This window comes from Nocardia cyriacigeorgica (assembly GCF_029868385.1).
Taxonomy (GTDB): Bacteria; Actinomycetota; Actinomycetes; order Mycobacteriales; family Mycobacteriaceae; genus Nocardia; species Nocardia cyriacigeorgica_F.
Genome location: NZ_JARWNX010000026.1, coordinates 1 through 57,671, shown reverse-complemented (window position 1 = coordinate 57,671; position 57,671 = coordinate 1). Strand labels below are relative to the sequence as shown.

Here is a 57,671-nt window from a genome sequence, read left to right as displayed (position 1 = left end):
GTGGCCCAGGTGTATTCGGATCGGCATAAGGGTTTGGCAGCGTTTTCCGGATCGCTGATAGTTTTCCTCACGACCGGTGTCCTGCTGTGGACACAATGGTGGAGTTGATCCACCTGAATCGGTTGCGGGCCGGTGAACTGTGCACCAACATTTGACCTTGTGGCTGAATGGGAGACCGACGTTCTGGTTCTCGGCGGTGGTCCCGCCGGAATCTGGGCGGCAGTTTCCGCCGCCGCGGCGGGCGCACGGGTGATCCTCGCGGACAAGGCGCGCTGCGGCGCGGCCGGTCCGACCGCGGTGGGCCCCACTTCGCTGTGGAATGTCGCGCCAGGACCCGCACGGGTCGAGACCGTGCGCCGCGTGCTCGGTCACGGTGGCTGGCTCGGTGATCCGGAGACCACCCACCGGGTGCTCGCCGAGACCCACGATCGGATCGCGCAGCTCGCGGGCTGGGGCCACCGATTCACCGGCGGGCCGCATACGGCGCGCGTCTGGCTCGACGGCGCCGCGTATCTGCGCCGGATGCGGCGTACCGCGCTGGAAGCCGGTGTCCGCGTGCTCGACCACCATCCGGCAGCACGTCTGCTCGTCGACCGGGAAGGCATCGTATCCGGCGCCACGGGAGTGCGGCGGCGCAACGACTTCCGGCCCTGGACCGTGCGTGCCTCGGCGGTGGTGGTCGCCACCGGCGGATGCGCGTTCCTGTCCGGCCGGGCCGGAACCGATGTCGACACCGGCGACGGCCTGCTGTTCGCGGTCGAGGCGGGCGCGGAACTGTCCGGTATGGAGTTCTCCGGTGCCTACGGCCTCGCACCCGCCGCCTACGTGAGCCCGGTGGATCACGGACCGACCTTCGCCACGCTGCACGACGAGACCGGCGCCGCCCTTGACGGACACCGCGGCGCCGCCTTCGCCGCGCTCGCCGACGGCCGCAAGATCTACGGGATTCCCGCCGCGCTCCCGGCGCGGCACCCTCGTCTGCCGCGCCGTCACGGCCCCGCCGATCGCCACTCCGGGATCGCATTGCGTGCGGTGCTGGAGGGCACCGTGCGTGGCACCGGCGGCCTGCACCTCACCGGAGCCGAATGCGCGACCACCATCCCCGGACTGTTCGCGGCGGGCGATGTCACCAGCCGTGAGGCGGTCAGCGGTGCGGTGAGCGGTTTCGGCGGCTCCTGGGCCATCGCCTCGGGGACCTGGTCCGGGGCGAGCGCGTCGCGGTTCGCCCGTGCGCGCCCGATTCCCGATCGGCGCGCGCTCGCACCCGCCGGGTCGGCGCCCGGCGCCGGACTCGCACCTGTCGCGAGGATCGATCCGCGCGCGGTGATCGGCCTGGTGCAGGAACACACCCTGCCGCTGCGGCGCAGCTACTGGCGCAGCGCGGGCAGCCTGCGCCACAGCATCGCCGAACTCGACGATATGTGGCCGGGCGCGGTCTTCGACCTGGGTGGCGCGGGGGCGGAAGGATTGCGCGCCAGGGAGGCCGCGGCACTGCTCGCGGTCGCCCGGTGGACCGAATACAGTGCGCTGGCCCGGACCGAAAGCCGCGGCGTCCATCGCCGCACCGACCATCCCGAGGCGGACGCCCGGTGGCGGGTGCGGTTGCGCTCGGGTGGCCTCGACAGTGTCTGGGTGCGTAAGACCGCGCGGACCCCGATCGAACCGCAGGCGCCGGGCCCGATACGCCCCGCATCCGCTCGGCCGGGAGCACGTGACAGTGGTGGGCGGATGCCGGGGCTCGATCCGGCCGCCCCTGGTTGAGTCGGCCCGCGTTCCGAGCGCGGTGGTCGCGGCACATCTCACCATGCGTCCGGCTCCGCCATCGGACAGCTCACGGCCGCGTCCTCCTACGAGGCGAGTTTCCGCTTACGTCGGGGTAATTCCAGCGGCATACGCTCGAATGATGGTGCACGACCACGACCGGATCCACCGGTTTGGCATGTGGTCGGGCAGGCTGGCAGAATGTTGCGGACCCCCGACCTACGCCACCGCCGGGTACGGGAATCACGGTGATCACCGCCGCACGACGCACCGTCGTGTCCCGAGGATCCACCCGCATGATCTTTCCGGGCCCACCCGTCCGGTTCCGCTCGACGGATCAGTGCCGCGCCACGTCGACAAGGCTGTCGAGAAGCCGAAACGTACCGGTCAGCGCACCCGATGAGCGATACGAAGCACCTGGTACCAGAAAACCCGACGGTAACCGTCCCCCGATTGTGACCGATCCCAGCAGGAGTGAAATCGTGTCATCTGTGACTGACGCACCGAACGCCACTGCCAGCAAGAATGCCGCCGACGACCTCGCGGCGATCACCCACGAAGAGATCTTCGCTGGCCACCTCGGCGGCAAGCTCTCGGTAGAGCTGAGTGCGCCTTTGGAGACCCAGCGCGACCTCTCGATCGCCTACACGCCCGGCGTCGCGCAGGTCAGCCGCGCCATCGCGGAGGACGAATCGCTCGCCAAGCGCTACACCTGGACCGACCGGCTGGTCGTCGTCGTCAGCGATGGCACCGCGGTGCTCGGCCTCGGTGACATCGGCCCGCGCGCGTCGCTGCCGGTGATGGAGGGCAAGGCCGCGCTGTTCAAGAAGTTCGCCGGACTGGATTCGATCCCGATCGTGCTGGACACCAAGGATGTCGACGAGATCGTCGAGACCCTGATCCGGCTGCGCCCGAGCTTCGGCGCGGTGAACCTGGAAGACATCTCCGCGCCGCGCTGCTTCGAGATCGAGAAGCGCGTGATCGAGGCCCTCGACTGCCCGGTTATGCACGATGATCAGCACGGCACCGCCATCGTGGTGCTGGCCGCGCTCAACGGCGCCGCCAAGGTGCAGGGCCGCAGCACCTCCGGATTGAAGGTCGTGGTGTCCGGTGCGGGCGCTGCCGGTGTCGCGTGCACCAACATCCTGCTCGCCGCCGGTGTGGCCGATGTGACCGTGCTCGACTCCAAGGGCATCGTCAGCCGTGACCGCACCGACCTCAACGAGGTCAAGGCCGATCTGGCCGAGCGCACCAACCCGCGCGGCCTGACCGGCACCGCCGCCGACGCACTGGCCGGTGCCGATGTGTTCCTCGGCCTGTCCGCGGGCAAGATCGCCGAAGAACTCATCGCCTCGATGGCGCCGGAGTCGATCGTGTTCGCCATGTCCAACCCGGACCCGGAGATCCACCCCGAGGTCGCCGCCAAGTACGCCTCGATCGTGGCCACCGGGCGCAGCGACTTCCCGAACCAGATCAACAATGTCCTCGCGTTCCCCGGTGTCTTCAAGGGTGCCCTCGACGCGGGTGCGCGCCGGATCACCGAGGGCATGAAGATCGCCGCCGCCGACGCCATCCTCGCCGTGGTGGCCGATGAGCTGGCCATCGACCGGATCGTGCCGAGCCCGCTGGACCCCCGCGTGGCCCCGGCCGTCGCCGAAGCCGTGGCGGCCGCCGCGCGCGCAGAGGGTGTTGCGTAAGCACTGAATGCCTGAGCGTGGGGCGCCCTTCCGATCGGAGGGCGCCCCACGCTCGTTTTCTATGGCGATACCGCTGGCGCGCGTGCGTCCTCGTCCGAGTTGCCGAAACCTCGGCGGACGCACGGTCGGATCGTGTTCGGGCGGTGAGTCACCGTCCGGCCGATCACGGCCGGGCACACGGAAGTGGGTGGCACGCCTCGCGCGGCGAATGACCGCAGAGCCAGGAATTCTCGCCCTCCGCGGGGAGGTGGCGATGCGGCCCGGCAGGCACCGGTACATTCTCCACTGACCTCATCGCCCGCTCGGCTGTGTCCGCGTGGGCCAGTTCCTCGGGAAAGTTGGTGTCGCGCCGATGGTGCTTGCCGCGCCGCTGCGGGTGCTGGGCCGGGTCCTGGCCGTCGCCCTGGCCACAGTGGCCGTGTCCTGCGGTGACGGTTCCGCGCCCGAACCGCTGGTGGTCGGTGCCGGTGACACCGCGGAATCGGTCGTGCTGGCCGAGATCTACGCCCAGGCGCTGGCCCGCACCGGTGCGACCGTCGCCGTCGCACGCGATCTCGGCTCGCGCGCCGACCGGTTGGCCGCCCTCGACGCGGGCACCGTGACGCTGACCGGCGAGCACAACGGCGCGCTGCTGGCGGAGCTGGCCGGCGGGGCCACCGCATGGTCCGGCGAGCAGGTCACCACCGAGCTGAACCGTTCGCTGCCACAGGGTCTGGTCGTCACCGATGCCGCCGACGGCGCCGATCTGCGGCCACGTCTGCTCGTCGGCGAACCCACATCGATCGAATCGGTCGCGGATCTCAGGCCCGAATGCTCGACCTCGACGGCGGGTGTCGCGCCGGTGCCGGGCGTGTTCACCACACCACCGGCGGCCCTGCGGATCGATGGCTGCGAGTTCGCCGCGACCACCACCTTCCCGAACCCGGACGAACTGCGAAAAGCCCTGTCGGATGGCCGGATTCGAGTAGGCGTACTGGCAGGTCCCCCGGACCTGACGCCTGCCGCGACGGCGGGACTGCGTGTGCTCTCCGACGACGACAACGCGGTACGCGCCGAGAACCCGGTCGCGCTGGTCCGCAAGGGCGCGCTCGACGAGCGGCAGTGGGAGAAGCTGAACTACGTCGCCGGTGAACTGACCACCGACGAGCTGATCACCATGGTCGCCCGAGTCCGTGACGACGCCGCCGACCCCGGTCGGCTGGCCCGCGACTGGCTCGATACCCACGGTCTCTGAGGAGACGACGTCTCCACCATCACGTGCCCTTGTCCACACCACTTCCGCGCCGTATATTCCAGTTGGAATATTTGACACGGGATATGTCGGAGCGTGCGGATAGCGTTCCGTGAGCACTCGCCGAATCCGCGAAGGTGCGGCGTCGGCCGGGAAGGGGACACAGATGGGGCAGCGCACGGGTACGACGGTGACCCCGCTGGCGATCGCCGTGCTCGCTCTGCTCGAAGAGCGGCCCATGCATCCCTACGAGATGTATCAGCTACTCGTGCTGCGGCATGAGGACAAGCTGGTCAAGGTGCGGCCGGGCTCGCTGTACCACGTGATCGCCCGATTGGCGGATACCGGATGGCTGACCGCCGAGGGCATCGACCGCGCGGGCAACCGTCCGGAACGCACCACCTACCGGATCACCGCCGAGGGGCGCGACACCCTGCGCGAGCGCGTCGCCGAGCTGTTGCGCAAACCGGTACCGGAGTATCCGATCTTCCCGGTGGCACTGGGCGAAGCGCACAACCTGCCCAAACCCGAAGTGCTGGCGCTGCTGCGGGAACGGATCGAACACCTCGCCGGGCAATCCGCCGAAATCGACACCATGATCGCGGTGGCCGAACGCAAACAGGTACCGCGCCGCTACTGGATCGTGCTGCCCTATCTGCGCGCCACCGTGCGCGCCGAGATCGACTGGGTCGAGCACATGGTCGCCGAACTCGACGGCGGCGCGCTGATCTGGGACGAGTTCGATCCCGTCACCGGACACCGCATGGACCCCTGCGAGTCCGCACCGGCCCCATCGTCGTCGGAGCCCGACGACACCGCCGCCGCCTCCTGAACCATCCACCGGATCCGACACCCCCGACAACGACGTCGCTCGTCATCCGCCTCCGAGTTAGGAACGAAATCGATGTCCACCGAACGCAATCCGTGGCTGGCGCTGTCCGCGCTGGTGGTGGGGTTCTTCATGATCCTGCTGGACGTCACGATCGTCGCGGTCGCCAATCCGGCCATCCTCGAGAGCCTGCACGCCGACATCTCCCAGGTCATCTGGGTGACCAGCGCCTATCTGCTCACCTACGCGGTGCCGCTGCTGGTGACCGGGCGCCTCGGCGACCGTTTCGGGCCGAAGAACATCTATCTGATCGGTCTGGCCGTCTTCACGCTGGCATCGCTGTGGTGCGGTCTGTCCGGCAGTATCGGCATGCTGATCGCCGCCCGTGCGGTACAGGGCCTCGGCGCGGCGTTGATGACGCCGCAGACCATGGCCGTGATCACGCGCACCTTCCCGCCGGACAAACGCGGTGCGGCCATGGGCCTGTGGGGTGCGGTGGCCGGGCTCGCCACGCTCGTCGGCCCGATCCTCGGCGGCCTGCTGGTCGACAGCCTGGGCTGGGAGTGGATCTTCTTCGTCAACGTCCCGGTCGGCATCATCGCCTTCGTCCTTGCCGTGCGGCTGGTCCCGGCCCTGCCCACGCATCCGCATCGGTTCGACATCCCCGGTGTGGTGCTCAGCGCGATCGGTATGGGTCTGCTGGTGTTCGGCATCCAGGAGGGCAACAGCTACGACTGGTCGGCCTGGATCTGGTTGCTGATCGGCGCTGGCGTGCTGGTGCTCGCGCTGTTCGTGCTGAATCAGGCGCGCAATACCGGTGAGCCGCTGCTGCCGCTGAGCCTGTTCCGTGATCGCAATTTCGGACTGTCGAATCTGGCGATCGCGGCGATGGGCGCGGCGACGACGGCGTTGATGGTGCCGCTGTACTTCTATCTCCAGGCCGTGCGCGAGATGTCGCCGACGGAATCGGCGTTGGTGTTCGCGCCGATGGCGATCATCACCGGCGTCTGCGCACCGGTGGTCGGCAAGTTCGCCGGGCGGTTGCATCCACGGGTGGTACCGACGATCGGGTTCGCCTCGTTCGCGCTCGCCGTCGCCTGGTTCGCGCTGTTGATGACGCCGGATTCGTCGATCGTCTGGTTCCTGGTCGCGGCCGGGCTCGCCGGTTTCGCGAACTCGTTCATCTGGGCGCCGCTGGCGACCACCGCCACCCACAATCTTCCGGTGCACCAGGCGGGTGCGGGCGCCGGTGTCTACAACACCACCCGTCAGGTCGGCGCGGTCCTCGGCAGTGCGGCGATCAGCGCACTGATCGCGGCCAGGATGACGGCCAACGGCCTCGGCGGCGCACCGGCGGGCGAGGGCACCGCGGGCCCGATCCCGGAGCAGATCAAGGACGCCTTCAGTTCGGCCCTCGCGGATTCGACCTATCTGCCCGCCGTGATCCTGCTGGTCGGCGTCGCGGCCTCGGCCCTGTTCCTGCGCCCGGCGGCCGCCGCCCGGCCCCAGCCGCCCACCGAGCGTGCCAAGGCCGAAACCCTCACCCCCTGAACGGATCGCTTCCTCGATCACCGCACGCGCTGCTGGTCCCGGCTTGTCGTCCGCGGCGGGACCGGATAGCGCAGTAGGGCCCGGGCACGATAGATGTGCCCGGGCCCTACTGTGAATTACGGTGCGATCGTCGCAGCGATCAGCTGTAGATCTTCTCGACCTCGGAGGAGTACTGCTTCATCACGACGGCGCGCTTGAGCGACATCTTCGGGGTGAGTTCGCCGGTCTCCTGGGTCCAGTCGACGGTCAGGATGCGGATCTTCTTGATCTGCTCGGCCTTGGAGACCTTCTTGTTGGTGTCGGCGACGGCGGCGTCGATCTCGGCGACCAGTGCCGGGTTCTCGACCAGTGTCTCCATCGAGGTGTCGGCGGAGACGCCGTTGCGCTCCTTCCAGCCCGGCAGCGCCTCGGGATCGAGGGTGATCAGCGCGCCGACGAACGGCTGACCGTCACCGACCACCATCACCTGGCTGATCAGCGGATGCGCCCGCAGCGAATCCTCGAGCAGCGCGGGGGAGACGTTCTTACCGCCGGCGGTGACGATGATCTCCTTCTTACGGCCGGTGATGGTGACGAAGCCGTCGGCGTCGATGGCGCCCAGATCGCCGGTCTTGAACCAGCCGTCCTCGAAGGCTTCCTCGGTGGCCTCGGCATTGCCCCAGTAGCCGTCGAAGACGACCGAACCCTTGAGCAGCAGCTCACCGTCCTCGGCGATCTTGGCGGCATGGCCCTCGATCGGGCGGCCGACCGAGCCCACGCGGATGTGCTCGGGGGTGTTCACCGTGATGGCCGCGGTGGTCTCGGTGAGACCGTAGCCCTCGTAGATGGTGACGCCGACGCCGCGGAAGAAGTGGCCGAGGCGAGCGCCGAGGGGGCCGCCGCCGGAGACCGCGGCCTCGCACTGCCCGCCCAGCGCGACGCGCAGCTTGCTGTAGACCAGCTTGTCGAAGACGAAGTGCTTGATCTTGGTGACCAGGTCGGGGCCGCCGTTGTCCAGACCCTCGCTGTAGGCGATGGCGGTCTCGGCGGCGGCATCGAAGATCTTGCCCTTACCGCCGTCGTGCGCCTTCTGCTTGGCGCTGTTGAACACCTTCTCGAACACCCGCGGCACCGAGAGGATGAAATGCGGTTTGAAGGCGCCGAACTGGTCGACCAGGGTGGTCCAGTCGGAGGTGTGCGCGACGATCACCTTGGCGTCGAAGGCGGCCAGTGCCACGGCGCGGGCGAAGACGTGCGCCAGCGGCAGGAACATCAGGGTCTTCTTGCCCTCGGCCACGTACTTGCCCAGCGCGATCCGGTCGGACTTGGATTCCGCCCAGAGGTTGGCGTGGGTGAGCATGACGCCCTTGGGGCGCCCGGTGGTGCCCGAGGTGTAGATCAGGGTGGCGGGCGAGGCGGCGCCGACCTGGGCGCGGCGCTCGTGCACGAGTTGATCGTCGAGGTCGGCGCCGCGCGAGATCAGCTCCTCGACCGCGCCCTTGTCGAACTGGAGAGTCTCGGCCAGCTCGGGCAGCGAGCCCGCCTCGATCTCCTCGATGGTGGCGCGGTGCTTATCGCTGTCGACCACGAGCAGCTTGGTCGCGGAGTCCTGGAGGATCCACTTGGCCTGTTCGGCGGCCGAGCTGTCGTAGATCGCGACGGTGCACGCACCGGCGGCCCAGATCGCGAAGTCGAGCACGGCCCACTCGTAGCGGGTCGGCGCCATGATGGCGACCCGGTCGCCGAGTTCGATGCCGGAGGCGATGATGCCCTTGGCCACGCCGGTCACGGTCGTCGCGAATTCCGCCGCGGTCACATCCCGCAGGCCGCCGCTGCCGTTGGGCACATTGAACAGCACCGCGTTCGGCGACTGTTCGGCATGGCGGAAGACGTTGTCGGAATTATTGGCGTCTTCGGGGATGGTGTAGGAAGCCGGGGCTTCGAACTCTCGCATCATGGCCCTTCCACGTGGGTTTACTGATCGGTAATTTACGGCACCTGTGTGGGGGCCGTGACGTCGACCACCACAAAAAGGTCCGTATCCGCTCAACGACGAGCGGATACGGACCTGAGCTGACTCATCCTAAGTCGCGAATATGCGCTGGGCGTATGGCTTCGGACAAAAATCCGGCCATCTCGCTCAGCACCGCGGCGGCGGGTCCGACGAGTCCCGCCTGCAACTGCGCGACGTGCCAGAGACCGCGACTCTCGGTGAAGGTGACCTCGACCCCGGCCTTGCGGAGCGCGGCCGTCAGCTCGGTGCACTGCCCGTGCAGCAGCTCGCTGACATCGACCTGCACGTAGGTCGGCGGCAGTCCGCGCAGTTCGCCGAGCAACGGCGCGTAGCCGGGATCGGTGCCGTCACCGTCGCCGAGATAGGCGCCCGCGCATGAGCGCGACCACGGCTTGCTGATCACCAGATCGCGGTCCCGATCGGGGATCTGGTTCGGATCGGTCCATGGTGCGATCAGACCGAGCGCGGCCGGGGTGTGGCCGTGGCGCGCGATCAGCCGCTGTGCGGTGGCCAGGGAAAGGCCGCCACCGGCCGAATCGCCGGAGATCGCGATCTGACCGGGTGCGTAGCCGTGGGTGTCGACCAGGTCGAGGAACGCGGCTTCGGCGTCGTCGAGTCCGGCCGGGAACGGGTGCTCCGGCGCCAGCCGGTAGTCCAGCGAGTAGACCGCGCAACCGGTTTCGTGGGCCAACCGCGCGGTCAGGGCCCGGTGGCTGGTCGGCGAACCGACCGCGTAGCCGCCGCCGTGCAGATAGAGCACGGCGCCCTCGGTGGAGGTACCCGCGGTGAACAGATCCGCGGGACGTCCGGCGAGCCGGACCCGGCGCACCTCGGTGCCCGCCGGGGCGGGCTGCAATCGCGAGCCCACGTCCAGCAGCACTCGTTGCAGCCGCCAGGGCAGCCGATCATTGAGCGTGAGCCGGAAGACCGGGCTCAGGATCGTGCGTGCCACCGGCAGTGGCAGGGCGATATCACGCATCAACGGTGCCGATCAGGGGAGGAAGCGGCGCTCGACGGTGGCCGAGATGCGCTGGTAGCCCGAGGCGGTGACGCGCACGAACAGATCCAGGAACTTGGCCTCCCAGCCGATCAGCACCCGGCCGTGCTTGCGGCGCACACCCTCGGTGATGGTCTTGGCGGCCATTTCGGGGGAGTGGATGGCCAGGTATTTGTCGAACATCGTGCTGGCGTTCTTGCCGTCGATGCCGTCGGCGTAGGTGGCGTTGCGCGCCACGGCGGTCTTGATGCCGCCCGGATGCACACAGGTCACCTGCACCGGCGCCTTGGCGACGATCATCTCCTGCCGCAGCGCCTCGGTGAAGCCGCGCACCGCGAACTTGGCCGCGTTGTAGGCACTCTGACCGGGGACCGCGATGAGGCCGAAGAGGCTGGACACGTTCACCACATGACCGTCACCGGACTCGATCAGATACGGCAGGAACGCCTTCGTGCCGTTGACGACGCCCCAGAAATCGACGTCCATGACCCGGTCGAAATCTTTGAACTCGGTCTTGACCACATCGCCGTGGTGGGCGATACCGGCGTTGTTGTACACCTGGTGCACCACGCCGAAGTGTTCCTTGACCGCGTCGGCGTAGAGCAGCACCGCTTCGCGCTCGGCCACATTGAGCCGATCCGATTTCACCTGCGCGCCCAGCTGCTCGACGAGCCGGGTGGTCTCGGCGAGGCCGTCGGTATCGATATCCGACAGCGCCAGCTTGGCGCCGCGGCGCGCCAGATCGATGGCCAGCGCACGACCGATGCCCGAACCGGCACCAGTTACCACACATACTTTGTTACGGAAGTAAGCGTCCTTGCTCACTGGGCAGCCACCACTTTCAGATCGGGGCGAGAGTTGTCATTGATCGTCGTGTCATAGGCGTCGACATCGAATTGTTTGGTCAGCCTACGGAATTCGAAGGTGAAATCGGGCCACAGCGTGGTGTTGTTGCCGTGCTTGTCCAGGTACCAGCTGGCGCAGCCGCCGGTGAGCCAGACGCTCTTGGCCAGCTTCTGCTGGAGTTCGGCGTTGTAGCTGTCCTGCACCTCGCGGCGCACCTCCACGGTGCGCAGATCCCGCTTGTCGATGGTGGCCAGCGCGTCGGCGATGTAGTTGATCTGCGATTCGATCATGTACACCATCGAGGTGTGGCCGAGCCCGACGTTCGGGCCGAGCAGGAAGAACATATTCGGGAAGTTCGCGATCGAGGAACCCTTGTAGCCCTGCTGGCCGATATCGTCGAAGACCTCGGTGAGGGTCCGGCCGTCCTTACCGGTGATGGTCTCGTAGGTCGGTGAATCGGTCACGTGGAATCCGGTCGCCACGATCAGCGCGTCGATCTCGCGTTCGGTGCCGTCCTCGGTGACGATCGAGTTCGCGCGCACCTCGGCGATACCGTCGGTGACCACATCGACATTGTCGCGGTCCAGCGCCGGGTAGTACTCGTTGGAGATCAGCATGCGCTTGCAGCCGATGCGGAAGTTCGGGGTGACCTTGGCGCGCAGTTCGGGATCGCGGATCTCGTAGCGCAGCTTGGCCTTGGCCAGCAGCTCGAAGCCCTGCATGAGCGCCGGGAACTTGGCGAGGCCGACGACCTGGGTCTCGCGCGCGGCGTAGATGGCGGCGCGCGACAACCGCTGCACGCCGGGGATGTACTTGAACGCGAGCCGTTCGGCCTTCAGATACGGGCGGTCGATCCTCGGCAGCAGCCACGGCGCGGTGCGCTGGTAGACATCGAGGTGGCCGACCTGCGGTGCGATGGCGGGCACGATCTGGATCGCGGAGGCGCCGGTGCCGATGACGGCCACCCGCTTACCGGCCAGATCGGCGTCGTGGTTCCAGCGGGCGGAGTGGAAGATCTCGCCCTCGAAGCTGTTGATGCCCTTGATATCGGGCAGGTTCGGCTCACACAGGGCGCCCACCGCGGAGACGACGGTATCGGCGGTGAAGTTGCCCTTGGAGGAGGTGATCTCCCACTGGGCGGTGTCGTTGTTCCAGCGGGCGCCGGTGACATCGCAATCGAAGATGTGCTTGTCGCCGACGTTGTACTTCTTGGCGACGCCCTGGATATAGCTCTGGATCTCGCCCTGCCGCGAGAACGAGCGCGACCAGTCCGGGTTGAGCGCGAAGGAGTACGAGTACAGATGTGAGGGCACATCGCAGGCGGCGCCCGGGTAGGTGTTGTCGCGCCAGGTGCCGCCGACATCACTGCCGCGTTCCAGGACGAGGAAGTCGTCCCGGCCCTGCTGGCTCAGCCGGATGGCCAGGCCGAGCCCGGCGAATCCGCTGCCGATGATGATCGTCCGCAGATGGCGGGTGGGCTGGTTAGCGACAGCTTTGTCTGTAACCTTGCGACTCATGTACTCAGACTAGAGCCTTATTGAGTCGCAGTCAACAGTATTGACCCACGTTCAGTAGGATGGTCATCGTGAGCACGAGTCCGGGAGAAACCGCCAAGCGTGTCCGGCTGAGCCCGGACCAGCGACGCACACAACTGATCGATCTCGGCGTCAAGATGCTGGGCGAACGCTCCATCGAGGACATCTCCGTCAGCGAAATCGCTGCTCAGGCCGGTATCTCGCGCGGTCTGCTGTTCCACTACTTCCCCACCAAACAGGACTTCCAGCTCGAAGTGGTGCGCCACGCGAACGCCGAACTGCTGATGCGCGTCGCACCCGACCCGGACCTCGGCCTGTTCGAGATGCTGCGCGATTCGGTGAGCCGCTACATCGACTACGTCAGCGAGAACCGCACCTCGTATCTGGCGCTGCTGCGTGGCCCGGCGAGCTCCAGCCCCGACCTCGTCGCCCTGGTCGAACAGACCCGCAACGCGATCGTCGACATCATCCTCACCCAGGTCCCCATGCCGCCCGAGGAACGCGATCACCCCCGCCTGGTGCTGGCCGTCCGCGGCTGGATCGCCTTCACCGAGGAATCCACCCTGTCCTGGTTGCGCAATGAAACCATCACCCGCGACGACCTGATCGACCTCCTCGTCGAATCCCTGCTCGCCCTCGCCATGGCCGTCAACCCCGCCCTCGCCGCCGCCCTCCGCGCCTGACCTCGACGAGCGGCACCTGGCTGCGGCAAAACGCGAGTAGCCCCCTCACCGAGGTGCCACTCGGCGCTCAGGTGTGGGTGGGTTGTGGGGTGGAGAGTGGGTGGTCGGGGTTGGTGGTGAGGGTGGTGACGGCGGTGTGGATGCGGTCGGTGAGGGTGGTCATCGTGGTCGGTCCCCACAGGTCGGCGGCGTAGACGAGGTCGAAGCGGATACCGGCGGGGGTGCCGTCGTCGGTGAGTGTTTCGCGCAGGCTCAGCAGCAGCTCGAACTCGGTGTGGTGCGGGATCACCGGACGGAGGGCCACGTCGATGCCGTCGAATGCATTGGCGGGTAGGGGTTCCCGGATATAGGTGGTGGCGATCTGCGGGATCGGATGATGATCCGGTGTGGCGGCGGGGTTGAGTTCGGCCATGAGGCGGTCGACGGGGTAGTCCTTGTTGTCGGCGGCTTCCAGGACCCGGTCGCGGACCTGGCGGATCAGGTCGCGGTAGGTGGGGGCGGCGGCGGTGTCGGTGCGCAGCAGGACGGTATCGACGACGCAGCCGCACAGGGTGTCCAGTTCGGTGCTGTCGCGTCCGCCTAGGGCCGTGCCGATGACCAGATCGGCACCGGCGCCGAGATCGGTGAGCGCACAGACGAGTGCGGCGTGCAGTGCCATATAGGTGCTCGCGCCGCAGGCGCGGGCGGTATCGGCCAGTCGCGCATGCTGTCGCGCGCTCAGCTGGCTCGACGTCACCGCCGCACGGCTGCGCTGTCCGGCGATGCGCGGCCGATCCGCCGGAAGCGGTGGGCGCGTCGGCAGTCCGGCGAGGCGCTCACGCCAGTACCGGCCCTGGGTGCTCATCAGACTGCCCGGATCGGTTTCGGCGCCGACCCGCTCGCGCAACCACAGCGTGTAATCGGCGTACTGCACCGCGGGACCGGGCCAGTCCGGTGCGCGGCCCATCGCTCGTGCGCGATAGGCGAACTCGATATCGCGGAACAGGGTGACCAGGGATTCGGCATCGCCCGCGCTGTGATGCAGGACCACGAGCAGCACGGACCGTTCGGCGCCGAGCCGATACAGCCTGGCCCGCCAGGGCGGCTGGCTCATCAACTGGAACCCGGTACCGGACTCGAGCGCGAGTTCGCGGTCGAGGGCGGTGTCGTCGGTGAGGTCGAGGATTCGGAAATCGACGGCGTCGGAACGGAATTCCCGGACCTGCTGGATCGGGCCGGACGGGCGGTAGGGTAGGACGGTGCGCAGTATCTCGTGCCGCCGCACCACCTCGTCGATCGCGGCGCGCACCGCGGCGGTATCGAGGTCGCCGCGCAGGTCGAGGGCGGCCGACATGAGGTAGTCGGCGCGGCCTTCGGCCAGATAGTTGATGGTCCAGAACCGTTGCTGGGCCGGGCTGAGCGGGATGGCGGCGGGGCGGGGCCCGACCCCGATCGGTTGCCGGGTGTGGCCGGTGCGCGCACGTCCGTCGAGGCGATGATCGAGCGCCGCGACGGTGGGCGCCTCGAAGAGATCACGCAGCGTCACCGTGACGCCGAGTTCGCGGCTCAACACGCCGACCAGCCGGATCGCGGCCAGCGAATTGCCGCCGACACCGAAGAAATCGTCCTCGATGCCGATCTCGGGTAGCCCGAGCATGGCGGCGAAATGCCCGGCCAGCAGCTGCTGACGTGGTGTGCGCGCGGTATGCGCGGTGGTCGCCGCCGGCGCCGGTAGTGCGGCCCGGTCCACCTTGCCGTTGACGGTGAGCGGCAGCGACGGCAACCGGATCACCGCCGCGGGCACCAGATAGCCCGGCAGCAGCGCGGCCAGCCGCGCTCGCACCGCCACCGGATCGACCGCGATATCCGACACCACGTATCCGATCAGCGTGGTTCCGGTGCCCGCGCGTCGCGCGGTGACCACGGCCGCGGTCACACCGGGCACCCGGTGCAATGCCGCCTCGATCTCGCCCGGCTCCACCCGGATGCCGTTGACCTTCACCTGCCGGTCGCCGCGACCGGCGAAACGCAACACGCCGTCGGCGTCCCAGCTGCCATGATCGCCGGTGCGATACATCCGCGAACCCACGGATCCGAATGGATTCGCGACGAACCGCACGGCCGTGGTCTCGCGCAGCTCGTGATAGCCGTCGGCGAGACCGGCGCCCGCGAGGTAGATCTCGCCGGTCACGCCCGGCGCTACCGGCCGCAGCATCGTGTCGAGCACCCAGACCTCGGTATTGTCGACCGGCCTGCCGATCGGCAGCGGTTCGTCATCGACCGGCCCCGGCGCGACGGCGTGGGCGGTGGCGAAGGTGGTGGCCTCGACAGGGCCGTAGAGATTGACCACCGGCAGCTCCGCGTGCACGGCCCGGGCGGCGCGGACCGCGGCCGGGGCCAGCACATCACCGGCCGCCGCGAGCGTGCGCAAACCGGTGAAACAGTCGGCCAGTTGATCGGCCAGCGCGGTGAGCAGTCCGGCCGACAGGAACAGTGACGTCACCTCGCTCGCCGCGAGCACCGCCCGGAAATCGGGCGCGGTAAGCGGGCCGGGCGCGGCCACCGCGATACAGTGCCCGGTGAGCAGCGGCCGCCACAGCTCGGTCACCACCGAGTCCCAGGTGTAGGGCGAATGCAGCAGTATCCGTTGATGTTCCGGGCCGCGGGCGGTGGCGTCCAGGCAGCGCGCGACGATGGCGCGGTGGGTGATGCGGGCGCCCTTCGGTGTGCCGGTGGAGCCTGAGGTGAACATCAACCACGCGGTGGCGTCGGCGGGCACCGGACGGCCGGGCCGGTCGGGGGAGTGTGCGGCGGCGTCGCGTTCCATCGCGCGTAGTTCGCCGAGATCGTCGAGCAGCATGGTCACGTCGGTGCGTTCGACGATCTCGGCCACCCGTCGCGGCGGGTCCTGCGGATGCAGTGGCACACAGATCGCGCCGAGTTCGGCGAGCGCGACAACGGCAAGCACCAGCTCCGGTGAACGCGGCAGTCGCAGACCGACAGCGGTGCCCGCTCGCACGCCGTGGTACTCGGCCAGGTGCGTGGCCAGCCGGTTCGCGCGGGTGGACAGCGCGCGGTAGGTGATCTCGGTGCCCGCCCACCACAGCGCAGGACGGTCGGGGTGAGCCGCCGTCACCGCCGCGAATACCGCGCCGAGTGAGCGGTCGTCGGTCGGGACTTGCGGGCCGCGTCCGAAAGTGTGTGTGCGCGTGGTCAGTTCGCGTGAGACGGCTGGGATACGCGCGACGAGCCGGTCCGGCTCCTGCGCGACGGCGGCGCAGGTGGCGAGGATACCGGCCGCGATCTGTTCGGCCGTCGTCTCGGCGATGAGCTGTTCGGGCCGCACGGTGACCCGCAGGACCAGTCCGCCGACCGGGTAGACGGTCAACGCCAGCGGATAGTGCGTGCGGTCGCGGCTGTCGACGGCGGTGACGGTGAGGTCGGTGCCCAGTAGCGGTGCGATATCGATCGGATGGTTCTCGAAGGCGACGGCGGCGTCGAACAGGGCGCCCGCGCCGCGGGTGCCGAGGATATCGGTGAGCCCGAGGTGGTCGTGGTCGAGGAGTTCGGTGCGCTGGGCTTGGATCCGTCCGGCCAGGTCGTAGGCGGTCTCGGCCGGGCGCAGCCGGATGCGGACCGGGACGGTGTTGAGCAGCATGCCGATCGTCTCGCTGGTGTCGACACCGTCGGAGCGGCCGGATACCGCGATGCCGAAGACGATATCGGTGCGTGCGGTGAGCCGGGCGAGTTGCAGCGCCCAGATCGCCTGGACGACGGAGTTCGGCGTCAATCCGCTGGCGGCGGCGCGCGCGGTGAGCGCGGCGGTGACCTCGTCCGGGATGCGGACCGTATGGGTGACGGGTTCGGCGTGATGCGGCGACGCACGGCCGACGAGGCAGGGTTCGGCGCCGTCGAGCACCCGCCGCCAAGCCGCGAGTGCCGGTCCGATCGGCCGGGCGGCCAGTTGGTCGAGGAAACGTCGATAGGGTTGCGGTGCAGGTAGTTTCGCGTCGCGGTAGGTGTGGAAGAGCTCGCGCAGCAGCAGGCCGAGTGACCATCCGTCGAGCAGGGTGTGATGCACGGTGAGGATCAGCCGCCACTGCTGCCGGTCCATGCGGGCGACGGAGAACGCCAGCAGCGGCGGTTCGCTCGGGTCGATGCCATGCCGGTCCCGCTCGGCGATCGAGGCGATTTCCCGGTCGCGGTCGGCGGCGTCGGCGAGATCAGCGCTGTACCAGCGTGGTTCCCGCGTTCGCGGTACCACGAACAGGGGTTGTTCGTCGATGGCGAACGCACCGGCCAGCTGTGGATGACGGTGGACGAGCGTGCGCGCCGCGTCTCGGAGCTTGTCCGGGTGCAGATCGCCGCGCAGGGTGAGTTGCAGTTGTACGACATACGGGTCGTCGCCGGATGAATCGTCGAGCCGGGAGTGGAACAGCAGACCGGTTTGCAGCGGTGTGACGGGCAGCAGATCGCTGATCGGTCCGAATCGCCGCACCAGCCGGTCGCGCACCTCGTCGGTGACCTCGATCGGCGCCGGAGGCGGCTCGGGCACCGATACCGGAGCGGAGGTGGCGATGGCGGCCAGCGTGCGCACGGTCCGGTGGGTGAAGATGTCCTTCGTGCTGATCGCCAGGCCCCGTGCGCGGGCCAGATCGGCCACCCGGATGGCGAGGATGCTGTCGCCGCCGAGGGTGAAGAACTCGTCGGTGACGCCGAACCCGCTGTGCCCCAATGCCGTGACGAAGGTTTCGAGCAGTACCTCCTCGCGTTCGGTGCGTGGTGGTTCGACCCCGGATCCGGCCTCACGTCTGGCGCGGGTCGCCCGCAGGGCGCGCCGGTCTACTTTGCCGTTGCCGGTCAGTGGAAGCGCGGGTATCGGGATCAGTAGGGCGGGGATCGCCTGCGGCGGTAACAGTTCCGTCAGACCCGCCCGGATCGGTGCGGTATCGGTGTCGTCGGTGACGACGTAGCCGATCAGCCGCAGGCCGATACCAGCGAGTTCCTCCGGCACGACCGCTGCCGCCGACACCCCCGGCTGCCGGACCAGCGCCGCCTCGACCTCACCCGGTTCGATCCGGTAGCCGCGGATCTTGACCTGCCGATCCGCGCGCCCCAGATATTCCAGACCTGCCGCGGTGCGTCGGGCCAGATCGCCGCTGCGATACATCACCGCACCGGGCGGACCGAACGGGTCGGCCACGAACCGCACCGACGTGAGATCGGGGCGACGCAGATAGCCGGCCGCGACGCCGGGGCCGGAAACGTAGAGTTCACCCGGTATTCCGTCGGCCGCTGGCCGCAGCGCCGCGTCGAGCACGTAGCAGCGCAGATCGGCGATCGGTTCGCCGATGGTCCCGCCGAGGGCGTCACCGGACGGCGTGGCGTCGAGGACATGCCCTGTCGTCAGCACTGTGGTCTCGGTGGCGCCGTACATATTGACCAGCCGCTGCCGCGGATACCGCGCGGGCCATTCGCCGAGCAGCGACGGCGGCAGCGCTTCACCGCTGAAGATCAGCACCCGCACGGCGAGTTCGGCGTCGGTGCGCGCGGCTGCCGCAGCTGTGAGCAGCCCGAACGCCGACGGCGTCTGATTCAGCACCGTCACCCGCTCACGGATCAACACCTCGAGGAAATCACCCGGAGCCCGCGCGGTATCGGCATCGACCACCACCAGCCGCCCGCCGTACAGCAGCGCACCCCACATCTCCCACACCGAGAAGTCGAATGCGATCGAATGAAACAGCGTCCACACATCCTGCGCACCGAACCCGAACCACCGCTGCGTCGCCTGGAACAGCCGAACCACGTTGGCGTGCGTGACGACAACACCTTTCGGGCGACCGGTGGAGCCGGAGGTGTAGATGACGTAGGCCGGGTCGCCGGGTCGCGGATGTCTCGGCGGACAAGGGGGCCGAGTACCGGCGTCGCGCGGCCCGTCGGGACCGTGGTGGCGCGCGGGTAGCGACGCACTCCGGCTGGGAGCTGGTTTGCTTGTGCGGTGGTCGTTTTCGTGGTGATCGGCGTCGGACGCATCGATACCGCCATCGGTCTCGATCCGCAGCACCGGCAGCCGATCGGGAACGTCCGCGAAATCCGGTGTAGTGATCAGCAGCGCGGGTTTCGCATCGGTGAGGATCATCCGTGTGCGTTCGGCGGGCTGCTCCGGTTCCAGCGGAACATAGGCCGCACCGGATTTCACCACCGCGACGATCGCGACGATCAGCTCCACCGACCGTGACACCGCGACGGCGACGAAATCACCCGCACCCACGCCGCATTCGCTGATCCCGCGAGCCAGAACCCCGGCCCGCCGATCCAACTCGGCATAGGTGAGCCTCCGGCCGCCGTGCACCACGGCAACGGCATCGCCCGATACCCGCGCTCGCCGTTCGAACCAGTCGGCAAGGGTGCCGCCGGACACTGTGCTCGCCGGTGCTGTTGCGTGGCCCGCTCTCGGCTCGCCCGGCACCGTGTCGTATCGGAGTCGGGCCAGCGGTAGGTCGGGTGGTGCGGTGGACAGGGCGTGGAGGGTCGCGAGGTATCGGGTGTGGTGGGCGGCGAGTTCGTGGCGGGTCCAGCGGTCGGAGCCGGTGTCGAAGTCGATGCGCAGGGTGGGGGTGCCGTTGTCGTAGACGCCGATGCTGAAACCGTCGGTGTGGCCGGGCGCTACCTCGTGCAGGGTGGCGGGGATGGTGCCGAAGGTGATGTCGGGTGGCATCGGCATGATGTTGAGGGTCGGGCCCGCCATCCGACGTTCACCGCCCGCCACCAAGCCGTCGGCGAGCATGTCGAATCGCCGGTAGTGCTGGTGTCGCAGGACTGTGCGGAACTCGGCCTGCACCGTCGTGGCGAGTTCGGCCAGCGGGGCGGCCGGGTCGATGGGGATGCGCAGCGGCACGATGTTGGAGGTCATGCCGAGGGCATGCCAGGAACGTTTCGCCGGGACGGTGAGCCCGAGCACGACCGACCGCGCGCCGGTGTCGGCGTGCAGCAGGGCGGCGGTGGTCGCGGCGAGCAGGGCGGGCCAGCCGACGCCGTAGCGGTCGGCGCCGTCGCGGAAGGAGCGCCGACGTTCGGCGCTCAGCGCACCGCTGTGCCGGATCGGTGCGGGCCGATGCGGTGGGATCGGCGCCTGAGCGAAGGTCGGCGCGTCGCCTGCTCCGGCCAGCCGGTCGGCCCAGAAGGCGCGATCGTCGGTGAACCGGCGGGAGGCCCGGTAGCGCAGGTCGCCGTCGACCAGCGCGGACATGGTGTCGAATATGCCGGTGGGTGTGGGAGCGCCGTCGAGCAGTTCGCCGTAGGTGCGGGCCACTCGACGGATCAGCGCGAGCGAGGCCCCGCCGTCGAAGATCAGATGATGCGCCCGCAGCAACCACACCTGACCCGCCGCGCCGAGGTCGAGCAGATAGTGGTCGAACAGCGGCGGGTTGGTCAGGTCATAGGGACGTTCGAATTCGGTGACGATGAACGCGCGGACGGCGCCCATCGGGTCGGCGGCATCGGCGAAGTCCCGGCGATGCAGGGTCCAGTCGGTGCAGTCGTGCACCACCTGGCACGGCCGGGAACCCGAGAGATCGAGTCCGGCGCGCAAGGTCTCACTCCCGGCGACCGCACTGCGTAGCGCCCGCTCGAATACCCCGCCGTCGACGTGCCCATGCAGGTGGACGTATCCACCGACCAGAAATCGGCGCCCGGTCTCGTCGAGCACGCTCCCCGCCCAGATCTCCTGCTGGGCCACGGTGAGCGGCCAACGGCGTGCGGAATCCACCACGATGCCCCTACCGTTCGAAGGTTTCGCCGCGTGCGAGCATGCCGAGCACGTCGTGCAATTCGGTGATGACCTGCTGGATCAGGCTGTCGCCCACCAGGTCCCGGTGCCGATCGATGCGCAGATGCAGTCGCGTGCCCGGCCATGCGGTGACGGTCAGCGGGAACAGGGTGATCTCCTCGGATTCGAATCCGGTGATCGCCATACCGTCGAATTCGGCTGCTGCCAGCAGGTTCTCGTAATCCGCCGGATAGGACTCGAAGACCAGCAGCGTGTCGAACAGCTCACGCACCGCGACACCCGTCGATTCCTCGATCTCGGCCAGGCCGAGGTACTGGTGGTCGACCAGCGCGGCCTGCGCGTCCTGATGTCCGGTGAGCAGCGCGCGCACCGCCGCACGGTCCTCCCACCGGACCCGCACCGGCACCGTATTGATGAACGAGCCGACCATCGCCTCGACGCCGGGCACCTCCGCGGGCCGCCCCGACACCACCGTCCCGAACACCACATCGCGCCGCCCCGTCAACCGCCCGAGCACCAGCGCCCACGCACATTGCAGGACGGTATTGACGGTGACTCCGGCATCGGTCGCCAACCGGGACAGCCCACGAGTGTCCTGCTCCGACAGCCGGAGCCGATGTTCGACGGGCGGCGTCGCCGGATCGGCGGGTACCGCGCCGGGCGCGGCGAGCAGCGCGGCCGGGCCCACCCCGGCGAGCGCATCACGCCAGGCCGTCGCGGCCGCGTCCCGATCCTGCCTCGCCCGCCACTCCAGGAACGTCCGATACGAACCGGCGACGGGTCGCACCGCTTCACCGGTGTAAGCGGACCACAGGTCACCGATCAGTACCGGCACCGACCAGCCGTCGATGAGCAGGCGATGGCTGGTCACCACGAACCGCCAGCCCTCGACCACCCGGATCAGCAGGAATCGGATCAGCGGTGCGGCAGTGAGGTCGAACGGCCGGATCAGCTCATCGTGCAGCAGGGCGTCGAGCCCGGACTCGTCGTCGCGCCGGTCCAGTTCGCGCCAGTCGATGGCGACCGGCACGGTCACCAGCTGACACAGCCCGCCGGAGCTGTCGGTCTCGAACGCGGCCCGCAACCCCGGATGCCGGTCGACGACCGCGCGGGCGGCGGCGCGCAGTCGGGCGGCGTCCAGCGTGCCCGTCCCCGCCAACCGCAAGTGGGTGGTGTGGACGTCGATATCGTCGGCGTGGGCGAGTGCGTATCTGGCGAACTTCTCCTGGATCGGGGTGAGCGACCAGATATCGACCAGGCCGGGGTATGTCGCCTCCCACCGGTCGATATCCCGCTGCGACGGCGTGACCAGCGGAAAGTCCGAAGGCGTTCGTCCACCGGCCGCGCGGTCGCGGCTGTGCGCGGCGAGCGCTGTCAGCGCCTCGGCCCACAGCTCGGTCAGCGCACCCACCGCCGGTGCGTCGAGCAGGGTGTCCGGGGCGGAGAACCCGGTGCTGAGCTGTCCGTCGACCACCAGCGCGTCGATCGATACGGCCGCCGCAGCGGGCAGGTGCGGATCACCGGGATGCGGTGTCGCGGTGGGATCGGTCGCGGGCAGCCATGCGGTGTCGTGGGCAGCGCTCACCGCGCCCAGATAGGTGAAGGCGATCTGTCCCGGTTCGGCGGGCAGCGAGCGTGCGGTCTCACTGTTCATATAGCGGAGCAATCCATAGCCGATCCCCGAACCCGGCACCGAAACCAGCTGTTCCTTCACGGTTTTCAGAGCCGCGTCGAGCGGGGCGCCACCGGTGAAGGCGGCATCGACATCGATGTCGGACAGATCGAACCGGCACGGGAAGATCGCGGTGAACCAGCCGACGGTATGCGAGAGGTCCGCGCCGGGCGCCAGATCCGCCTCCCGGCCATGCGATTCCAGCCGGACCAGCGTGGACGCCGACGGCCGCCCGAGCTGGGCGCGCCACCGCGTCACGGCCAGCGCGAGAGCTGTCAGCAGCACCACATTGGCGCTGGTGTGGTAGCGCTCGGGCAGCATCGACAGCACCGCCGCGGTGGTCTCGCGGTCCGATTCGATCCGCACCCGCCGCACCCTCGCGGCGATATCCACCATCGGATCGAGCCGACGATCGCCCAGCAGCGGATCGGGACCATCGAGTATCTCGCGCCAGCGCGGCAGTTCGGCGATACGCGAGGCGTGGTGGGCCTGTTCATGCAGGGTGTGTGTCCATCGCCGCATCGAGGTTCCCGCCGCGGGCAGCGCCGGTCGACGGCCGTCGGTGTACTGCGCCCAGGCGGTGAGGAAATCCGGGATCAGGATGCGCCAGGACACCCCGTCCACGGCGATGTGATGGATAGCCAGCACGAGACGCCCGGCACGGTCGGGTCGATCCGGTTCGAGCCAGACGCAGCGCACCACACGCCCCTCGGCCGGTGCCAGACCGTCGAACGCGGTGTCGACAGCGGCCGCGGTGAGGTCGGCCAGCGCACGGTCATCGGCGGTCGCGGGGAACTCGATCCGCTCGAGCAGCGCATCGAGGTCGACGACGCTCGCGGGGTCGGCGAACAGCCGCCATTGCCCGCTGGCATCTCGATACAGCCGCGCCCGCAACATATCGTGCCGTTCGAGCACGGCGGCGAGCACCGCGGACAGACCGGTGCGGTCGACGCCGACGGGCAGTGTCAGCACCATCGGCTGCGCGAAACGATCGAATCCGCCTGCCCCGGATTCGGCGAGCCACAGCCCGAATCCGATGGCCGGAGTCACCGGAAGCTCGCCGACGCCACCGCCAGGCAGTTCCGCCGGCGCGGCCGGAGTTTCGGCGCCGGTCGTCGCGATGCGGGCCAGCCCGGCCACGGTGCGCTGTTCGAACACCTGCTGCGCGGTGAACCACACCCCGCGCGATTTGGCCCGCGACACCAGCAGAATCGACATGACGCTGTCACCGCCGAGCGCGAAGAACGATTCCTCGGCACCGATCCGGTCCCGGCCGAGCACCTCGGCGTAGACCGCGGCGATGGTCTCCTCGATCGCTCCCGACGGCGCACGGTACGGGGTCGCCGGTGCGGCTGGTGCTGGCAATGCCGCCCGGTCCACTTTGCCCGCCGAGGTGGTCGGCAGGGCCGCGAGCACCACGATATCGTCGGGCAGCATGGCGGCGGGCAGCCGATGGGAAAGCTGTTCCCGCAGCACCGATTCAGTGCATGCACGCCCCGTCACCGCGACGACGTAGGCGGCGAGCCTGCCGTCACCGCGCTGGACGACGACGGCCTGCGCCACCGCCGCGCAATCGGCGAGGACGGCTTCGATCTCACCGGGTTCGATACGCACACCGTGACGTTTGATCTGGAAATCGGCGCGGCCGATGTAGTCGAGCACCTCCGCTGCCGGATCCCACCGCACGATATCGCCGGTGCGGTACATCCGAGCGCCCCGCTCGAACGGATCGGTCACGAACTGTGCCGCTGTCCGCGCCGGATCGCCGTGATATCCGCGCGCCAGCTGCGGTCCGGCCAGATACAGTTCGCCCGCGACACCGCGCGGCACCGGCCGCAGACCCGCGTCGAGCACATAGACGCGGGTGTTCCAGCCCGGCGTGCCGATCGGAATCCGTGAAGGCAGACCGGCGGGCACCCGATGGCCGGTGACGGCCCCGGTCGCCTCGGTGGGCCCGTAGAGATTGTGCAACCGCGCGGGGCAGGCGGCGGCGAAGCGGTGCGCCAGCTGCGGGGTGAGCGTCTCACCGATCATCAGTACCCGTCGCAGTCCCGGCGGCAGCGTGGCGGCATTGAGATGGCTGCTCAGCAGTGCGGGCACGAACTGGACCGTCGTCACGCCCTGCTCGGCGATCAAGCGCGCCACCAGCTCCGGGTCGGTGTTCGCCTCGGTCGGCGCGATGACGAGGCGCGCGCCGATCTGCAAGGGCCACAGCAGTTCCCAGATCGACACGTCGAAGGTGGTCGGCGTCTTCTGGAGCACCGCGTCGGTGTGGTCGAGGCCGTGATGCTCGGTCATCCAGGCCAGATGGTTGACCAGCGCCGCGTGCGTGACGCCGACCCCTTTGGGGGTGCCGGTCGACCCGGAGGTGAACAGCAGGTAGGCGAGGTTGTCCGGGCGTGGCGGGCCGTCGTACTCCGCGGACGAGGGCAGCGAATCGGTCGACCGCGAATCGTCGGCGGCCAGCTCCTCGACGTGCAGCACGAGTGTGTCCTGATGCGTGAACCCGTCCCTGCGGGTGGTCAGTACGCAGCGCGGCCGCGCCACCGTCAGCATCCTGGCGGTCCGCTCGGCCGGATGGCCCGGGTCCAGCGGCAGGTACGCACCGCCCGCCTTCAATACCGCGTAGACGGCGACGATCGCCTCGACCGAACGCGCCATGGCCAGCCCGACCACGCTCTCCCGGCGCACCCCGTGGTCGATCAGGACGCGGGCGAGGCGATCGGCGCGGGCGTCGAGTTCGGCATAGGTGAGCGATTCTTCGCCGCAGACCAACGCGGTCGCCTCCGGTGTGCGGGCAACCACGGCCTCGAATCCGCTGGTGATCGTCGCCGCCGCATCGATATCGTGTGCGGTGGCGTTGTAGCGGTGGATCAGCTCCTCGTACTCGTCCGGTCCGATGAGGTCGGCGCGGCCGACCGGTTGCGACGGCCGCGCGGTCAGCTCGGTGAACAACCGAACCAAACCCGGCTGCTCGGATTCGGGCAGCTCGACCCGCCAACCGCTGTCCTGCGCCGCCGCGACCAGCGTCGGCTGTTCTTGCGGCGCGGCAGCCGGTGTCCGGCGTGCCCGCCGCAGCCGAGCGCCCACCCGCTTGGTGAGGGTCTCGAAATCCGAGTACGACGACACGTTCACCTCGACCGGCAGGACCGCCATCCCCGTCCGCAACCCGACCGTGACGGTGCGCGCCCCCGCGCGCCGATGCGCGTGCACCGCCAGCGCGGCGAGCACCACCGCCGCCGCACCGCCACCGCTGCGCCGCGCCAGCCTGCCGAGGCCGCCGGAGTCGGGCAGGATCACCGCGTCCTGGATCATCGAATCCAGCACGGCTTCACGGGTATTCATGGAATCCCTTTCCGGTCTTGCGCCCGTGATGCCCCGCGCCGACCAGCTCGGTGAGCGCCGACGGGATGCGGTAGCGATCATCGCCGGTAGTGGTGCGCAGGACGATCAAGGTGTCGAGGACGTTGTCCAGGCCGATGAGGTCGGCGGTGCGCAGCGGGCCCATACGATGGCCGAGGCATCCCTCGAACAGGGCATCCACCGTCTCGGGATCGGTACCGGTGTCCAGTACGGCGCCCGCCTCGGCGATGCACAGCATCAGCACCCGGTTGATGACGAATCCCGGCCCGTCGCCGACCACGATGCCCTTCTTGCCGAGTGTGTCGAGCAGGCTCAGCGCCCGGTGCAGGCTGTCCGGGGAGGTCTCGGTGGTGCTGACGACCTCAACCACCTCGGTCAGCGGCGCCGGATTCATGAAGTGCAGGCCGAGCATCCGATCCGGTCGGGTGGTGTCGGCGGCCAGGTTCGTGATCGGAATGGCCGAGGTGCCGGAGGCGAACACGGTGTCGGCGGGGCACACGCGGTCGAGCTCGGCGAAGATCTCGGCCTTGAGTTCGATGCGCTCGGTGACCGATTCGATCACGAAGGTGCATTCGCTCAGTGCGTCCAGCTGCTCGGACCATCGGATGCGGCCGACGATCTCGTCGAGGTTCGCCGCACCGGAACCGCGACCGAGCAGCACGCTCAACCGCAGCGCCGACCGCAGCCCCCGACGAGCGCGCGCGATGGCCTCGGGATCGGTGTCCACCAGCACCACGGGCACACCGGCCTGGGCCAGGCACTGCGCGATTCCGGTGCCCATGGTGCCCGCGCCGACCACACCGACCTGCCGTTCGCTGCTCATCGGATCATCTCCAATTCCTCGATCGCCGCGGCGGCGGTGTCGTGCACGGGCTCCGACGGCTGTTCGGGGAGCGCGATGAGCAGTCGTCGCAGCTCGCCGAGCATGGTGCGGGCCGAATCGGGGTCGAACAGTTCGGTGGCGTAATGCAGGTGCACGGTGAGGGCGCCTTGGCCGGTCGCGGTCCACGACACCGCTAGTTCGGTGGTGGCCGGGATCGCAGCTTGCTGGCCGCTCGTCCGAGTGCCCGGCGTGCCCGCGGTGGCGTGGTCGAGACGCCGGTCATCCTCCGGCGGTTGATCGCCGGTCACCGATCCGAGATAGCGCACCGCAACCGCGGCGCTCGATTCGGGACTGCGTGCGCTGGTGCCCGATGACGTGCGGGTCGCCGATGTATCGGTGGAGTTCGCCCGGTCATCCGACGGGTTTGCGGCAGTGCGGATATGGCGGGTCCGGTCGACCAGATCGGTCCACGTGGTGTCCTCGGTCAACTCGATGGAGGCGGGCATCGGGACGTCCGCCGATCCGAGGCCGAGGTGGAGCACATCCTCGCCCGTGTACCAGGCCAGCAGCACCGTCCATGCGGCGAGCACCTCGGCGTCGATACCGGTCGCCGCGGATTCATCGCCGATCCGGTCCGCGAATCTGCCGGCGACCGGTTCGGAGACGATATCGAGGGTGTAGGAGCGGTCGGCGGTACGCGGCCGATCCGTCGGCACCAGCGTCGCCGCCGTCTGCGGCCCGGCCACCAGTTCGTCCACCGACGGCGATCCGTCGATCCCATCGGCCATGGTCGCGAGGATGCCGAGCAGATCCTGCGCGACCCGCGCCACCGTCTGCCGGGTGAACAGTTCCGTACTGAACTCCAGGCACGCACCCATGTCCTGGTCGACGCCGTCGGTGAACTCGTAGGTCACCAGCGTCAGATCGAATTTCGCGGTGCCCGTCGGCAATCCGCCGAACTCGTTACCGGCCGAATGCTCGATATCGAACAGTTCGGTCGCGGCACCGTCGACGCGGTCGACGCGCGGTGTCACCTGATGGATGTAGAGCACATCGAACAGCGGTGTACGCGACAGGTCACGCTGATCGACCAGGGCGTTGACGACCCGATCGAACGGGATCTCCTGATGCTCCAACGCCCCGAGCACAACGGAACGGACCCGCTCCAGCAGCTGCGGCAGCTCCCGATCGCCCGCGAAATCGGTGCGCAGGGCTACGGTGCTGTTGAAATAGCCGATCAGATCCTCGAATTCGCGGCGGCCACGCCCGGTGGTGGGGGTGCCGATCACGATGTCGCGTTGTCCGCTGTGCCGGGCCAGCGTCAGATACAGGCCTGTCAGCAACACCACGAACAGCGATACCGAATGCCGTTGACCGAGCGCCCGCAGCCGCGCCGCCAGATCGCCGGGCAGCACGAACGGATACAGATCGCCCACGAAGGTCTTGCGCGCCGGACGCGGGAAATCGGTGGGCAGATTCAGTACCGGAGCGTCGGCGAGCCGCTCGGTCCAATAGGCCAATTCATGATCCAGAGCCGATCCGGCCATGAGCTTGCGATGCCAGGCCGCGTAATCGCGGTAGCGGATCGGCAGCGGCGCCAGCCGATGCGGACGGCCCTCGCGCCGCGCGGCATACAGTTCCGGCAGCTGACGGCTCAGGATCAGCGGTGTCGCACCATCGGTGACGGCGTGATGGCAGGTCAGCTGCAACACATGCAGGTCCGGCCCCAACGTCAGCACCAGCACCCGCACCAGCGGGTCCGCGCCGAGGTCGAACCGCGCCTTGGCATGGTCGAGCACCAGCTCACGCGCGACGGCCATGGCGTCGGGTTCACCGCTCAGATCCACCCGCCGGAAGAACTCGCCGAGCCGTGGCCGGATCCGCAGCACCGGCGCGCCGTCCTGTTCGGCGAAGTTGTAGCGCAGGGTTTCGTGCCGGTCGGCCAGATCCTCGAACGTGCCGTGCAGGGCGTCGATATCGATCGGTCCGCGCAGCAGCTGCACCACCGGATAGTTGTACAGCGTGGTCATGGGGTCGAGCTGGTGGTGGAACCACATGCGTTCCTGCCCCGACGACATGACCGGCTCGTCATGCGCCACCAGCGCGGGCACCGGTTCCCGTATCGCGGGTTCGGTCGCGTGTTCGCGCGGGCCCGACAGCAGCTGCGCGAATTCGGCGAGCGTCGGATGTTCATAGACATCGAGCAGTTTCGGCCGGAACCCGTAGTTCTCCTCGACCCGGTCCACGAGCTGGACCGCGATGATCGAATTGCCGCCGATCTCGAAATAGTCGGCGTCGGCATCGATATCGTCATCGCTGTGCAGCAGGTCGCGCAGGGTCGCGCGCAACCACTGCACCGGGTCTGCGGGGTCAGGTCCCGTGGAGGTGGGAGCGGCGGGCTGTGGGGCGGGTGCGTAGGACGGGAGGTCCACCCAGCAGCGGGTTTCCAACAGTGGATGGCCGGGCAGCCGGACCCGCCGGGCATCATCCGGTGCGATCGCCTGCCAGTCGAGGTCGACGCCGCGCCGGTAGAGTCCGCCGAGCAGGTCGAGCAGTCCGCCGGTGCAGATATCGGCTTCCGGCACCGACTCGGCCAGCAGTGCGCCGAGCTTGCCGCCCGCACTCGGTTCGATGAACACGACCGGCCCCTCGGCCAGCAGGGTCCGCGCGGCCTGCACGAGGCGTTCGGCATCCACCGTCGGCGCGACGGCCAGATCGTCGGTGGTCACCGGGTCGGGTGAGCCGAGGAGATAGCGGGACAGGAAACGCGAGGACCCCGCGCTGAGCATCGCGGCGACCTCGACTCCACCGCTCCGCAATCGGTCATGAACCGCGAGCTGCCCCGCCAATACGTCGGCGGTACGGCCCGTGGCGGGCAGCTGCGGCGGGAGTGGTGCGGATTCGCCCGCGTCGGGAACGGCGTCGGGGGAGAGCAGCAGCACCACCTTCGGCTGCGGCCCGACCGAGGATTCGGGCACCGCCGCCGACACCAGCGCCCGCGCGAGTTCCGGTGTGCTGTCGGCGATCAGGGCGATGCGATGGTCGTAGTGCGTGCGCCCGACCGTCAGTGTGCGGGCGAGGTCGTCGAGCACCGGTGCCGCCGGATCATCGAGCGCTTCGGCCAGTTCCGCGCACAGCCTCCGCAATGCCAGCGGGCTGCGCGCGGACACACCCACCAGCCGGGGGGTGCGCCCGGAGTGAGTGGAGTGTTCCCGCACATCGGGTTGGGGTGTGCGGCCGGTCAGGTGCTCGTGCGCGCCGAGTCGGGCGGGTTGCCCGGCGTCGGACCCAGCCTCCCGCGCGGCGAGCCGGGCAGTTCGATCGGTGCCGGTTCGATCTTCCCGTGCGCCTGGATGTTCCGGCGACACCTCCAGCGCGGCCGGTGCCTGTGCGACGACGCAGTGGGCGATGCTGCCGCCCAGGCTGAATGCGCTGACACCGGCGACGCGTTCTGTGTGCCCGGTCCACGCTCGGTGCGTGGTCAGTACCTCGATACCGGCGGCGGTGAGATCCATGCCGCCGGTCGCGTGGGTGAAATGCAGGGACGGATACAGTTGCGCGTCCGCGACGCTCAGAACTGTCTTGACCAGCCCGGCGATGCCGGAGGCGTGATCGAGGTGGCCGATATTCGTCTTCACCGAGCCGATCGGCAGCGGTGCGGTGGTGGCGAAAGCTCTGGTGATGCCCTCCAATTCGACGGCGTCGCCGAGGCGGGTGCCCGAACCGTGCGTCTCCAGATATCCGGCGGTGGCGGGATTCAGCCCGGCATCGGCCCACGCCTTCGCGATGACCTGCGCCTGCGCGGTGGCGCTCGGGGTGGAGATGGTGGCGGCGGCATGCCCGTTGTGCCGGGTGGCGCTGCCACGGATCACCGCGTAGACCGGTGCCCGGTCGGCCCTGGCGCGGGCCACGGTGGTGAGCAGCAGCACCGCGCCGCCCTCACCGCCCACCGTGCCGTCGGCATCGGCGTCGAACGCCCGCACCCGGCCCGTCGGCGACACGATCTCGGTGAAATGCCCGCCACCCCAGTCCGGTGTGCCGTGCACCCGCACCGACACCCCGCCCGCCAGCGCGTATTCGGCGTCACCGGAGGACAATTCGCGGCAGGCGCGATGCACCGCGACCAGCGCGCTGTTACATCCGCTGTCCACGCTGTAGCAGGGCCCGGTGAGGCCGAGCAGATGCGCGATCCGCGCCGCACCCGCGAAACCCGCATTGCCGAGCATGCTCAACGGACCCGGATCGACTGCCGCCGCGTGATAACTCGACTGGGTCGCGCTCAGGATCACCGCGGTATCGCAGTCCGCGAGAGTGCCGGTCGCGTACCCCGCATCCTCGATCGCCTGATGCGCGAGCACCAAGGCGATCCGCTGCTGCGGATCGATCACCGAGGCCTCACGCCGCGACAGTTGAAAGAACCGATGATCGAACTGCTCGATATCGTCGAGATGGCCCATGGGCAGATAGTTGACCGACGGGTCGATCCCGGTCGCCGCGATCCGCGCCTGCGGCATCGGCCGCACCGAATCCCGGCCCGCCGCGAGATTCGCGCGGAAAGCACGCAGATCAGCGGCCTCCGGGAACCTGACCGCCATCCCGACCACGGCGATATCGGTATCGCGGGGTGCGGTGGTTCGGGCGTCATCGTGCATCGGAGTCCTCCTGTGCGATCACAGTTCGAAGGCCACAGGGGCAGTGGACGGTGCGGTGCGCTGCGGCCGATCGCCGTCTCGAACGGCAGCGGTACCGTCAGCGGTGTTCGCGCCGGCGGCCTCGGTCTGTTCGCGAACCACCTCATCGGCAGGGGAGCCGGTTGATTGGTTGCCGGTCGCGGCATCGGCTCGCCCATCGGGCCGTGGTCCGCCGCCCGAATCGGTACGGTCCGTGAGGGTCGTGGTGCTCTCGGGCTGGCCAGCACGGTGTTGTCTATCGATGTGTAGTCCGTCCGCGTCGACCTGTTCCGCGAGCGCCGCGGTGATGGCTTCGGCCTGTGCGGTGACGGTGAACAGGTCGAAGAGCATTCCGACGCGGATCGCGCCGGGCCAGCGTTGTTCGATGCCCAGGTGCAGGAAGACGACGCGGTGGGAGTTGCCGCCCAGTTCGAAGAAGGAGTCGTCGCGGTCGAATTCGTCGTGTTCGAGGACGTCGGCCCACAGGTCGGCGAGTTCGCGCTGCACCGGTGTCCAGCCGCTGCGGTCGCGGGTCGGGGTGGCGGGGCGGTGGTGCTGTGCCAGGGCGCGTAGTGCGGCCTCGTCCATTTTTCCGGCCGCGCCGATGGGAATGGTGTCGATGGGGAGGAAGCGGCTGGGGATCGCCAGGGGTTCCAGGTGCTCGGCGCAGAACTCGGTCAGCGCGCGCGGGGTCGGCGCATGCGGCCCGGCGGCGACGATGAACGCGACGAGTTGGTTCACCTCATCGGCATCGCGGATATCGAGCACCACCGCGTGCCGGACGTCGGGGTGGCGGTCCAGCAGCGCCTCCACCGCATGACGTTCCACCCGCGCACCGCGCACCTTCACCTGTCCGTCGCCGCGGCCGAGATAGTCGATCGCGCCGTCTGCACCGCGTCGGGCCAGATCGCCGGTGCGGTACATGCGCGCCCCCGGTTCGGTGGCGTACGGGTCGGCGACGAAACGGGTGGCGGTCAGCCCTGGGCGCGCCGCGTAACCATCGGTCACCTGGTCGCCGCTCAGATACAGTTCGCCGGTGTCGGCATGCGCCAGATCGCGGCCGAGGACGTGTGCCGCGGAGCCGGGCATCGGTGTGCCGATCGGAACACGGTCCGGTGTCCCGGTGACGGTATGCCAGACGCAGGTCACGGTGGCTTCGGTGGGGCCGTACTCGTTGATCAGCGCGGCGTCGGGCAGCACTTCCCGGTGCCGGGCCGCCAGCGCGGGCGTCAACGCTTCGCCCGCGAGCGCGACCACCTGCGGCCCGCCGGTCAGTTGGTCGAGCAGCAGCCGATAGAACGACGGCGTCGACGCCAGGTGCGTCACCCGTTGCCGCCGCACCGTCTCCGCGACCGCCGCCGCGTTCGGCAGTTCACGATGCGTCGGAAACACCACCGTCCCGCCGCGGAGAAACGTCCACAGCGCGAACACCAGCGCACCGTCGGCGGTCAACCGCCAGGTCGACAGGGAGACCAATTCACCGTCGCGAGACCGATAGTCGCGCCCGGAGATCATTGCCGCCACATTGGCGCGGCTCACCACGACGGCCTTCGGGGTGCCTGTCGAACCGGAGGTGGTCAGCACGTAGGCCGGGGCGGTCGGGGGGTGTCCGGCGGAAGGACCCAGGCGTGGCGGCGCGTCATCGACCTGCCGACCGTCACCGGCCTGGTCGAGGCGAGCGTCGTCTCGGCGGAGCAGGCTCGGCCGGACATCCGCGGGTGTGATCCCCCGCCGGTTCACTTCGAGGACGGCGGGAACGATCACTGCCCCCGGAGCGACCGCTTCGATCTGCGTGACATCTTCGTCCGGCGCGTCGGGAGCGACCACGACCGCACCGAAGTCGATATCGACGAACAGCGCGGCGAGCGCGGCTTTCGGGTATCCCGGCTCGATAACGCACCAGGCCGCACCCGCGCGCAGTGCCGCGAACATCCCGACCACGGTGTATACGCTCTGCCGGAGATAGCACAGCACCACGTGGCCGGGCCGAACACCGGCCGCCACTATCTGCTCCGCCAGAGCCTGTGTCGCATCATCCAATTCGCGGTAGGTCAGCGATCGTGCACCAGCGACCACCGCGGTCCGATCCGGCACCCGCTCGATCTGACGGAGCAGCCCGGTCAGCAGATCACCCGGCGGGACCGGGGCGTCGGGCGCCCGCAGCAGCACATGGGCGGTATTGGGTACCGGACTCGCGCCGTCATGGGCGAGCAGCACCCGTTCCTGAGTCGAATCGAGCACCGCGAACCCGGCGAACCGCAAGGTCACCAGCATGACCCGATTGGCATCCGTTGACACGAACTCCGCCACGCACCGCTGTCCGCGCGCACCGGCCCGCTCGATCAGATGCGCGAGCAACGCACCACCCACCCCGCGCGACATCACCCGACACGACATGAGCAGCAGCAGAACCACCGAATCGGCGCCACGGGATTCGGTGACCGCCAGCCCGATCGCGCCGTACTCGCCGAACCGGTCGCGCAGCGAAGCCACCAGCACCTCATGCGATTGCGACCGCGACAGCGCGCGCAACTCGTCGATATCGAAAGTGCGGCCGGTGGTGTTGAGTTGATTGGTGCGCACGGTGAGTTCATGTGCGCGCGCCAGATCGGCGGGCCCGGCGCGGCGCACCGTCATCACCAGGCCGAGCGAGGTGAGGAATTCGGTATCGGACCCGGTGAAGGCGGCCTCGCTGTTGCGCCGATCCTGTTCGGCGCGATAGCGCAGACGACGATGGCGTGCGTCGTCGGTGATCACCGCGGGGGTGAATTCGGACAGGTCCGGCAGGCGGGCGATATCGGCGGCGTCGTAGCAGCGCACCTCGGGCAGCGCGGCGGCCACCTCCGCGCGCTCGACGGGATCGTTGTCCACGAACGCGATCGTGTCCAGCCCGATATTGAGGGTTTCCGCGATCCGGCGCACCGCGGCCGATTTCGCGCCCCAGCCGATCTGGATGGCGCAGAACATATCGCTGAGCCCGTGCTCGTCCAGATGCGCTGCGGCCGCCTCGGGGATTCCACGGCTGGCGATCGCGTGCACGATGCCGCGCTCGTCCAGTATTCGCAGCGCGTCACGCACCCACGGTCGTGGCGGCCCGGCGTCGTTCTCCAGCACCACTCCGTCCCAGACCGTATCGTCCAGATCCCAGACCAGGCATTTCACGATCGATGTCATCAGCCGACCCGCTCCGTCCGCGTGGGCAGTCGCCGCAGCAGACTGGTGCTCCACGCGGCGACCGGACTGCTGTTCAGCAGCAGCGCGTGCTCGCCCGGCACCAGGGTCGCCGACGCGGATTCCAGATTCACCAGCATGTCCAGTGAGCCGAGATGGCCGTAGTCGGCGAGGTTGCGATGGCAGGCGCGGTCGATGCGCACTTCCAACGCCTCCTCCCAGAAGCCGAACGCGCCGACCGAAAGGTTCTGCATCAGCACCGCGTCGAGCCCGTCCAACCGGTTGCCGTTGCGGCCCAGCACGTCCGCCGACATCTGCGCGAGGCGTTTCCGGCTTTCCACGGCGAGCCGGAAACTGTAGGTCGCCTCGTCGGCGCATTCCTCCACCCAGTCGTGGTCGGGGCCGCCGCGATAGTCGATGCGGAACAGGTCGGCGTAGCGGCCATCGCTGCGCACCAGATGATCGACCAGTTCGTAGCGGCCGCCGTCCTTGCCGAGCAGTACCGCACCGCCACCATCACCGAGGACGGTCATCGGCGCGCGATAACGCGCCCGCGTCGGCGTGCGCGCACCCGCGACGACCAGCACGTTCCGGCAGTGTTCATCGCCACGCAACAGCGCCGCCGCCATCGTGAACGCCGCCGAGATCGACACACAACCCAGTTCGCCGACGCCCGCGACGAATGCGTTGCGCGCGCCGAGCCGATGCTGCAACCGGGTGGCGTCGGAGGCCAGCAGATACTTCGGTGCCCGGCCGCCGACGAGCAGCAGCGCGTCCAGCTCCGAGGCGTCGAGCCCGGCCTGTTCCAGTGCGGCAGCGGCGGCGCGGGCCGCATGCTCGGATTCGTCGTCGCTGTCGGCGCAGCGCACCCGGTCGATCCCCAGCGCGAGCGCATGCGCGCGGCGTGCGGGCGTCAGCTCGGCGAGTTCGGCCAATTCGGTGACGGCCAGCGAGGTTTCGGGAAATGACAGTGCCACCGGTCCCAGCGTGACGGTCATCGGTTCATCTCCTGATCGCCGCGCAGCACCCATGCGCCGATGTCCTGTTCGGCCACCTCACGCGCCCCCTCGATGATGTTCATGACCTTGGCGTCACGGAAGAACCGGCCCACCCGGCTGTCCGGCGCGCACCCGGCCGCGCCGAGGATCTGCACGGCCTGTTCACCGACCTCCGCCGCCGCACCGGCCGCCGCGTACTTGGCGGCGATGGTGACGGTGAGCGCGTCGGGATCGCGGTCGGTACGCAACTCGGCGGCCCGCGCACACAATGCCTGCGCGCCCTGCACCTGCACCCAGCTGCGTCCCAACGATGCCCGCACCATCGGGTGATCGGCGAGTCGAGTGGCGCCCTGCAACCGGCTGCGGGCGTGCGTACTCGCGTCGTCCAGGCTGGCCCGCGCCATGCCGAGGCATCCCCACGCGATGGTGTACCGGCCGTGGTCGAGCGCCGTGCCGACCACATGCGACAGGCCGAACCCCGGACGAGCAAGCACATCGTTCGCATCGACGGCCACCGAGTCGAACGTGATGTGCGCCAGCCGCGCACCGCGCATCCCGAGCTGATCGGTGACCGGCTCGACCGTCACGCCCGGCCGCGCCGTCGGCACCAGCGCCGCGAGCATGCCCGCCGGTGCCCGCCCGACGACCAGGAGAACATCGGCCACCGCACCGAATGTCACCCACAGTTTGCGCCCGGATATCCGATAACCGGCGCCGTCCTCGGTGCAGCTCGTGCGTACCGCCGAGAGATCACTGCCCGCCCCGGCCTCGGTCGCCGCCAGTCCCGCGAGAAACGCACCGGAGATCAACTCCGGCAGCCAGCGTTCACGCTGTTCAGCGGTGCCCCACCGATCCACGGCCGCGGCCACGAGCCCCTGCACGGTGTAGAGCGAACGCAGCGAGGTGCAGACCGAACCCAATCGCGCGGCGACCCGCCCCACCTCGTGCGCGTCGGCGCCACCACCGCCGAACTTCTCCGGCCGATCCACCCCGAACAGCCCGGCCTCGGCCGCGGCGGCGACCACCGCACGCGGCAACCCCGACCGATCCCATTCGGCGGCCTCGGTCTCCGCGGCGCGCACCAGCGCGTCCAGCGCACTCACCCCGCGCCATCCACGCGGGCCGGGACGCCACGCTTGCGGTGCACGAACGAGGCGGCGCGATTGACCGTCCGGAAATTGTCCAGATCCAGATCATCGATATCGACCTCGAACCCGAAGGTGCGCTCCAGATACGCCACGATCTCCAACGCCCGCAACGAATTCACCAGCCCGAGTTCGAAATAGTCGTCATCGGGACCGAGTTCGGCGGAGGTGATCACACTGAAATGGCGCAGCAGTTGGTCCACCAGCGCCTGCGGTGGAGTGGTTCGATCGAATTCGGCGCTATCGCTCACGTGCTAGCCCTAACGTCACCCGGACACGGCGCTGCCAACCAGCAGTGAGCACGACCCTACGTCCGCCCGAGCGCCCCACGGAAGGGTTCGCGATGCCCCCAATTGGTTGGGCGAAAGTTCTGCCGGGGGTGGTCGGGGAGTACCGGGGGAGGGCGCTGTCTGTATCGAATAGCCCTGTGGGATAGCTTGATTCGATAGATCCTCTTCGAGTCGACCACTCGCTGGGCCATGAGGGGGATGGCTCGGTGGGGCCGCGGTCGGTCTGGTGGCGCTACAGCGCTCCGCCCGCGTCGATCAGCTGGGTGGTGCCGGTGATGTAGCGGCCGCTGTCGGAGACGAGGTGCAGGATCGTCGCGGTGATGTCTTCCGGTTGGAGGGCGGCGACGGGGAGGCGGTTGAGGGTGCGGGCGGCTTCTTCGAAGTCGGCGCGGTCGGGGGTTTCCAGGTCCGGGCGGAACAGTCGGTAGGTGGCGTCGTTGAGGATCATGTCGGTCGCGACGGTGGTCGGATGCACCGTATTGACCCGGATACTGTGCGGTGCGAGCTCTTTCGCGAGCACTTTCATCAACATCACCAGCCCGGCCTTCGACGCGGAGTAATGCGCGACGTTCTCGTTGGCGTACATCGCGGCCAATGAACTCGTGATGACGACCGATCCGCCGCGTCCGCCCTCGATGATGTGCGGCACCGAAGCTTTCAGCGATTTCCACACACCGGTGAGATTGATATCGATCATGTTCTGCCAGGTGTCCTCGCTCATCTCGAGCGTGGGCGCCGGGCTCGAGATGCCCGCGTTCGCGATGACGATATCCAGACGGCCGAACGCCTCCACGCCCTCGGCGATGACGGCCTCCAGGGCCGGATAATCGCGGACATCGGCGTCACGTGCGATGATCCGCCGTCCGGTGGCCTCGACCAGCCGGACCGTTTCGGCCAGATCATCGGCGTCGGCCAGCGGGTAGGGGACGGTATCCACTGTCGCGGTGGTGTCGACCGCGATGATGTCGGCGCCCTCCTGTGCGAATCTCACTGCGTGACTTCGCCCCTGCCCCCGCGCTGCGCCGGTGATGAATGCGACCCTGCCGTCCAATGTGCCCATGAGCTACTCCGAATCCGCGCCGACGACTGCGATGCCGGTCGCTGCCGCGAGAATATGGCACGGACTGTCAGAAGTCGAGGGGTCCGACCTCCCCGGCTGCGGCAAGACGGCGCTCGGCCAGCGGGAGAGCCGACGGCTTATGATCTTGGTACCGCAGCGCAGCGGTCACCGGCCGAATCGTCACCGGGCCGGATTCTCGATCACCCGTGCCGATAGCTACTCAACCGTGCTTGGAGCAGGTCAGTGACCATGACACCGGAGCCAGTGCATCAGAACGCCTCACCCGGACGAATCGATGACGAACGGGTGGCCCTGTATTCGCCCGAATTCAGCGCGGATCCACACAGCGCCTACCGCGAGATGCGTGCGCGCTACGGTTCCCTGGTGCCGGTGGATTTGGCGCCCGGCGTCCCCGCGACACTGGTGATCGGCTATCGCACGGCACTGAATATTCTCAATGATCCCAGCCGTTTTCCCGCCGATCCGCGCACCTGGGAGCGCGACATCCCCGACGACTGCCCCGTGAAACCGGTGCTGCAATGGCGGCCGAACGCGCCACGCTGCGCGGGCAAGGAGCACGCGCGCTATCGCGGGGTCACCACGGCCGCGCTCGACGGCGTCGACCTGCACGCCCTACACGCGACCGTCGAGCGGTTCGCGGTGCCGCTGATCAATTCGTTCTGCCTGGACGGTGCCGCGGATCTGGTGAGCCAGTACGCGTTTCCGCTTACCTTCGAGGTCATCAACGACATGCTCGGTTGTCCGCCGGGGATCAGTGCGAAGGCCGCGGCCGGTACCGCAGCCATCTTCGACGGCGTCGATTCCGAAGAGGGCAACCGGATGTTCGGCGAGGCGGTGAGCGAACTCGTCGAATACCGGCGCAGCGAACCCGGCGACGACGTCACCACCCGACTGCTGCAACACCCCGCCGAACTGGACGAGGTGGAGATGACGCACCAGGTCCTCGCCCTCTACGGCGTGGGCATGGGCCCGATGCAGAGTTTGATCATCAATACGCTGCGGTTGATCCTGGCCGAGGACCGATTCGGCAACGACGTCCTCGGCGGCGCGCTGTCCACCCGCGACGCCCTCGACGAAGTGCTCTTCGAAGACCCGCCGTTGCCCAACGCCAGCGTCACCTATCCGAGGCATCCGATCCTGCTGGAAGACGTCTGGCTCCCCGCCCACGAGCCGGTGGTGATCAGCCTGGCAGGCTGCAACAACGATCCCGAGGTCAGTGCGGGCGACCACACCGGCAACCGCGCACACCTGGCATGGGGCGCCGGTCCGCACGCCTGTCCCGCCCAGGCCGCCGCCTACCTGATCGTCCAGGACGCCATAGACCAACTCTTGGACGCTCTCCCCGAAATCCGCCTCTCCGTCCCCGCGGAAAACCTCACCTGGCGCCCCGGCCCCCTCCACCGCACCCTCGCCGCCCTCCCGGTCACCTTCCCGCCCACCCCACCCCTCCCCATCCTCTGACCACCCCGTCGAGTGGCACCTGACTGCGGGGCCCACTCGACGTTTGCCGCAGCCAGGTGCCCTCGACGGGTGCAGCTGGGTGAATGGAAGAAGCCGCCGGATGTCCGGCGGCTTCTGGTGTTCGCGGGGGGGGGGTGCTCGTTCAGGGGCGGTCGAACCGGCCGCGCTTCGCGCTGGTGAGGAAGTCGTCCCAGGCGGCGGGGGTGAAGACGAGGGCGGGGCCGGTGGGGTTCTTCGAGTCGCGGACGCCGGTGTGGGCGTTGTCGAGGTGAGCTACTTCGACACACTGACCGTTGGATTCGCTGCGGCTGCTCTTGAACCAGCGGACTCCAAGAGGGCTATTGGTCACGCTCGTACTCCTTTGCCTTCTTTCGCAACAGGTTTCGGGTCGCTACTTCATCGAGGGAAGCACGACGGAGCCGATCGAAGGCCAGCCTGTACCTATCGACGATGTGCTCCTTCTCGGAGTAGCTGTCGTTCGTGTGGCCCTCCAGGTAGACGGTAGTGGGCTCGATCGGAATTCCCCGACCGTCAGTATCGAAATCTAGAATGACAAACGAGCCGAGTTGATCTCCGCCCGGCATCCCGGCGGAGAACGGCACCACACGGACGGTGATGTTTGGTCGGGTACTCATATCCGCGACATGTTTGAGCTGTCCTGCCATCACGGACGGGCCGCCGATCACGCGATGTAAGACTGTTTCGGAGAGGATTGCGTCGAACTGGACTGGCCGGGTCTTTCGGGTCAGAAGCTGCCGTCGCCGTAACCTCGGCCCCATTCGACGATCCACATCGTCAGGTGACTCGTTGGGCAGTGCTTCGGCTACGAGTGTGCGCCCGTATTCTCTGGTCTGAAGAAGACCTGGCACCAGGTCAGGTTCATAGGTCGATTGGCGACGGGCAGCCGACCCGAGTCCCAGGTATACGAAGAACCTCTCGGGAACCACCCCTCCGTACTCGCACCATGATTGTCTCCCAGCCAACTCGCTTGCTAGGCCCCGTAACTCGGCTGCCCGAGGCTCCTCGATCCCATATATCTCGATCAAGCCCTCCAGATCCCGAATGCGGATCTTCTGATTCTGCCCCTTCTCGATGCGGTGCAGGCTGCTTTTGCCCCACTCCATGAGCGTCGCTGCGTCTTCGAGGGTCATCCCCATTCCCTCGCGTGCATCACGCAGACGTTTGCCCAGCTGGCGTCGAGTGACGGTGCTGTCGTGGTCTGGCAAGTCTTCCCCTGTGGCTGGTAGTTCCTCCCGAATCGGGAAAATCATCCATCCGATTCGGCACCGATGCTGACGATTTGGGGAGATTTCCCCTCAAAACGATTCTGAACTCCTCTCTGAGCCGCAGATGCGGTGTCCTTATAAGTGTGCCCGGGAGGGGAGCGCCCCATGTGAGACCCTCCCGCTCCTGGTGCGGTCCCACGTATCGGGCCGGGCGCACCCCATCCAACTACTCGACGATGCAGAGGTCTTGCGATGCGACTCGATTCGTTCGGCGACAATCCGTCCAGTCGGTGCGTGTTCTACCGCGAGGTGTGCGGGTTGGATGCGCTCGTGCAGGCGGGTACCGGTCGAATTCTTGTGCAGGCCAAGGGGGTGTGGTGTGTGCGGATGCCGGGGGTGCTCGGGCAGTCGGTGCGCGCCGATATGCATGCGCGGCGGCAGGCGGTGGGGCCGATCATTTCGCATCCGCGGTCGGGGTCCTGGTCTTTCCTGGTGCGGCCGGATGTTTCGGTGCCATCCGCCTTGTCGGCGCAGCTGTTCCGGGTGCGGGTCGCGGTGCTCCGGGCGGGCGCCGAGATCGCGTTGCCCTCGCCCGCGGACCGTCAACCGAATCTGCGGTATTGGCTGGAGCCGCCGCGTGACCGCTATCGCCCCTCGGCGGCGCTGATCCTGGCCTCGCTCGCCCGCAGCCTCCCGGCCCGCGCCATCGACGTGCGGCTGCTCGATGTCACCGACACCGACTCCAACGCCCCGGCTCCGAACGGGCCCGCACTCCGCGAACGGTAGGAACCCATGTTCATCGATATGGAACGCCCGCTGCCCACGGCGGACGAGCTCATCTCCGCCATGGAGGGCCATGTACCGCACGATCATTCACAACTGCTGATCCTGCGTGCGGCATGGTTGCTCGCGAACCTGCACCAGTGGGTCCGGCCCGATAACGTCACCACACTCGCCGGTGTCAGCGGCAGTGAAGTGCTGTGGGATATCGGCATCGCCGAAATCGAAGACATCGTGCGCGCCGCCATCACCGACCGCGTCAACCGCCAGGCCTGCACCGTGCACAACCGCGTCGGCCTCGCCGTGGACGAACTGGCCCGCGCCTGGCAGTTCTGGCGCCACCGCATGAACCACCCACCCGCCCACGCCGCCACCCTCCTCGACCTCGATTTCGAAGCCGCCGACTACCTCGCCGCCGCCCGCGCCGCCTACGACCGCATCCGCACCGGCGACGACTGGCTCCCCACCCCCGGCCCCGATAACCACACGACAACCTGATCTACCGCGCGCCACGGGGCCACAGGATATTCAGATGGTGTGCGGCCTGCTGCTCACGGCTGCACTCGGAGCTGCTCGAGTTCGGGCACCGCTCGATGAATCGTCAGGAAGTCGCGGTCGTTGTGCACGACGGTGGCCGCATGCCGCAAAGCCGTCGCGGCTATCTGAACTTCGGTGGTTTGCGCTCCGCGGCCCGCGCCGATCTTCCACAGCGCCTTTCGAATGCGTGCCGCCTCGCGCTCGACGGTCTCATCGGTTGTCAGCCAGTGGAACACCGAGCCGTACAACTCGGTGATGAAGGTGAGGTCCTGCGCGTTGCGGGCGCTGAACCGCGCCTCGTCCATGGTCACCATCGACGAACACAGCACTCCCGAGACCGCCAGGCGGTCTACCGCAAGCTTGACCGGTTCGCTTGTCCGATAGTGGGACATGACCGAGTGATCGATCAGGTAGAGGGGCCGCGAGAACGGGGTGGTCATTCGCTGCTTCGCCGCTCATCGGCGAGTTCGTCCGCGGTGAGGAAGGGATTGTGATTCATTCGGGAGAGCCTGCTCAAGGCTTCACGCTGCCGATAGCCCTGGACGAGTTCGTTCATGGCCAGGTTGATCACGGCCTTCTTGGTGGTCAGCCCGGTCAGTCGGAGCGCTTCGTCCAGAACCTCATCGGGGATGTCGACCGTCGTTGCCATCAGCTTCCTCCGATATTGCGAGATACTCGTATTCATAATACGTGTTATTCGTAATATCGGTGGGTATGGGTGGCTGCGAAGCGCTGAGCAGGTCATGGACCTGCGGCACCCGCAGAGTGGCACCTGGCTGCGGGGTTACTCGACGTTTGCCGCAGCCAGGTACCACTCGATGCTGAACGGCCGCCGCCGGGCCGAATCGCTCTGTGGGGGAGAGGGTTCGGCCCGGCGTCGGGGGTGTGGGGAGAGGGTGATCAGGCGGTCGGTTCGAAGGCCTCTTCGATGATCTCGGCCTGCTCCACGGCGTGCACCTTGCTCGAACCCGAGGACGGGGCCGACATGGCGCGGCGCGAGATGCGGCGCAGCTTGCCGAAACGCTCCGGCAGCAGCTCGGGCAGGTTCAGGCCGAAGAACGGCCATGCGCCCTGGTTGGCCGGTTCCTCCTGCACCCAGGCGATATCGGTGGCGTTCGGGTAACCGGCCAGCGCCTCGTTCAGACGGAACTTCGGCATCGGGTACAGCTGCTCGATGCGCACGATGGCGACGTCTTCGCGCTTCTGCTTGGCCTTGGCGGCGGCCAGCTCGTAGTAGAGCTTGCCGCTGGTCAGCAGCACTCGCTTGACCTTGCCGCGATCGCCGATGCCCTGCTCGTAGGTGGGCTCGTCGAACACCGAGTGGAACTTGCTCTCGGTGAAGTCCTTCAGATCGCTGACCACGGCCTTGTTACGCAGCATCGACTTCGGGGTGAAGACGATCAGCGGACGACGGATGCCGTCGAGCTGATGGCGGCGCAGCAGATGGAAGTAGTTCGCCGGGGTGGACGGCACCGCCACCGTCATCGAGCCCTCCGCGCACAGCTGGAGGAAACGCTCGATACGACCGGAGGTGTGGTCGGGACCCTGACCCTCGTGACCGTGCGGCAGCAGCAGCACGACCTCCGAGAGCTGACCCCACTTGGCCTCACCGGAGGAGATGAACTCATCGATGATGGACTGCGCGCCGTTGACGAAGTCACCGAACTGCGCCTCCCACAGCACGAGCGCGTCCGGGTTGCCCAGCGAGTAGCCGTATTCGAAACCGACAGCGGCGAATTCGCTCAACGCCGAATCGTGCACCGCGAACCAGCCCGGATTCGCCGAGCCGATGTTGTGCAGCGGGGTGTACTCCTCGGCCGTCTTACGGTCGATGATCACCGAATGACGCTGGGTGAACGTGCCACGACGGGAGTCCTGGCCGGTCAACCGCACCGCGCGACCCTCATCGATCAGGGTGCCGAAGGCGAGCAGCTCGGCGAAGGCCCAGTCGACCTTGCCCTCGTAGGCCATCTCGCGACGCTTCTCCAGCACCGGCTTGACGCGCGGATGCACGTTGAAGCCTTCCGGCACATTGAGGAACGCGTCGCCGATGCGTTGCAGCACCGACTTGTCCACGGCGGTCTGCACCGTCGCGGGCACCTTCTGATCGTCCTCGACCGATTCACTGGGCTCCGGCGAGTACTTCTCCAGCTCGCGGACCTCGTTGAACACGCGCTCCAGCTGGCCCTGGTAGTCGCGCAGCGCGTCCTCGGCCTCTTTCATGGAGATATCGCCACGGCCGATCAGGCTCTCGGTGTAGCTCTTGCGCACCGAGCGCTTGGTGTCGATGACGTCGTACATGTACGGCTGGGTCATCGACGGGTCGTCGCCCTCGTTGTGGCCACGGCGGCGGTAGCAGATCAGGTCGATGACCACGTCCTTGCGGAACTTCTGCCGGAAATCGACCGCAAGGCGCGCGACCCAGTCGCAGGCCTCCGGATCGTCACCGTTGACGTGGAAGATCGGCGCACCGATGAACTTCGCGATATCGGTGGAGTATTCGGTGGAGCGGCTGTTCTCCGGGGCGGTAGTGAAACCGATCTGGTTGTTCACCACGATGTGGATGGTGCCGCCGACGCGGTAACCGCGCAGACCCGACAGGTTCAGCGTCTCGGCCACCACACCCTGACCGGCGAACGCGGCGTCACCGTGCAGCATCAGCGGCATGACCGAGAAGCCCTCGGGGCCGTCGCCCTTGTCCAGCAGATCCTGCTTGGCGCGCACCAGACCCTCGAGCACCGGGTCGACCGCCTCGAGGTGCGAGGGGTTCGCGGTGAGCGAGACCTCGATCTCGTTGTCGCCGAACATCTGGAGGTAGGTGCCGCGCGCACCGAGGTGGTATTTCACGTCACCGGAGCCGTGGGTGGCCGCCGGGTTCATATTGCCCTCGAACTCGGTGAAGATCTTCGAGTAGGGCTTGCCGACGATATTGGCCAGCACATTCAGGCGGCCGCGGTGCGGCATACCGATGACGACCTCGTCGAGCGAATGCTCGGCGCACTGGTCGATCGTCGCGTCCATCATCGGGATGACGGCCTCGGCGCCTTCCAGCGAGAACCGCTTCTGCCCGACGTATTTGGTCTGGAGGAACGTCTCGAACGCCTCGGCCGCGTTCAGCCGGTTCAGGATGTACTTCTGCTGGGCGACGGTCGGCTTGACGTGCTTCTGCTCGACGCGCTCCTGAATCCACTCGAGCTGGTCGGTCTCCAGGATGTGGGTGTACTCGACACCGACGTGGCGGCAGTAGGCATCGCGCAGCACCGAGAGCACATCGCGCAGCTTCATCCGCTCCTGGCCGTGGAAACCCGCCACGTCGAAGGTGCGGTCCAGGTCCCACAGGGTGAGGCCGTGCTGGGTGACGTCGAGGTCGGGGTGGCTGCGGAACTTGTCCTTGACCAGGCGCAGCGGATCGGTGTCGGCCATCAGATGGCCGCGGTTGCGGTAGGCGGCGATCATCTCGAGCACGCGGGTGCTCTTGTCGACGCCGCGCTCCTTGACGTCCTTGCGCCAGCGCACCGGCTCGTACGGCACGCCGAGACCGTGGAAGATCTCGTCGAAGAACTCGTCGCTGATCAGCAGCTGGTGGATGGTGCGCAGGAAATCGCCGGATTCGGCGCCCTGGATGATGCGGTGATCGTAGGTCGAGGTCAGCGTCATCAGCTTGCCGACGCCGAGATCGGCGAGCCGGTCATCGCTCATACCCTGGAACTCGGCCGGGTACTCCATCGCGCCCGCGCCGATGATGGCGCCCTGGCCCGACATCAGCCGCGGCACCGAATGCACGGTGCCGATGGTGCCGGGGTTGGTGAGCGAGATGGTGACGCCGCTGAAATCCTCTGCGGTGAGCTTGCCCTCGCGGGCCCGGCGCACGATGTCTTCGTAGGCGGTGTGGAACTGCCCGAAGGTCATCTCCTCGGTGCCCTTGATGGCGGCGACGACCAGCGAGCGGTTGCCGTCCTTACCCGGCAGGTCGATGGCGAGACCGAGGTTGGTGTGGGCGGGGGTGATGGCGTTCGGCTTGCCGTCGACCTCGGCGAAATGCCGGTTCATGTTCGGGAACGCCTTGACCGCCTGCACGATCGCGTAGCCGAGCAGATGGGTGAACGAGATCTTGCCGCCGCGGGTACGGGCCAGATGGTTGTTGATGACCAGACGGTTGTCGATCATCAGCTTCGCGGGGATGGCCCGGACGCTGGTCGCGGTGGGAATGCTCAGCGAGGCCGACATGTTCTTCGCCACCGCGGCGGCCGCACCGCGCAGTACCTTCGCCTCGTCCGCCGCGGCGGCGGGCTTGGGCGCGCCGGAGGTGGGCGCGGCGTTGGAGGTGGGGGCCGGAGTGGTCTTCGGCGCGCGCGCCTGCTGCGGTGCGGGCGCGGCCTTGGCGGGAGCCGCGGCAGCCGGAGCCGTTGCGGCGGGCGTGGGCGCCGCCTTCGGGGCGGGTGCTGCGGCCTTGGGCGCGGGCGCCGGAACGGGCGCGGAGTTCACCGGTGCGGTCGTCGCAGCCTGCGCGGGTGCCGGGGCCTGCGCTGGCGACGGCTGACCGGCGGCGGCGTCACCGGAAGCGTCGGGGGTGTAATCGGCGAGGAACTCGTGCCAACTTGCATCGACCGATGATGGATCCTTCTTGAACTTCTGATACATCTCGTCGACTAGCCACTGGTTCTGTCCGAACTGGGAAGTTGAGCTGCTCACAGCAGGTGTTCGCCTCATTTCGTTCTTCGCGCTGCGACGTTGTGACGTGCCCGGCACGGGGATCGGCGGATACGCGCCGATGCGCCCTCTGTCGAGGATAGGCCCAGCCCCGAATTGGTGGTGCTACCGACCGGCGGACAGGCCGCTCCTCACAGGTGACGACTCGTCCTCTGCTGAGAATATTCCCTCCCTTTCTCCGGCCGCTGCCCAGAGCCGGGCATATGCCCCACGCGCGGCCACCAACTCCTCGTGGGCGCCGATTTCGGCGATCCGGCCGTGGTCGACGACGGCGATCCGGTCGGCGCGCGCCGCCGTGGCCAGCCGGTGCGCCACCACCACCGTGGTCCTGTCGCGTGCCAGTGATCTTGTCGCTACCAGCACCGATTCCTCGGTTGCCGGGTCGAGGGTGGCTGTCGCCTCGTCCAGGAGCAGCAGGTCGGGGTCGACCAGTTCGGCTCGGGCCAGGGCGATGAGCTGCCGCTGCCCGGCCGACAATCCGCGTCCGCGCTCACCCACCGGTTGGCTCAGTCCGAGCGGTAAGGCGGCGATCATCGGGGTCGCACCGACCGCATCGGCGGCGGCCGCTATCTCTTGTGCGGTCGCCGATGGTTTCCCGAATGCAATGTTGCTGGCGATGTCGCCGGTGAACAAGTGAGGTTCCTGCGGGACGATGCCGAGCCGGGCGCGATAGTCGCCGAGGCGGTAATCGCGCAGATCCACCCCGTCCACCCGGACCGCGCCCGCACCGTCGGGCGGTAGGTCGTACAACCGGGCGAGCAGTTTGACGATGGTCGATTTGCCCGCGCCCGTCGCACCGACCAAGGCCAGCGTGGAGCCCGCCGGGATATCCAGTGTGACGCCGTCGAGCGCGAGCTGCTCGGTGCCCGGATAGCCGAAGCGCACCCGGTCGAGGGCGACGGCGCCGTTCAGTCGACCGGTGACGGTGACGGCATCGGCGGGATCGGCGGCGATCGAGGACTCCGTGCGCAACAGCGCGCCGATCCGTCGCAGACCGACCTTGGCCTGCTGGTAGCCGTCGAAGACCTGGGACAGATGCTGCACCGGGCCGAACAGCAATTCCAGATAGAGCACGAACGCGACGAGCGTGCCCGCGCTGGTGGCGCCGCTCGCGATCTCGCGGGCGCCGACGAACACGACCATGGCCAGCGCCAGATCCGACCAGGCCGCGATGAACGCGAAGTACACCGCGATGGCGCGCTGGGCCCGCATCCGACTGTGCCGGTAGCGCTCGGAGTATTCGGCGAAGCGGCGCGCCGCGAGCGGTTCGTGCCGGTAGGCCTGCACCGCGCGTAGACCGCTGATGTTCTCCTGGAAATCGGCATTGACCGTGGAGACGTGTTCACGCGAGATCGTGTAGGCCGCCGAGGACACCCGCCGGAAGACCACCGTCGCGAGCACCAGCGGCGGCAACACCCCGAGCAGCACGACCAACGCCAGCGTGTAGTCGATGACCAGCAGCGCCATCGCGATCGCCACCAGCGACAGCGCGCTCACCAGCGCCGTCGACACACCGGTCTGCAAGAAAGTCGACAGCGCGTCCACATCGGTGGTCATCCGGGTCATGATCCGGCCGGACAGTTCACGCTCGTAGTAGTCGAGCCCGAGCCGCTGAATATGTGCGTAGCTGCGGACCCGCAGCCCGTAGAGCACACGCTCGCCGGTGCGGGCGGTGAGCCTGGTGGTGGCCGCGCCGACGATCCATCCCGCCAGCACCAGTACCGCGCCGAGCGCGGCGGCCCGCAGCAGCGCGCTCGACTCGCCCCCGCCGACCCCGGCATCGATCGCGTACCGCACGATCGGCGGGAACCCGATGCCGATCAGGGCCTCCAGCGCCAGCAACACCATCACCGTCAGTACCAGGGCACGTACCGGCCACAGCAACCGGAGCAGCCGGAAACCGGGGTCGGGTGTGCGTAGCCGCGTGTCGTCGAGGCCGGGTTCTTCGGTCGCCGGTGGTAGCCGTTCGATGGTGCGCCGCAGCTCCGGTGTCTCGCTCAGATCGGCGGCCGCCGCCCGGCCCGCGCCGCGCGTCACCCGCCGCGGACGCTCCGGGACCACAGCAACGGCGCCGGGCTGGGCGTAGGCGGGCGCAGGCAACCGGATCACCCGGTCGGCGTGAGCGAGGGTGGATTCGCGGTGGGCCAGGATGATCGTGGTGCGCTCGCCTCGATCGGGGAGCGCGTCGAAGATCGCGGTCTCGGTGACGGCGTCCACGGCGGAGGTGGCGTCATCGAGGATGAGAATGCGCGGACGGGCCAGCAGTGCGCGCGCCAGGGCGATGCGCTGGCGCTGGCCGCCGGACAGGGTGAGCCCGCGCTCACCGACCACGGTGTCGTATCCGTCGGGAAGCTCGCCGATGAAATCGTCGGCCGCGGCCTGTTTCGCCGCCCACCGGATCTCGGCATCGGTGGCCTCGGGGCTGCCGAGAGCGATATTCGCGGCGATGGTGTCGGAGAACAGGAACGGGTCGTCGAAGACCACACCCATCGCGGCGCGCAGATCGCTCGCGCGGAGCCGGGCGATGTCGACGCGGTAGTCCGTCGGGCCGCTGCGGTCGGGGTCGCCGGTCATGTGGTCGGGGTCGCCGGTCATGCGGTTGGGGTCGCCGGTCGCCGTGCTCGGACGGTCGCGGGGGCCATCGGTGCGCTCGGCCGTGCGATGGGCGGGCATCCCCGGATCGGTGGTCGCGTGTGGTTCAGCGGCGCGTGGTGCGCGGATCTCGACGTGACGGTCCGGTTGTCCTGCCACGCCGCCGGGTACGGGGTCGCCGGTCGAGAGGGCAGTGAGATCACGGCTCGGTAGTACGTCGTCCGATGCGGTGTACTCGGATGGGGGCAGTGTGTTCGGCGCGTCCGATCCGGTGTGGCCCATGGTCGCGCTCGGGTGAGGGCTCGGTGGGTCCACGTGTGGTGCGCAGTGCCCGGTCGGTCTCCCGGTGTGGCCGGTCGGCGCGGATGTCGCTGCGCCCGGTGCGGCTCCGAACAGGTGGATGGCGCCCGAATCGGGGGCGTAGAAGCGGGGCAGGAGCAGCGACAGGGTGGTCTTGCCCGAACCGGCGGGGCCGATGATCGCGACCGTCTCACCGGGGCGGACCGTGAGGTCGAGATCGCGCAGGACCGGGCGGTCGGGGTCGAATCCGAAGGTGAGCGCCGCCAGGTCGATGCCGAGGGGGCCATCCGGAAGATCGGACGGATCATCGGGATCGGCGACGGTGGGCGCGGCGTCGATCACCTGATACACCCGTTCGGCGGCGGCCCTGGTGAGCTGGGCCATGATCACCACCGAGGCCATGGTGCGGGCGGTGGTGGTCATGGTGGCGACGTAGGCGGTGAAGGCGAGGAAGGTGCCGAGACCGATGCTGCCGCGGATGGCGAGCAGACCGCCCAGCCCGACCACCGCCACCAGCCCGATCTGCGGGATGGCCGCCAGGGTCGGCGCGAAGCGGGAATTGATGACGGCGGCCCGCATGCGTTCGGCGAACAGAGTGCGGCCGTGGCGTTCGAGCAGATCGACCATCCGCGCTTCCTGACCGAATCCCTTGACCACGCGCACACCGGTCACCGTCTCCTCGACGTGCTGGGCGAGATCGGCGGCCCGCTGCTGCGCCGACCAGGTGGCCGCGTACAGCCGGGGACGAATCCGGTAGACCACCACCGCGACGGCGGGCACCACCAGCAGCGCGACCGTGGCCAGTAGCGGCGACAGCCACATCATCACCGCCGCCGCCAGCACGAATTGCAGTAGCGACATCCCCGACAGCGGCGCCATTGCCAGCAGACCCTGCACCAATTGCAGATCGGTGATCGACCGCGAGACCACCTGTCCGGTGCGGATGGCGTCCTGTCCGGCGCCGTCGAGCCGTTGCAGCGAACCGAGCAGATCCACCCGTAGCGAATGCTGGACGTCGAGCGAGAGCCGTCCGGCCAGCAGCCGTCGTCCGAAGGAGGCGGCGAATCGTCCGACAGCCAGCAGCACCAGCAGCGCCGCGACGGTGCCGATCACATCGGTATCACCGATCCCCGCCGCGTCGACCGCGCGTTTGGTCAGCAGTGGAGCGATGATCTCGGCTGCCGCCCCGGCCAGCACCGCCGCCGCGATCCCGGCGACGGTCCGCCGATGCTGCCAGCTCTCCAGCCACAGCCGCCTGATCCAGCCGGGAGACCCGGCCTCCGTCCCCCCAGCTGATTTCGTGCTCACCCGCGCCGATCCATTCACAACCAGCCCCCCGTCGACCACCCCTCACCATCTGCCATCGACCTTAACTACGCCCACCGACAAATTATTTGTTCCCCAGCGCTGGTCCCGGCCCCCGGACAAGGCTTCCCCGGCAGCCGATGAGGCGGAGGGGGAGGCTCGATTGCGCGGATCGCTCACTCAGACCGACGAAGGACCGACCCGGCTCGGTGCCGCAGCGGCAGAAAGCTGGAGAGGAGATGACGACACTCGACTTCGCACGTTCGGCCAACTCACCGGTACACCCGAACCGCCGCAGATGAAGGCCCCGGCATCCCAGGGGGCGACGGCCACCTACGAGCGCCGGCGACCCGCGCCCGACGCAACGTCTGAGCACCCCGGTCCGGCCGGCGTCGCGCAGAGAGTACAGCCCTCAGAGATCGCGCGAACGCACCGACCACCAGCCCGCGGCACCGACCCCGATGGTCCACAGCAGCAGCACCACGACGGCCGCGGGGGTCGGGGCCAGCAGGTCGGCGTCGGCGAAGGAACCGACGAAGATCGTGCTGATGGTCGACGATCCCGGTAGCAGGGTGGCCAGGCCGGAGATGCCGATTCCGGTCGCCACCAGCCAGATCAACGGTTCGATCACCAGGACCCAGCCGAGGACGGCCGCGACGCCGTTGCCGGGGGAACGCAACAGTAGTCCGGCGCCCGCGCCGATCAACGACCAGCACACCGTGGCGATGAGCCCGCCGCCGAACACCGCGAACAGCTGTGCGGTGATCTCGAATTTCCCGCGGCCGAATGCGAACAGGCAGGCAAGGGCGACGATCTCGACCGCGACTGCCGCTACCAGTGCGAAAGCGGCGGTGACCAGCAGCTTCGCGCCGACGAGCCGGTCGCGATCGGGGGTGAACATGGCGGTCACGGCCATGGTGTCATGCCGGAATTCGCCGCCGGCGCTGGCCGCGCCGTATCCGGCGGCGGCCAGGATCACCGCGATCAACGCCAGATACAGGCCGATCGTGGCGGAGCCGGTGGCCGGTTCCCCTCTCGGATCGGCCTGGCCGGACAGGATCGCGGTGACCGAGCTGGTGACCACGGCGATGGCCACCACCAGCGCGGCCAGCAGCCGCGGCCAGCGCAGCGTGGTGGTCTTGCGCAGTTCGGAGTTGATCGCCGGGACGAGGTCCGCGGACAAGACGTCGATCATCGTGGAATCCCGTACGGCATCGGTGACGGTTGCGGTGGGCGAGCGGGGTGCTGCGGTGCGGCGGTGCCGTAGATCACCGGCCGGTTGCGCGCCGCGGTGGTGAGCGAGGCCAGTACCCGATCCGGGTGGATGGGGTCGGCGACGATGCTGTCGATGCGGACCGCGGCCGCACCGGCCACCGCCGCGATCTGCTCCTGGCTTGCCTCCGCGACCGCGAGCCTGCCGTCCTGCCGGATGACGGCATCGGTGTATCCGGCCACCGCCAGTGCCGTGGCCAGCGCGATCGCCGAGGACGACGCCACGACCAGCCGGTCGGGATTGTTGCGCCGCAAACGTGCCGGGCTGCCCTGATAGGCCACCGCGCCGTCGCTGAGCACGATCAGGCTGTCGGAGAACGGCAGCACCGCGGCCAGGCTGCGCGCACTGACCAGCGCCGTCCCGCCGCGTCCGGTGTGGCCGCGCAGGAAATCCGAGAGCCAGGCGTGCTCGACACCGTCGAGGTCGAGGGTGGGATCGTCGAGGATCAGCAGCCGCGGATTCGGCAGCAGCGCCGTGGCCACCGCGGCACGCAGCTGCCGGCCCGGACTCAGCCCGTCGGGTTTGGTGCGCGCGAAATCGGTGAGGCCGGTGCGGTCGAGGACTTCGCGGACCCGGCGGTCCGGCAGTCCAGCGGCGGCGGCGTAGATGCGGAGATGGTCGCCGATGCTGCGGCCGGGGTGCAGTCCGCGCGGATCGAGCACACCACCCACCGCGGGCGCGTCGTCGGGACGCGCGCCGACCTCGTATCCATCCACCTCCACCGTTCCCGAGGTGGGTTCGAGCAGGCCGAGCAGCACGCCGATCACCGTGGTCTTGCCCGAGTTCTCCGGACCGACCAGGGCCGCGATGGTGCCCGGCGCGACGGTGAACCCGACATCGTGCACCACCTCGGTGAGGTCGTAGCGCTTACTCAATCCGCGAACGGCGATCGCCTGCGGTCGGCTGGCGCTCACCGGGACGCGGCCGGTGGCTGCGGAAACGCCGGCGCCGCTTCCAGCGCGGTGAGCGGATCGGCGTCGATGATCTTCGGCTGATCGGCCGGGAACCGGGCCGGTGCGGGCCCGAATGCCCTGCGCGCGTTGGCGATCGTGGCCTTGCCGAGGGTCCGGTTACCCGCACCGCCGATGACCGCGCCGATACCGGCGGGCAGCACCTTGCCCGCCATCAACGCGGCGCGCTTGGTGAGGAACCGGACGATGAACCGTTTCAACAGCGAATCGTTCATCCCCGACAATCCGGGGATGCGGGTCGCGAACGCGGTGCCCCAGTTCTTCGCCGAATGCCCGATGCTCTTCTGCACGATCTCCATACCGGTGTCGCCGAGCACGACCGCGAGCACCAGCGCGCGCCGCTGCTCCTTGTCCTGCGGCCGCACCCCGTGCACGGCGGCGACGGCGAGGGTGAACACCGCGGAGGCCTCCATGAAGAAGGTGGTCTCGGCGCTGACCGCGGCGAGAGCCGCGACCGTGCCGACACCCGGTACCGCCGCGGTGGCGCCGACCGCGCTGCCGCTGCCGGTCACCGCGAGCAGATACTGCTTCTCCAACCGCTCGATGATCTGTGCCGGGTTCTCCTCCGGATGCGCGCGCCGCACCCTGGCGACGTACTTGGCCACCGCGGGCGCCTGTAGGCGGGATCCGGTGTCGAGCAGCTCGACCACCGCTTTTTCGAACGCCTTGGTGAACACGGCCTCATCCTCCTTATCGGCCTCTGCTGCGCAACTGTAGGGCACCTGCGCCGTCAGCTCGTTCTGACAACGGATTACCCCCTGTCTTCGGTTCCGACCCCACGACGTGCACGACCTCACGGTGAGCCGAGTCACCGGCTCCCGTCCATCGGCGATCGTGGCGCGCTACTGCGGTCCGCGCAGCGCGGGCACCCGTTCGCTCAGCGGGGGTGGGGGCGGTGGGGTGCCGTCACCGAAGGGGCTGCCGCCGAGCGCCTCGCGCCCGTGCGGGGTCAACCAGTTCGTCAGATCGGGGCCGTCGGGCACGATCTGAGTGGGATTGATGTCGGTGTGCACCACGTAGTAGTGGGTCTTGATCTGCGCGAAATCGACCGTGTCGCCGAATCCCGGCGTCTGGTAGAGGTCGCGGGCGTAGGCCCACAGCACCGGCATCTCGCTGAGCTTGGTGCGGTTGCATTTGAAATGGCCGTGATAGACGGGATCGAACCGGACCAGGGTGGTGAAGAGCCGGACATCGGCTTCGGTGATGGTGTCGCCGACCAGATAGCGCTGCCCGGCCAGACGCTCGGAGAGCCAATCGAGGGCGGTGAACAGCCGGTCGTAGGCCGCGTCGTAGGCATCCTGGGCCCCGGCGAAACCGCAGCGGTACACCCCGTTGTTGACCTCGGTGAACACCCGGCGGTTCACCTCATCGATCTCGGCGCGCAGATCCGCCGGATACAGCCGCGGTGCGCCCGGCCGGTGGAATTCGGTCCATTCGGTGGAGAAATCCAGGGTGATCTGCGCGTAGTCGTTGGTGACCACCTGGCCGGTCGGTACATCGACCATGGCGGGCACGGTGATACCGCGTGGATAGTCGGGAAAGCGGGCCAGGTAGGCCTCACGCAGCCGGTGGATGCCGAGCACCGGATCGAGCCCGCCCGGGTCCAGATCGAAGGTCCAGCTCAGCTTGTCGTGGGTGGGGCCGCACAGTCCGAGCGAGATGACCTGCTCCAGACCGAGCAACCGGCGCACGATCAGCGTGCGATTGGCCCACGGGCACGCGCGCGCGGCGACGAGCCGGTACCGATCCGGAACCACCGGATAGCCGTCGGTGCCGTCCGCGGTGATCCGGGTGGTGATGTAGTTGGTGTCGCGCTTGAACTCGCCCGGCTCGACGTAGGTGCCTGCCTCCGATTCCGCCTTGGTCACACCGACAGTCTCGCAGATCCGAGCCGCGCCCATGCCCTTACGCTGACCGGATGAGTGACACCAAACCCACCAGACTGGAACGCGCGACCATCGGCGACGGCGCCGAGGTCGCCACGCTGACGCTGGCCAGCCCGCCGCTGAATCTGTTCGACCAGGCCATGTTCGACGCACTCGTCGCCGATATCGCCGAGTTGACCGCGCGCCCGCCGCGCGCGCTGCTGCTGCGCGCGGAGGGCAAGGTCGTCTCGGGTGGCGTCGATGTGCACACCTTCGAAGGGCTCACCGCCGAACAGGGCGCCGAACTCTGGCGCGATCTGTTCGCCCGCATCTGCCATCCGCTGGAGGCGCTGCCGTGCCCGGTGGTCTTCGCCGCACACGGTCTGACCCTCACCGCGGCGTTCGAGATCGCGCTGGCCTGCGATCTGATCCTGGCCGCGCCGAAAGCGAAGTTCGGTCTGGTGGAGATCGTCGTCGGGTTGACGCCGTCGATGGGCGGCCCGCAGCGTCTGGCCGAGCGCGCCGGTTCCGGCCGCGCCCGCGAACTCGTCATGACCGGCGACCTCTACGATGCGGCGACCATGGCCGACTGGGGTGTGGTGAACGCGGTGCACGAGGATCTCGACGCCGCGGCGACCGCGCTGGTGCACCGGCTGGCGCAGGGGCCGACGCGCGCGCATGCCGCGACCAAGAAGATCGTCGAGGCCTGGCGTTCCGGCGGTGTGGCACACGCCGATTCGGTGACCCCGCAGGTGTCGGGAGAACTGTTCGCCACCGAGGATCTGCGTGGCGCCGTGCGCAGCTTCCTGGAGCTGGGACCGGGTAACGCGACCTACTCGGGACGCTGATCCGCCACGCCGGGCGCATGACGACACGGAAACTTTCGCCGACTACTCCCTCGTATTTGTGATCTGCGTCATATAGTCGCAGTGCCTGACGGTTCGAAGCACGCGGAGGTCCGATGAGAGACGGCACAACGAGGCTCATCGGGCTGGGCGTGACCGACAGCGCCGAGGATCCGGCCGGTCTGCTGGTCGAATACCCGGCGGGGGAGTGGGCGGCCGATCCGCTGGCACGCGGCGCCGACGGCGTCCTGCGCTACGGCAACCTCACCCCCGCCCTCACCGAACTCCTCGATCTGCAAGTGCACGCCTTCGCCACCCGCGAAGCCGTGGTCGAGATCGGCGGCCCCCGACTCACCTACCGCGAGCTGTGGCATTCCGCCTCGCGGATCGCGGGCGGATTGCAGGAGCACGGCATCGGCTACGGCGATCGGGTCGCGGTCCATCTGCCGGTCGGCGCGCGCTGGGTGCAGGCATTCCTCGGCGCGTTGCTCAGCGGCGCGGTGCCGGTGCTGGTGCACGACGGGCTGTCCTCGGCGGTCGCCGAACGGGTGATCGCCGACAGCGGCGCCGATTTCGTACTCGGCGCCGGTAGCCGCGGCTGCGCCGCGACGAGGACCGGTGGTGTCGCCGAGTCCGAACTCCCCGACGGCGCCGCCTTCATCGATGACGGCGCGGCCCTCGACGATCTCGCTCTGCTCTGCTACACCAGCGGCGCCGCCCCCGGCCCGGCCCTGCCCAAGGGCGTCGAACTCACCAACGAAAACCTGCTCTCGGCCATACGTTCGGTGGTGGCGGCACTCGATCTGCCCACCGACGGTATGCGCAATCTGGTGCTGCTGCCCTTGGCGCACGCCAGCGGCTGTGTCGACCAGCTGCTGCCGACCTTCGCCGTCGGCGGCACCGTGGTGCTCGCGCCCGATCACGGCAGGCTCGCCGAAACCATTGCCGCCGAACGGATCGACATGATCGCGGCGACCCCGCGGATCCTTGGCGCGCTGCTGCCCGAGCTGGCCGCCGAACGGGCCGACGGATTGCGCACCGAGGGCGTAGCGCGCATCAGCACCGCAGGTCATCGCGCCGAACGGGTGGCGGCGGCTGGCGCGGCCGAACTGCGTGCGGTCTTTCCCGACGCCAGACAGTGGGCGGTGTGGGGCGCCACCGAGACCAGCGGCATCGGCCTCGCCGTCGACGATTCGGTGACCGAGTCCGGTGACAGGGTGCTCGGATTACCCTTCGGCGGTACCGAATTGGCGCTGTGGGGGCCGCGTGCGGCCAGCGGCCACGGTGAATTGCTGTGCCGTGGCCCGAATGTCACGCGCCGCTATTGGAACGATCCGCAGACCACCGCCGACCGCTTCACCGGCACCTGGTTCCACACCGGCGATCAGGTCACCATCGGCGCCGACGGTCTGGTGCGCCGCAGCGCGTGAGGACGGCGGTGGTGGGGGGCCCGGGGGGGGGCGCCCCCCCCGCCCCCCCGCACCACCCCCCCCCCAGCACCACCGCGGCCCCGCCCCCCCCCCCCGCCCCGGCCCCCCCCCCGCCCCCGCGGGGGGGGGGGCGGCCCCTGGCGTCCGCCACGCGCGCGGGGCGTGCCCGGCGGCTCGGGGGCCCCCCCCCCCCCGGCCGCCCACCACCGCCGTCCTCACGCGCTGCGGCGCACCAGACCGTCGGCGCCGATGGTGACCTGATCGCCGGT

35 protein-coding genes (1 of these 35 running past the window's edge) are annotated in these 57,671 nt (G+C 68.6%); 12 read left to right on the top strand and 23 right to left on the bottom strand.

Going from position 1 to position 57,671, the window contains the following annotated elements:
* From QH168_RS04875 to QH168_RS04850, 6 genes are all read left to right on the top strand, one after another.
* Window positions 1-108, top strand: partial view of a hypothetical protein gene (locus QH168_RS04875; protein WP_280233203.1) — the final stretch only. It extends 159 nt beyond the left edge of the window; only the last 108 of its 267 coding nucleotides appear in the window; its start codon lies beyond the left edge, outside the window; the stop codon is at window positions 106-108.
* A gap of 51 nt (window positions 109-159) precedes the next feature.
* The gene (locus QH168_RS04870; protein ID WP_280233202.1) at window positions 160-1,761 is read left to right on the top strand and encodes an FAD-binding protein; all 1,602 of its coding nucleotides are present in this window, start codon (window positions 160-162) and stop codon (window positions 1,759-1,761) included.
* Window positions 1,762-2,243: 482 nt separating this feature from the next.
* Window positions 2,244-3,458, top strand: a complete 1,215-nt coding sequence (locus tag QH168_RS04865) for an NAD(P)-dependent malic enzyme (RefSeq protein ID WP_432421033.1) — start codon at window positions 2,244-2,246, stop codon at window positions 3,456-3,458.
* Window positions 3,459-3,810: 352 nt separating this feature from the next.
* Window positions 3,811-4,692 (top strand): glycine betaine ABC transporter substrate-binding protein, encoded by an 882-nt coding sequence (locus QH168_RS04860; protein ID WP_280233200.1) that lies wholly within the window; start codon window positions 3,811-3,813, stop codon window positions 4,690-4,692.
* A 163-nt stretch (window positions 4,693-4,855) separates the two neighbouring features.
* The gene (locus tag QH168_RS04855) at window positions 4,856-5,521 is read left to right on the top strand and encodes a PadR family transcriptional regulator (protein ID WP_280233199.1); all 666 of its coding nucleotides are present in this window, start codon (window positions 4,856-4,858) and stop codon (window positions 5,519-5,521) included.
* 72 nt (window positions 5,522-5,593) lie between these two features.
* Complete coding sequence (locus tag QH168_RS04850; RefSeq protein WP_280233198.1) at window positions 5,594-7,069, top strand: DHA2 family efflux MFS transporter permease subunit; 1,476 nt, start codon at window positions 5,594-5,596, stop codon at window positions 7,067-7,069.
* A gap of 139 nt (window positions 7,070-7,208) precedes the next feature.
* On the opposite strand, the gene QH168_RS04845 is transcribed toward QH168_RS04850, so the two are convergent.
* The 4 genes from QH168_RS04845 to QH168_RS04830 all read right to left on the bottom strand — a co-directional run bounded on the left by QH168_RS04845 (window position 7,209) and on the right by QH168_RS04830 (window position 12,422).
* On the bottom strand, window positions 7,209-9,002 hold the full coding sequence (locus QH168_RS04845) for an AMP-dependent synthetase/ligase (RefSeq protein WP_280233304.1): 1,794 nt from the start codon (window positions 9,000-9,002) through the stop codon (window positions 7,209-7,211).
* A 124-nt stretch (window positions 9,003-9,126) separates the two neighbouring features.
* Window positions 9,127-10,041 (bottom strand): alpha/beta hydrolase, encoded by a 915-nt coding sequence (locus QH168_RS04840; RefSeq protein WP_280233197.1) that lies wholly within the window; start codon window positions 10,039-10,041, stop codon window positions 9,127-9,129.
* Window positions 10,042-10,053: 12 nt separating this feature from the next.
* Window positions 10,054-10,884, bottom strand: coding sequence for an SDR family NAD(P)-dependent oxidoreductase (locus QH168_RS04835; RefSeq protein WP_280233195.1), 831 nt, complete (start codon window positions 10,882-10,884; stop codon window positions 10,054-10,056).
* Window positions 10,881-12,422: a flavin-containing monooxygenase gene (locus QH168_RS04830; protein ID WP_280233194.1), complete on the bottom strand. Its 1,542-nt coding sequence runs from the start codon at window positions 12,420-12,422 to the stop codon at window positions 10,881-10,883. Before QH168_RS04830 ends, QH168_RS04835 begins: the two co-directional genes overlap by 4 nt.
* A gap of 59 nt (window positions 12,423-12,481) precedes the next feature.
* Here QH168_RS04830 and QH168_RS04825 point away from each other — a divergent pair, with 59 nt between their 5' ends.
* The gene (locus QH168_RS04825) at window positions 12,482-13,123 is read left to right on the top strand and encodes a TetR/AcrR family transcriptional regulator (RefSeq protein WP_280233193.1); all 642 of its coding nucleotides are present in this window, start codon (window positions 12,482-12,484) and stop codon (window positions 13,121-13,123) included.
* A gap of 67 nt (window positions 13,124-13,190) precedes the next feature.
* Here the strand turns inward: QH168_RS04825 and QH168_RS04820 are convergent, their stop codons facing one another.
* From QH168_RS04820 to QH168_RS04780, 9 genes are all read right to left on the bottom strand, one after another.
* Window positions 13,191-20,873 carry a non-ribosomal peptide synthetase gene (locus QH168_RS04820; protein ID WP_280233192.1) on the bottom strand — a complete coding sequence of 2,561 codons (7,683 nt, stop codon included), beginning with the start codon at window positions 20,871-20,873 and terminating at the stop codon, window positions 13,191-13,193.
* A 10-nt stretch (window positions 20,874-20,883) separates the two neighbouring features.
* Window positions 20,884-25,911 (bottom strand): non-ribosomal peptide synthetase, encoded by a 5,028-nt coding sequence (locus QH168_RS04815; RefSeq protein ID WP_280233191.1) that lies wholly within the window; start codon window positions 25,909-25,911, stop codon window positions 20,884-20,886.
* Window positions 25,898-26,752 (bottom strand): 3-hydroxyacyl-CoA dehydrogenase family protein, encoded by an 855-nt coding sequence (locus QH168_RS04810; protein ID WP_280233190.1) that lies wholly within the window; start codon window positions 26,750-26,752, stop codon window positions 25,898-25,900. Before QH168_RS04810 ends, QH168_RS04815 begins: the two co-directional genes overlap by 14 nt.
* A complete protein-coding gene (locus QH168_RS04805; RefSeq protein ID WP_280233189.1) occupies window positions 26,749-31,404 on the bottom strand; it encodes a condensation domain-containing protein in 4,656 nt (1,551 codons plus the stop codon). Before QH168_RS04805 ends, QH168_RS04810 begins: the two co-directional genes overlap by 4 nt.
* 18 nt (window positions 31,405-31,422) lie before the next feature.
* A complete protein-coding gene (locus tag QH168_RS04800; RefSeq protein WP_280233188.1) occupies window positions 31,423-34,596 on the bottom strand; it encodes an HAD-IIIC family phosphatase in 3,174 nt (1,057 codons plus the stop codon).
* Window positions 34,596-35,591: a 3-oxoacyl-ACP synthase gene (locus QH168_RS04795; RefSeq protein WP_280233187.1), complete on the bottom strand. Its 996-nt coding sequence runs from the start codon at window positions 35,589-35,591 to the stop codon at window positions 34,596-34,598. Before QH168_RS04795 ends, QH168_RS04800 begins: the two co-directional genes overlap by 1 nt.
* A complete protein-coding gene (locus QH168_RS04790; RefSeq protein ID WP_280233186.1) occupies window positions 35,588-36,694 on the bottom strand; it encodes an acyl-CoA dehydrogenase family protein in 1,107 nt (368 codons plus the stop codon). Before QH168_RS04790 ends, QH168_RS04795 begins: the two co-directional genes overlap by 4 nt.
* Window positions 36,691-36,987 (bottom strand): acyl carrier protein, encoded by a 297-nt coding sequence (locus QH168_RS04785; RefSeq protein ID WP_280233185.1) that lies wholly within the window; start codon window positions 36,985-36,987, stop codon window positions 36,691-36,693. Before QH168_RS04785 ends, QH168_RS04790 begins: the two co-directional genes overlap by 4 nt.
* A 271-nt stretch (window positions 36,988-37,258) precedes the next feature.
* Window positions 37,259-38,086 carry a mycofactocin-coupled SDR family oxidoreductase gene (locus tag QH168_RS04780; protein ID WP_280233184.1) on the bottom strand — a complete coding sequence of 276 codons (828 nt, stop codon included), beginning with the start codon at window positions 38,084-38,086 and terminating at the stop codon, window positions 37,259-37,261.
* Between the two features lie 249 nt (window positions 38,087-38,335).
* Here QH168_RS04780 and QH168_RS04775 point away from each other — a divergent pair, with 249 nt between their 5' ends.
* Window positions 38,336-39,568, top strand: coding sequence for a cytochrome P450 (locus QH168_RS04775; RefSeq protein WP_280233183.1), 1,233 nt, complete (start codon window positions 38,336-38,338; stop codon window positions 39,566-39,568).
* 142 nt (window positions 39,569-39,710) lie between these two features.
* Here the strand turns inward: QH168_RS04775 and QH168_RS04770 are convergent, their stop codons facing one another.
* A complete protein-coding gene (locus QH168_RS04770) occupies window positions 39,711-39,917 on the bottom strand; it encodes a DUF397 domain-containing protein (protein WP_280233182.1) in 207 nt (68 codons plus the stop codon).
* Complete coding sequence (locus QH168_RS04765) at window positions 39,907-40,839, bottom strand: helix-turn-helix domain-containing protein (RefSeq protein WP_280233181.1); 933 nt, start codon at window positions 40,837-40,839, stop codon at window positions 39,907-39,909. The genes QH168_RS04770 and QH168_RS04765 overlap by 11 nt, the downstream gene beginning before the upstream one ends.
* Before the next feature lie 207 nt (window positions 40,840-41,046).
* On the opposite strand from QH168_RS04765, the gene QH168_RS04760 reads away from it, so the two are divergent.
* Entirely contained in the window at window positions 41,047-41,580 is a 534-nt protein-coding gene (locus tag QH168_RS04760; protein ID WP_280233180.1) for a DNA-directed RNA polymerase subunit beta, read from the top strand.
* A gap of 6 nt (window positions 41,581-41,586) precedes the next feature.
* Window positions 41,587-42,072 (top strand): hypothetical protein, encoded by a 486-nt coding sequence (locus QH168_RS04755; protein ID WP_280233179.1) that lies wholly within the window; start codon window positions 41,587-41,589, stop codon window positions 42,070-42,072.
* Between the two features lie 53 nt (window positions 42,073-42,125).
* On the opposite strand, the gene QH168_RS04750 is transcribed toward QH168_RS04755, so the two are convergent.
* The 8 genes from QH168_RS04750 to QH168_RS04715 all read right to left on the bottom strand — a co-directional run bounded on the left by QH168_RS04750 (window position 42,126) and on the right by QH168_RS04715 (window position 55,130).
* Complete coding sequence (locus tag QH168_RS04750; protein ID WP_280233178.1) at window positions 42,126-42,551, bottom strand: type II toxin-antitoxin system VapC family toxin; 426 nt, start codon at window positions 42,549-42,551, stop codon at window positions 42,126-42,128.
* Window positions 42,548-42,760 carry a type II toxin-antitoxin system VapB family antitoxin gene (locus QH168_RS04745; RefSeq protein WP_280233177.1) on the bottom strand — a complete coding sequence of 71 codons (213 nt, stop codon included), beginning with the start codon at window positions 42,758-42,760 and terminating at the stop codon, window positions 42,548-42,550. The genes QH168_RS04750 and QH168_RS04745 overlap by 4 nt, the downstream gene beginning before the upstream one ends.
* 251 nt (window positions 42,761-43,011) lie before the next feature.
* On the bottom strand, window positions 43,012-46,821 hold the full coding sequence (locus QH168_RS04740) for a multifunctional oxoglutarate decarboxylase/oxoglutarate dehydrogenase thiamine pyrophosphate-binding subunit/dihydrolipoyllysine-residue succinyltransferase subunit (RefSeq protein ID WP_280233176.1): 3,810 nt from the start codon (window positions 46,819-46,821) through the stop codon (window positions 43,012-43,014).
* A 105-nt stretch (window positions 46,822-46,926) separates the two neighbouring features.
* On the bottom strand, window positions 46,927-51,021 hold the full coding sequence (locus tag QH168_RS04735) for an ABC transporter ATP-binding protein (protein ID WP_280233175.1): 4,095 nt from the start codon (window positions 51,019-51,021) through the stop codon (window positions 46,927-46,929).
* 409 nt (window positions 51,022-51,430) lie between these two features.
* Window positions 51,431-52,213 carry an ABC transporter permease gene (locus tag QH168_RS04730; RefSeq protein WP_280233174.1) on the bottom strand — a complete coding sequence of 261 codons (783 nt, stop codon included), beginning with the start codon at window positions 52,211-52,213 and terminating at the stop codon, window positions 51,431-51,433.
* Complete coding sequence (locus QH168_RS04725) at window positions 52,210-53,205, bottom strand: ATP-binding cassette domain-containing protein (protein WP_280233173.1); 996 nt, start codon at window positions 53,203-53,205, stop codon at window positions 52,210-52,212. The genes QH168_RS04730 and QH168_RS04725 overlap by 4 nt, the downstream gene beginning before the upstream one ends.
* Window positions 53,202-53,939 (bottom strand): hypothetical protein, encoded by a 738-nt coding sequence (locus QH168_RS04720; protein WP_280233172.1) that lies wholly within the window; start codon window positions 53,937-53,939, stop codon window positions 53,202-53,204. The genes QH168_RS04725 and QH168_RS04720 overlap by 4 nt, the downstream gene beginning before the upstream one ends.
* Before the next feature lie 165 nt (window positions 53,940-54,104).
* Entirely contained in the window at window positions 54,105-55,130 is a 1,026-nt protein-coding gene (locus QH168_RS04715) for a glutathione S-transferase family protein (protein ID WP_280233171.1), read from the bottom strand.
* 50 nt (window positions 55,131-55,180) lie between these two features.
* On the opposite strand from QH168_RS04715, the gene QH168_RS04710 reads away from it, so the two are divergent.
* Together QH168_RS04710 and QH168_RS04705 are read left to right on the top strand one after the other, a co-directional pair.
* A complete protein-coding gene (locus tag QH168_RS04710; protein WP_280233170.1) occupies window positions 55,181-55,975 on the top strand; it encodes an enoyl-CoA hydratase/isomerase family protein in 795 nt (264 codons plus the stop codon).
* Window positions 55,976-56,088: 113 nt separating this feature from the next.
* Window positions 56,089-57,402: a class I adenylate-forming enzyme family protein gene (locus QH168_RS04705; RefSeq protein WP_280233169.1), complete on the top strand. Its 1,314-nt coding sequence runs from the start codon at window positions 56,089-56,091 to the stop codon at window positions 57,400-57,402.
* Window positions 57,403-57,671 lie beyond the last annotated feature (269 nt).

What these genes read in the sequence shown, in the direction of transcription:
- QH168_RS04840 (WP_280233197.1), bottom strand. Translation starts at nt 10,041, where the DNA reads ATGCGTGATATCGCCCTGCCACTGCCGGTGGCACGCACGATCCTGAGC.
- QH168_RS04760 (WP_280233180.1), top strand. Translation starts at nt 41,047, where the DNA reads ATGCGACTCGATTCGTTCGGCGACAATCCGTCCAGTCGGTGCGTGTTC.
- QH168_RS04795 (WP_280233187.1), bottom strand. Translation starts at nt 35,591, where the DNA reads ATGACCGTCACGCTGGGACCGGTGGCACTGTCATTTCCCGAAACCTCG.
- QH168_RS04810 (WP_280233190.1), bottom strand. Translation starts at nt 26,752, where the DNA reads ATGAGCAGCGAACGGCAGGTCGGTGTGGTCGGCGCGGGCACCATGGGC.
- QH168_RS04740 (WP_280233176.1), bottom strand. Translation starts at nt 46,821, where the DNA reads ATGAGGCGAACACCTGCTGTGAGCAGCTCAACTTCCCAGTTCGGACAG.
- QH168_RS04755 (WP_280233179.1), top strand. Translation starts at nt 41,587, where the DNA reads ATGTTCATCGATATGGAACGCCCGCTGCCCACGGCGGACGAGCTCATC.
- QH168_RS04805 (WP_280233189.1), bottom strand. Translation starts at nt 31,404, where the DNA reads ATGCACGATGACGCCCGAACCACCGCACCCCGCGATACCGATATCGCC.
- QH168_RS04800 (WP_280233188.1), bottom strand. Translation starts at nt 34,596, where the DNA reads ATGACATCGATCGTGAAATGCCTGGTCTGGGATCTGGACGATACGGTC.
- QH168_RS04765 (WP_280233181.1), bottom strand. Translation starts at nt 40,839, where the DNA reads ATGATTTTCCCGATTCGGGAGGAACTACCAGCCACAGGGGAAGACTTG.
- QH168_RS04845 (WP_280233304.1), bottom strand. Translation starts at nt 9,002, where the DNA reads ATGCGAGAGTTCGAAGCCCCGGCTTCCTACACCATCCCCGAAGACGCC.
- QH168_RS04745 (WP_280233177.1), bottom strand. Translation starts at nt 42,760, where the DNA reads ATGGCAACGACGGTCGACATCCCCGATGAGGTTCTGGACGAAGCGCTC.
- QH168_RS04825 (WP_280233193.1), top strand. Translation starts at nt 12,482, where the DNA reads ATGGTCATCGTGAGCACGAGTCCGGGAGAAACCGCCAAGCGTGTCCGG.
- QH168_RS04850 (WP_280233198.1), top strand. Translation starts at nt 5,594, where the DNA reads ATGTCCACCGAACGCAATCCGTGGCTGGCGCTGTCCGCGCTGGTGGTG.
- QH168_RS04815 (WP_280233191.1), bottom strand. Translation starts at nt 25,911, where the DNA reads ATGAATACCCGTGAAGCCGTGCTGGATTCGATGATCCAGGACGCGGTG.
- QH168_RS04705 (WP_280233169.1), top strand. Translation starts at nt 56,089, where the DNA reads ATGAGAGACGGCACAACGAGGCTCATCGGGCTGGGCGTGACCGACAGC.
- QH168_RS04780 (WP_280233184.1), bottom strand. Translation starts at nt 38,086, where the DNA reads ATGGGCACATTGGACGGCAGGGTCGCATTCATCACCGGCGCAGCGCGG.
- QH168_RS04860 (WP_280233200.1), top strand. Translation starts at nt 3,811, where the DNA reads ATGGTGCTTGCCGCGCCGCTGCGGGTGCTGGGCCGGGTCCTGGCCGTC.
- QH168_RS04710 (WP_280233170.1), top strand. Translation starts at nt 55,181, where the DNA reads ATGAGTGACACCAAACCCACCAGACTGGAACGCGCGACCATCGGCGAC.
- QH168_RS04775 (WP_280233183.1), top strand. Translation starts at nt 38,336, where the DNA reads ATGACACCGGAGCCAGTGCATCAGAACGCCTCACCCGGACGAATCGAT.
- QH168_RS04830 (WP_280233194.1), bottom strand. Translation starts at nt 12,422, where the DNA reads ATGAGTCGCAAGGTTACAGACAAAGCTGTCGCTAACCAGCCCACCCGC.
- QH168_RS04750 (WP_280233178.1), bottom strand. Translation starts at nt 42,551, where the DNA reads ATGACCACCCCGTTCTCGCGGCCCCTCTACCTGATCGATCACTCGGTC.
- QH168_RS04855 (WP_280233199.1), top strand. Translation starts at nt 4,856, where the DNA reads ATGGGGCAGCGCACGGGTACGACGGTGACCCCGCTGGCGATCGCCGTG.
- QH168_RS04730 (WP_280233174.1), bottom strand. Translation starts at nt 52,213, where the DNA reads ATGATCGACGTCTTGTCCGCGGACCTCGTCCCGGCGATCAACTCCGAA.